This is a genomic window from Vibrio nitrifigilis, assembly GCF_015686695.1.
Classification (GTDB): Bacteria; Pseudomonadota; Gammaproteobacteria; order Enterobacterales; family Vibrionaceae; genus Vibrio; species Vibrio nitrifigilis.
In genome coordinates this window covers 1441786-1499456 of record NZ_JADPMR010000004.1, presented here as the reverse complement: position 1 = coordinate 1499456, position 57671 = coordinate 1441786, and the positions used below count along the sequence as shown (strand labels likewise).

Sequence of the window (57671 nt, the reverse complement as noted above, 5' to 3'; positions counted from 1 at the left end):
CTACCATTTTGCTCGTGAGTTTAATTTAAAGCCAATTGGTACAATTGCCCATGAATGGTTTATGGGACATCAAGCTCTGGTGAATGTGAAAGATTCACAGAAAATCGCCCTAGAACAATGGTTACGAGCATTTGATGGCCAGTTAGCGATAGCACCAACAGATACATTAACCATCGATGCTTTCCTCGAAGATTTTAATGTTCATTTAGCAAAAGCTTATGACGGTATTCGTCATGACTCAGGCAACCCATTCGTTTGGGGGGATCGCATGATTGAACACCTTGAAGGGTTGGGCATCGATCCTATGTCGAAAGTATTTATCTTCTCTGACGGGTTAAACTTTGATGAAGCGTTGGAACTGTGTGAATATTTTGCTGGTCGAGTGAGAATTTCATTCGGGATTGGTACGTTCTTAACTAATGACCTTGGTGGTTGGACAAATACCAAGGGTGAGGCTTATAAGCCGCTTTCCATTGTGGTTAAATTGACAGAATGTAACGGTCGTCCAGTGGCTAAAATCAGTGATGAACCTGAAAAAGCGATGTGTGAAGATCCGATATTTCTCGCTAACTTAAAGCGTCGTTTTAACATTGATGTTGATGTCGATGATTTAATTGCTGAGCTAAAACGTCAAAAGCGGACCAAACGTCAGTATATCGCTGCAGCTTAGTTTATAACGGTTGAACACTCTTTCTTTAAGCCCTTGTTAGATGACTAACAAGGGCTTTTCTTTTATTCTCATTGAACTAACACTTTGGGGGTTGAACTTAAAGGGGTTGTCCGTATTGCTTATGGGGACGCTCAATCAGCAAATTTACGAAGCGACTCTCATTAATCAAGCTAGTGTTTCGTTATTGTAAATAACGGTATAAATATTTCATTTATAACTGTAACCTATCACTCATATTCATTGCTGTTTTAATCAATATCTCTATGAACTACATAAGGAAAATGTTATGGATTACGACCCGATCAAAGTTGCCGTTGTTGGCTATGGTTTTTCTGCGCAAACTTTCCATTTGCCTTTTATTAACACATTGGAGCAATTTGAGCTTGCTGCGATCAGTTCTAGCAAAAAGGAGCAAGTGCTTGCCGATTGGCCACAAGCGACCTATTTTTCAAGTGCTGAACAACTTATCCAAGAAAGCAACGCTGAGCTAGTGATTATTACAGCACCTAATGATGTGCATTACTCTTTGGCTAAACTTGCTTTAGAGAATGATAAACATGTCATTATCGAAAAACCGTTTGTGACTCGAGTTACTGATGGTGAATCTTTAATCCACCTTGCTGAAGAAAAACAACGAGTGCTTAGTGTTTTTCAAAATCGACGTTGGGACAGTGACTTTTTAACCCTGAAAAAAGTGGTTGAAGATGGGCAAATCGGTGAGGTTAAATTCCTCGATTCTCATTTTGATCGTTTTCGTCCCGATGTGCGTCAACGTTGGCGTGAACAGGCTCAAGATGGCGGTGGGATATTATTTGATTTAGGGGCACATCTGATCGATCAAGCTGTCGTTTTATTTGGTCAGCCTTCTTCTGTGACTGCGCAGTGTTTAAATATGCGGCCTGGATGTGAAACCGTGGATTTCTTTAATGTGATACTTCATTACAAAGAACGGTTAGTTCAGCTCCATGGTAACTTATACAGTCCTGAGCCGAATGTCCGCTATAAGGCGTTAGGAACTAAAGGTAAGTTCTTGAAGTTTGGACTTGATCCTCAAGAGCCTCAACTGATTTCAGGAATGACACCAACTGATAAAGGGTGGGCCGTTGAAAGTCCTGATAATCACGGCGTGATTTACCATGAAGATAACAAAGCAGAAGAGGTCATTTCACAAGTCGGTGGCTATGAGCACTATTTTATGGCACTGGCAGATGCCATTCGAACTGGTACTGCTAATCCGGTTCCCGCCCAAGAATCACTCAATACTATTCGTATCATTGAAGCGGCAATGGAAAGTAGCCAAACAGGTCGTTCTATCACGTTGTAGTCGGACTGCTAAAAATGAAGCCATACATCCCAGTATGGTTTCGTTCTTTACACTGTAAATACAAGTTAACTAGCAGGTTTTTCACACTAAAGAGTTGGCGAGTAGCGCACAAATCGGTGTATTTTTAGTACACTGACTCTACAGGATATGGAGATAGGAACAAATCCATGAAAGAGCTCAACTGGACTGAGTTTCGTCAAACATTACATCAAACCCCAGAGTTAGCGCTGCAAGAAAAAGAAACTGGGAATTTTATTAAATCTTACTTTAAGTCATTTGGTTTCGATGAACTTGTTGAAGGCATTGCTGAAACAGGTTTCGCTTATGTTTTTTATGGTCAAGATACGGGCCCAACAACATTGATTCGTTGTGAGCTTGATGCATTACCTATTGTTGAACAAAGTGATGTGGACTACCGGTCTCAATATGATGGCATAGCGCATTTATGTGGCCATGATGGGCATATGAGCATCGTAAGCGCTCTAGGTGAGTTTATGTCACAGCATAAACCAATCAAGGGTAAGGTTATATTGCTTTTTCAACCAGCAGAGGAAACGGGGCTAGGGGCTGTTGCTGTCTCTCAGGATCCTAAGTTTTTAGCGCTTGCACCTGATTATGTTTTCGCCTTACATAACTACCCTGGTCTGAGGCTTGGTGAAGTGGCGGTTAAGTCTGGGCCATTCAATTGCGCATCAAAAGGAATCATAATCCACTTGCGAGGTAAACCTACGCATGCAGCACATCCTGAAGATGGTATTAGCCCGGCGTTGGCTATGGCTGAACTGTTGCAAGGTCTAGGAAAGTTACCGACTAAAACAGACGAAAAAACGTGGGTAACTATTATTCATGCTCGATTAGGTGAGATTGCTTTTGGTACCGCTCCTGGTGATGCGGTTGTTATGGCGACCTTGCGTAGTGAAACCAATGAAGGGATGTATTTCCTACAAGATACAGCCACGTACTTTGCTCGTGAAGTCGCAGAACGGTATGGACTCCAGTGGGCAATTGATTATCAGGATGCTTTTCAAGCCAGTATTAACTCTCCTGAAGGATTCCAACAAGTAAAAGATGCCTGCCAATCACTGGATATCCCTTGCCATGAATTGGAGCAGCCCATGCGTTGGTCGGAAGATTTTGGCCAATTTACCAACGTCGCGGAAAATGGTGCCATGTTTGTATTGGGAAGCGGTGAAGAGTGCCCACAATTACATAATGAGCACTACGACTTTCCTGACAGTCTTATCCCTGTGGGACGCGATATTTTTGCACAATTAGTTCGTCAGATTAATGGACTTGACGAATAAACGTCGGCGTGACGTCTATTGTGCTCTTGTCCAATGCAGTGTTGTCCAGTTTGGTGTCTCAGCCCATTTTTCTAAGTGGCGATCTGGGTTGATTAAGTAAGCGTAATCACTATGTTGGCACAGTGGTAAGTCATTGATGGAATCGGTAAAAAAGTGTGTTTCATCGAAGGTAACATCGCTACCATCTAGCCATTGAGCCAGACGTTGTACCTTTCCTTCACGGTAGGTGGGAATGCCTTCTATTTGCGACGTGTATTTATCTTCTTTGATTTGCATATCAATACCGAGTGCTTCGGAAATCCCCAAACGTTGGGCAACTGCTTGAACAATAAAACTCACAGTGGCTGAAATGATAACTACCGGGGTTTGACTGCATTTTAGATTATCTAACAGGGTCTTGGCTTGAGGAAATACCCTGTCCATCACTTTAGTATCAATATATTCTTGCACGAGTTTGTTCACGACGCTTGTGGAAAGGGTCAGAATGGGTGCTAACGTATATTCGAGATACTCTTCCATATCGAGTTTGCCATCAGCATAGAGAGCCATGAGCTCTCTATCTTTTTTCAAGAAGTTTGGGTCTGTTGCAATCCCTTTTTCCACTAAAAATTGGTTCCATAACATGGATGTATCACCGTCAATTAATGTGTCATCCATGTCAAAAATATACAAAGCTTGAGACATACTACGCTCGCACAGGTTGGATTTCGTTAAGGTCAAAAAGTAATTCTAATGATGTTCCTTCGGGAAACAATCGTTTTGAAGATCGGTTTAATAAATCGACCGTTAATTCGCACTGTTCCAACGCGACTCGGTAACGAATAACATTCCCCAAGAGTTGATGATCGAGTACTTTTGCTGTCTGAGGTGCAGAAATATGCGTTCCGTAATTTCTCCCTTGCTCCTTGATATAGATAGATTCAGGGCGTACAGCAACTTTGGAGTCGGTATCAATAGAAAAAAGGCGGTTGGCTAAAGGGGCATCAATCACATTGTAATTACCCATAAAACCGGCGACGAACTCATTAGCAGGTTGGTTATAGATCTCTTCAGGTCTGCCTTGTTGGATAATTTTGCCACTGTCCATTAAAAAAATACGGTCAGAAAGTGTCATGGCTTCTTCTTGATCGTGAGTCACAAACACAGTCGTGAGATTCAACTCTTGTTGGATTCGGCGAATCTGATTACGTAAATGACGTCTGATTTTCGCATCAAGAGCCGATAAGGGTTCATCTAGAAGTAAAATATTAGGTTTTACGATGAGTGCACGAGCTAATGCGACGCGCTGACGTTGTCCACCAGATAATTGGGCCGGATACTGTTTTTCTTTGCCTTGCAGTTCAACTAACTCAATAACTTTACTGATTTGCTTAGTTCTTTCAGCTAATGGCATTTTTTGCATTTTTAGCCCAAAGGCGATGTTTTGTTCAACTGTCATATTGGGGAATAAGGCGTAAGATTGAAACACCATACCGATCCCACGCTTTTGCGGCGCTTGATGAGTGATGTCGACGCCGTTGACGATGACTTGCCCACCGTCTACAGAATGCAGCCCAGCTAGGCTGCGTAATAACGTTGATTTACCACAACCACTTGGACCTAATAACGTGATGAATTCACCTTGTTCAATATCGAACTGAATATGATCGAAGACTGTGTTATCGCCAAAGCGTTTGGTCAGTTGTTGAACCGTTACATAACTCATGATTTAGACCCCAAGCGGCTTGCTAGCCATGTCGATAAAAAGATAAAAATGAAGTAAGTCATCACTAACGCAGAGGTGTAGTGACCGCTTTCTGCGCGTACGCTGTAGAGATAGATCTGTAATGTTTCAAAGCGAGTGCCCACTAACATGTTGGCAAAGACAAATTCACCTAATAAGAATGAGAAAGCTAAAAATAGCGATGCCATCAACCCTTTTTTAAGGTTGGGTAACACGATTAAGAAAAAAGCTCGGGGAGTGCTTGCTCCGAGTAGATGAGCCGCATCCATCAAGTCGCGTAAGTTGATAGCAGTGAATGCGTTGGCGATTGCACGATACATAAATGGTAAAGCAATCGTGAAATAGGTGCCAATCAATATCCAAGGTGTACCAATTAGGGACATAGAGCTGTCCGCGTAAATTTGTAACATGCCAACAGAGGAGACAACAGGTGGTACCGCAAATGGCAATAATATCAGTAGATTCATTAGCCTATCGAGTTTTGGAAAGTAGTAAAAAATCACAAAAATCGCAGGTAAAATTAATACGCAACTGAGTATTAGAGCGCTGATACAGATAAATAGAGAGCGTCCAAATGCGGCCAGAAAGCGTGGTGTAGTGAGTAATTCACGATACCAGCTAAGAGTAAATCCTTCAGGTAATATGGTTGCTCCCCAATGGGTGGATAAGGAATAAGCCAGTGTGGCGATAATCGGAATTAATAATAGCCCGACAATGGTGTACACCACGATACGGTGAAAAATAGGGTTACTGTTTTGCATGGTAACTCCTTGCGATTAACCATTGGTTGATTCCGGTAATGATGGCGAGTACGACGATCAATACGACTGAAATCGCTGCGGCCAAATTAGGTTCTAAGAACAGGTCACCAGCAACCAAACTCGCTATACGTATGGTAATCATGTTGTAGTTACCTCCAGTGAGAGCGTAAACACTGGCGTAAGCACCCATTGCATTCGCAATTAAGATAATAAATGTACCGAGTAATGCGGGAGTTAACACTGGAAGTGCAATTCGAGTCCAGTATTGCCAATGATTAGCACCAAGTAGGGCAGAGGCGGATTGCCAGTCATCTTCTAACGCATCAAAGGCAGGATAAAGTAGCAGAGCTGCTAAAGGTATTTGAAAATAGATATAGAGAATGAGCAATCCCCATTGACTATATAAATTGAATGTTTCGATGCCTAGCCAATTTCTCATCAGTAGTGTCACGGCACCGTTTGAACCAAGAATAATAATAAAAGCAAAGGCCAGTGGAACGCCTGCAAAGTTACTGCTCATGTTTGTAAAAGACACGATAGCATTTCTTAACCGTCCACCCACTCTACGTAACGAACTTACCAGCAAAGCTGCGATAGCCAGGCCAGCGATGCTTGACCACCACGAGATCCATAAGCTATGAGTAAATCCTTGTTGTATGAAGGGCGAGTCGATGATCTCTTGATAGTTATCTAAAGACCACTCGTCATCAACTTTAAAACTATTGACCAAAACCCAAATAAGTGGCGCTATTTGAAATAAATAAAAGAACACGGCAAAAGGAGATAGGCACGCCAGTGGTCTCAATTTTTTTACGCGGGAAAGCGCACTGAACGTGCGCTTTGTTTTAATATTTTGTTGAGTGAGGGCGATTGATTTCATGAGGTTAATACTCCCTGAGGATAGGGTTTCTCATGTTCCAATCCTAATAGCTGGCAGACGAGACCGCAGATCTCGGTTTGTTTAATGGGAGCATCATGCTGACTAAATTGCTCACCGATAACAAACAGCGGGACAGCTCGTTCACACTCTAAAATCCCCCCATGACTTTTGTCATTATTCATACCATGGTCGCTCGTAATTAATATCTGATAACCATCTTCAAGCCAGTTATCGATAAAGTGCGAAAGAATGACATCAATGTGTCGAGCGGTATTGCGGTACTCACTACTATCTAAGCCAAACTTGTGTCCCATATCATCGATATTCATTGGATGGAACAGTAAAAAATCAGGTTGGTATTGGCGACGTAAGTAATCGCCATCAAGAATTAACGCTTCATCAGGATAATGATCCCAGTGATAAAAGCAGCCATGCTGGATATTTAGAGATTCATCATGAGTAACACGATCGCGCACTGCATCGTAAGGCGCACGATTATATAATTCACTAACCCAGTGATATGCCGCAGCGGCGGTGACGCGATTCTGTTGTTTTGCAAGACTAAAAATCGAGTCGTAATGGGAAAGACGTATGACATTATTACTCACAATTCCGCTTTGAGTTGGAGTGACTCCCGTGAGTAAACACTAGTAAAGCGGTCTAGATAGAGAAGGTAGCTCAGATTGCAGCTGATAAAGCGCTGCACGTTTTTGTTCAATCAAGCCTTGTAAGTAGCCCATACCATCATGGGCTACGTGGTAATTAAGGCCGTCAAGAATAACAAGGATAACCTTATTTTGCATGACGATGCTCCTTGCTACTGTTGGTACATCATGACTTGAGATTGCCATTGGCGAGACAACTTGCGAGCGGATTTTTCCCAAGCAGCAAAGTCTTTAATTGGATGTACATTTTTATATTCAGCGTCAGGTAGCAATTTTGCTTGCACTGATTCAGGAAGAGTTACGCTAGAGCGGATAGGGCGTGCATAGCCTTTAGCGAGGTTAATTTGGCCTGCATCACTAAAGATATATTCGCGAGCAAGTTTTGCTGCGTTAGGATGTTTAGCGTATTTATTGATAAGAGTCGCATAGCCCGAAATGATCGAGCCCTCTTTGGGAATATGAACACTAAAGCGATTGTGATCAATTTGATCTCGATAGTTAAGCGCATTGAAATCCCACATTATTGCGACTTCAATTTCCCCTTTTTCTAAATTTGAAACAGAAGGTTCAGCAAGCGATAAGCGGCCTTCTTTCGCTAATTTGGCAAAGAATTCTAAGCCGGGTTTCAGATTTTTTTCACTTCCTCCAAAAGCCATGGCTGCTGCCAAAATCGCATTATTGGATTGTGCTGCAGTACCCACATCCCCAACGGCCACTTTATAATGACCTTTTAAAATATCGTTCCAAGATGTTGGCGCCTGTTTGACTAAGTTATTATTGGAAATAAACGCAATCGTTCCGGTATAACCTAATGCCCAATAGCCCTTTTTATCTTTTGCCCAAGTCGGAATATCATCCCAAGTTGTTGGTTTATAAGGTTGAACTACCCCTTTTTTTACAGCAACACTCGCAAAGGCAAAACCTACATCGCCAATATCCGCGGTGGCATTTTTCTTTTCTGCTGCAAACTTCGCAATCTCTTGCGCTGAGCTCATATCAGTATCTTGGTGTTGCAATCCATACTTGGTATTTAAGTCTTGCCAAGTATCTTTCCAGTTAGCCCAAGTATCTGGCATACCAACACTATTTACAGTGCCTTCTGCTTGAGCTTTCTTAACCAAAGGTTGAAGAGTGTCTTGTGCGTAAGCACTTGATGTTAAGCCAATAGCTAACAAACCTGCGGTAAAAAAAGAGTATTTCATAATAGTCGCCTTCCTCTGGACTAGTTCAGATTGTTCCTTTTTTACACTATAGATGGAATGTGACAGGATTAGTGCGTTTTTATTAAGCAAAAATTAACATATTTAGGCTACTTTTTAATCAATGTCCGAGTTTCATATAAATGTTCCAATAAATTCATAATTTAATTATTAATTTCTTATATGATTGATTTATCTTAATGGACTAGGCCAAAAAATATGACGGAATCTGCGGGAACGCCAATTAAAATTAAAGACATTATCCGTGAGCAAATTACCTCCGAGGTAATGATACCGGGACAAAAACTTCCTTCAGAAAGAGAAATGACCGAGCTGTTTTCAACGACTCGTATTACCTTAAAAGATGCACTCATAGGATTGGAAACGGAAGGATTAATCTATCGAGAAGAGAGGAGAGGATGGTACGTTTCGCCCGAACGCCTACGCTACAACCCTTTATCCCGCAGTCACTTTCATAAAATGGTTCGTGAGCAATCTCGAGTCGCAAAAACAAAAGTGATTACAGTGCGCTCAGAGATGGCTAGTGGCGACATTGCTAAAGCGTTAGAAGTCAGTTCATTTACACCGGTACATGTTATTGAAAGAGTTCGTTTAATTGATGGAAGGGCAGTGTTGTTTGTTGAAAACTGCCTGATTGAAGCATTCTTTCCTAACATTCTAACCCAAGATTTGTCTGCATCACTGACAGAGCTTTATCAAATTCATTATGGGTTTGAAACGTTACGGTCTCGGTTTGAGGTAATACCGACGGCAGCTCCTACTCATGCAGCTCGGGCATTGAACTTAGCGGCGGGACAACCGGTATTGAAAATCTGCCGAGTCAATTATAATCAGAACGGACAATTGATCGATTGCGAGTTTGAGTATTGGAGACCTGATTCAGTGATGATCTGTATAGATAGCCAAGGAGAGAAGATAATCCTCCCTCCTCGCTAAAATATTATGCAGAAATCAGTGCTTGCTGTTTCAATTCTGCTAATACGGTCTTAAGAGAAGGTCGAATGTGATGGCCTAGTTCAATAATGTCAGCGGATGGCTCAACGAGATCTGGTATTTGGTAGGTGATCATCTGCGCTGCAACGGCTGCTCTAACACCATTATTGGAATCTTCAAATGCGAGACATTGTTCTGCTGGAATATCTAAACGGCTTGCAGCAAGCAGATAAATTTCCGGATCTGGCTTACCATTTGTGACTTCACAACCTGTTGATGTGGAATCAAAATATTTATCTAAACCGGCTAGGCGTAATTTAATTTCCGCGATTTCCCTGCGCGTAGAGGTCGCGACTGCGGTAGGAATATTATTCTCTTTCAACCAACTGAGTAGTTCGATAACCCCTTCTTTTACCGGTATTGCTTGTTGGGTTACCACGGCATCGTAACGAGAACGCCATGCTTCGTGTAAAACCGGATAATCGAGGTCTGGTCCATAACCTGTCCGTAGTGTTTGTTCAATACCAGCCGCATTACGGCCAATAATATTTAGGTATATGTCTTTTAAAAAAGGCACATCAATGGCTTGGCAGGCTTGTTGGAAAACATTCATACATACTCGCTCTGTATCGAGTAATAGTCCATCCATATCGAAAATCGCAGCTTGAAAAGTCATAGTGTCCTTCAATTTAAAAAATGTGATCTCTATTGTCACACATCTTGGCTTTGATTGGGAATAAAATGAAACACCAAACCCGAAGGTTTGGTGTTGAGGCATAAAGGCAGGTGTGGATTGAATTTAGTGGCCTTATGCTGATTGGGTATCGTACTGGGCTTCGAGCTTATTAGCTTTTTGGAAATGGGGATTTTCACTCAAGGTTGCATAGTAGCGCTGTAAGTTCGGATAATTTTGTAGGGCGCCAAGTTGTTGCAGAACTTCGGGAATAAAAGACATGATGATATCTGCACCGCTAAGTTTATTTCCGACCAAGTACGCTTTGTTGGCTAATTCTTGATTTAAATAGCCCATTACTTTTTCTAACTCTACTTGAGCGTAATGATCAAGAAACTGAGTGTCGTTAGGTTCTAATGCTAAGAAGATTTTTAGTAATGTTGGAACCATGGCTGAGCTTTCAGCAAAATGTAACCATTGTAGATATAGAGCATAATCTTGCGTGCCTTTTTCTGGTACCAAGGTATTTTCGGCAAATCGACCTGCTAGGTATTCTATAATGGCACCTGATTCTGCTAAGACAAAACCATCTTCATCGATAACCGGCGATTTACCCAGAGGATGGATCTCTTTTAATTCTTGAGGTGCTAGTTGGGTTTTACTATCACGCTGATAAGCTTTGATCTGATAATCAACACCAAGTTCTTCGAGTAACCAAATGATGCGCTTAGAGCGTGATTTATTTAAGTGGTGTAATGTAATCATGGTTTAATCCTTAATTTTTGTTGGTTAGCTTATTTTCACTACCAGCTTGCCAAAATTTTTGCCTTCTAATAGGCCGATAAAGGCTTCGGGAGCATTGGCTAATCCGTCCACGATTTGCTCCTTATATTTAACTTTGCCATCGTTAACCCACTGTGTCATTTGTTCAGCAAATTCTGGGTAACGGTGTCCATAATCATCAAAGATGATAAAGCCCTGAACTTTTGCGCGTTTGATGAGTAGTTTTACCATCAATTGGCCCATACGGTCTGGCCCTTCAGGAAGTGATGTAGCGTTGTATTGAGATACTAAGCCACAGAGAGGTATGCGAGCTCCTGTGTTGATTAGTGGTAATACGGCATCAAACACCTTGCCACCAACATTTTCAAAATAAACGTCAATGCCTTTATCGCAAGCTTTCGCGAGCTTTTCTGCAAAATCATCTGCTTTATGATCAATACAATCGTCGAATCCTAGTTGGTCTTTTGCGTATTGGCATTTTTCTGCGCCACCAGCAATCCCAACGACACGACAGCCTTTGATTTTACCTATCTGACCAACAGTCGCGCCTACTGGCCCTGTTGCCGCCGCAACAACAATGGTTTCTCCCGGTTGAGGGGTTCCAATATCTAAGAGTCCCATATACGCAGTGAAGCCGGGCATACCAAGCACTCCGAGTGCCCATGAAGGATGAGTCGGATTGGAACCGAGTTTGAGTAAGCCTTCTCCGTTCGAAATAGCGTAACTTTGCCAACCGGTATAACCTAAAACCCATTCTCCAGTTTGATAGTCTGGGTGGCGTGATTCAATAACCTGGCTAACCGCACCGCCTACCATGACATCATTAATGGCTAAGTTAGCTGCGTAGGATTCTGATTCACTCATACGCCCACGCATATATGGGTCGAGTGATAAATAGATGGTTTCTAGTAATACCTCACCGTTTTGCACGGACGGCACGGATATGCTCTCTAAACGAAAATTTTCTTTAGTTGGAGCACCTGTTGGGCGAGATGCTAGAACGATACGTTGGTTGTTTAGAACTGTCATAAAGAACCTTATTAGACCGGTCGTCTAGTTGTTGGTGGCAAAAAATCCGCTTTCAATTAAGCGGATTCAATTAATAATTTTGACCTTTTAATATCTGTTCGGTCACTTCTAATGCTTGATTTAAGCTTGCATCATCCTGACGGATTTTTGCGATTAAGCTGGCTCCAATCCAGAACTCATATAAATATTCAGCGGTTACAGAACAATTGCTGACATGCAGCTCTTTTGCTTCAACCCCTTGCTTTATATAGTCTGACAATTGCGTGATTACTCGATTGGTTCCCTTAAGTAATACTAAGCGCATGCTTTCTGATAGATCACTGACTTCTCCAGCCAGTTTAACCACTAAACATTTGTTGCTTTGAGCACTGACACTATTGTGTTCAACCCAGTAGTGCCAATAGCGCATTAAGTTTTGGTAGTAATTCCCTGGTGCTGAGTTAAACAAACTTGCTACTGATTGTAAGTATTGTTCAAAATAGTCTTGCAGCAAAGCTTCACCAAATTGTTCTTTTGAATCAAAGTAGTGATAAAACGAGCCCTTTGGTACTTCAGCAGTTTTTAGTAATTCAGATAACCCCACGCCAGTAAAGCCTTTTTTGCTGACTAGTTGGTATCCGGTTGAAATAATATGTTGTTTTGTATCTAGGGTTTTACTGTTCATGGGCGCTACTATAACAGCGATTAGACCAGTCGTCTAGTCGCTGTTAGGTTAACATTTTAGTGAATATCCGAATGGTCGTTGCTGTTTGTGTGAGTAAAAAGATACTCACCTAAGATTTTTTTCTGCTGGCCCCATTTATCAGTAACACCAACGCCGATCCCGATCACTGCGCCTTGAGCTTTGGGCTGTTGGGTTGTCATCATACGGCTAAAGTTGATCAGCTCAGGGCTATTTTCTTCTGCCAGCAAGGTCAAATGGGGGGCGAAATTTTGGAAGACATTAGGACTACCATAGCGTTCGAACGCGGCTTTTTTATTGGGATAATTAGCGACCCAATTAGGGATCGGGCTATTTTTGTTTCTCAGTGGTTCTATTGCTAAGGTGACTTCGTCCGCTAATCGTTGTAGTTCAGTAGAATTATCAACGTTGATAAATGCCCACTTGCCTTTGGTTACTGTAAAGCCTTTTGCTGAAATAGGCAGAGCATGATATTTCTCCGCAAGTTGACTGACGATTTTTTGAATGTTTTTTTCTTTAGCTTGATCGAATGTCGATAGGTATAAAGTGATATGTACCGGTTTTCCTTGGCGATAAAAACTGGTCATGCCGTAATCATTGAGTTGATCGCTCGTTTTCTTAACTAAATCAACAATGGGTTGTGAAGGAATAGCAAAGACATCGATACTTTCAGTGCTGACACTCGGTGTCTGTGTGTCAGCGTAGGAAGATACAGAACTGAAAGTAAATGCGAGTGTGCCAATGATACTTACAATACGTGTCGTTCGTTTGAAATATGTCATGGAGTATCTCAATAGTTGTTCCAAAGTTACTGATATCAAAGCAATCGTAACTTTGGAAAGGAATATTTTTTTAGTAAAACAGTTCGATTAATGTACGCTTTTGTGTACTCCTTGGCGATAGCTATCTTTCTTCTCCTAAGCACTTAAAAATTAGGTTTAGCGTTGAATACCATGAGCTGCTGAGTATAGGGATGCGTGAATATTAACTCTTCGGCATGTAAATGCAGCCGTTGATCTTTGGTGCCGTATAAATCATCCCCTTTAATCGGCATATTAAGACCTTGCTGGTGGGCACAGTGCACGCGGAGTTGATGTGTTCTTCCTGTATGTGGAAAAAGACTCACGCGACTACAACCGTCTTCGTCATCGCCTACCCATTGCCATGTCGTATGAGAGGCTTTTCCATGTTCAAAACACACCATTTGACGTGGTCTATCTTCCAAATCAGCTCGAAGAGGGAGTGTTATCTCTCCCGATTTTTCTGATAATTTGCCTTCTAAGACGGCCACATACTTTTTCTGCACTTGGCGAGTAATGAACTGTTTTTGCAAATGCTTATTAGCTCTTCGCGTTAAGGCAAATACCAATAGTCCGGATGTAGACATATCCAAACGATGTAATACAAAAACACCTTCACAATCGCCAAATTGTTTTTGTAGCCTTGTTAAAGCGGAGTCTTTCACATGCACGCCAGGTACAGAAAGTAACTCTGCTGGCTTATTAATAACCACAATAGCATCGTCTTGGTAAACGATATCGATCTGTGTGTGTTCTCCTGGGTTCTGTAATAATGGGTTGTCGTCGACTTCCATGCCTTGCAGCATATGGCCAAGAATAGGAAAACATTTACTCTGACAAGCCGGGTAATATTTTTGATGCTGGCGAATCTCTGATTTTGGAGAACAACCCCACCAAAATTCTGCCATACATATAGGTTCTAATTGATGCTGAAACGCATATTGCAACATTTTTGGTGCGGCACACTCCCCCGAACCTGCTGGTGGCACTGGATTTTGGAGCGGTGCAAAAATATCTAATAGGGGTTTCATCTCTCCGTTTTTATTCAACATTTGATATTGAGCAAAAAGATGTTGCTGTAAAGCGGCAGAACGTTGACGACGCTCTTCTTTGAGCTGTTCGATTTTTGTTTTCACTACATCGAGCTGACTCTGATAATAATCAGATTTTGCCTGCCATTTTTCTTTTAAAGCAAGCTGCTGTCTTTTTTCGGATACACTCTGTTTACCCAACAAATCAAGCTGTTGTTGCAATTCGTCATCACTTAACGTGTTCTCAAATATCTTTCTTTTTTCCTTACGGATTTTACGTTGTGCGATAATGTGTAAACGTAATGCTTCCAACTCGTCCTGTGCATGGTGATGCGTTTCAGCGAGTTTTGCTTGTAATTGGTTTAATTTTTCCGAATTACTCAGGGTTCGGACTTGCGCGTTAATGTCGGCAATCGCATCCGCCTCTGGCTTGAACACATCGCTATTCTTGATACGGTCGAATAGTGGTGGCACAAATCCGGGTTGATTTAGCTCCCCTGCCAGTAAGCCAGAAAAACCAGCTAAATAGCCTAGTTCACCATCGGCATTTTTTACCACTAAAACCCCAAACATTTTTCCATGTCCTTTTGGCTCTGATTCGTTGAGACCAAAGGGATGGTTCCATATTTGTTGCTTCTCTATATAACGTTGCAACTCTTTTGCTGCGATGACGCATAAAGGATGAGGGTCATAACAAAAGGGATAGGTAAATTTTAATGGCAGCTCTATGTGAGAGATGTTCGATGTAAATGGTGTCAAGCAGTTTGGGCTCATAAAAATAGCCGTATCAATTGAGTTCAGAGGATTGTACCTAGTGACAGAAAATATTCCATTGCCATTTTACTTTGATTATCAAACAAACTATCATGACTATAGTTTGATAATCAAAGTGTATGAGTTATGAGTAATCAAAATTGTATAAAAGCAGCCACGTTTTCTTATCTGAATGAGTCAGGGGAGAAAAGTACTATGTGGGTACTGCTGTTAACATTGACCATGATGATAATAGAGATCTCGGCCGGAACCATTTTTGGTTCTATGGCGTTATTGGCGGATGGTTGGCATATGGGAACCCATGCAGCAGCGTTTTGCATTACGTTGTTTGCTCTTCGTTATTCCCGGACTCATCGAGACTCCCGAACTTATTCTTTTGGCACAGGAAAGGTGAGCGTTCTTGGTGGTTTTACGAGCGCTGTAGGGCTGGAAATTGTCGCCATTATTATGGTTATCGAATCGATAGCGAGGATAGTTTCACCGGAATCTATCGAATTCAATGAAGCCATTGGGGTTGCGATTATTGGCTTGACAGTCAATGTGGTCAGTATGTTTTTATTGCATGACCATCATGACCATCATGACCATCATGACCATCATGACCACAACCTGAAAGCAGCGTATATGCATGTATTAGCCGATGCTTTAACGTCGGTGTTAGCGATTATTGCTCTCATTGTTGGGAAATACTGGGGATGGATTTGGTTAGATCCAGTCATGGGGATTGTAGGTGCATTAGTCATCACTAAATGGGCGTGGGGATTAATGAGGCAGACAGCGCCGATTTTGCTGGATGCCCAAGTAAATTTATCTTATGAGAAGAAAATTCTCGAAAAATTAGAAAGTTTGGGTGTAGCGGTAAAAGATTTACATATGTGGCGTGTCAGTGCGGATCATTATGCCGCTATGTTGACATTAGAAACTAAAGGTAATGAAAATTCTGCGTTTTTTAGACACCAACTCAGAGAGTTTGATAGAATATCGCACCTCACTATAGAGGTCTCTCATCCATCAGGTAATTAGATATGCAGCATTTAGCCAAACTGAACAACTTGATCACTGAGTTTTACGACAAAATGTCTTCTTGGGAGCTTTCTGTGGTTAAAGAAACTAACTTTTCTTTAGCTCAAGTTCACACACTGGAAGTTCTGGGTAGCCATGGTGCAATGCGCATGAAAGAGTTAGCTAACCATTTGGGTATTACGACAGGGACCTTGACCGTACAAGTAGATAAGCTAGTAAAAGCAGGGCTAATCGAAAGGCAGTCGTTAGAAGGAGATAGGCGTTCTATTTTGGTGAATTTAACCGAAGAGGGCACTCAAGTGTTCAAGATTCACAATGATCTTCATTTGCAGTTGACAGAAGATCTTACTCGTCACCTTTCAGAACAAGAACAACAAATCCTTGCAGATATGTTGAAAAAAATGAATCAAGAATTCTAAAATATGGTTTATAAGCCAGCTCCCTCACCATGCCGTTTCAGAGAGCATACATTCGCTATCAGTCAAGGCAATGATTTGAAGATAGAGTTATTCTGCTTTCAGAACTAGTCACACAGCCTTGGAGTCAATAAAACTTGCTCTTGGGGCACGCATCAGCAAGTCTATTTCTTCATTCAATCACGTTGAAAGGGAACAAACATACCTTTAAAGATGTTGATCTTGGCCTGTGCTCTTTGATGAGGCTCTGAATTCTGCATCTTGAGGCCATTTGAGGTATAGCGTAGTTACTAAAACAAGTATCCGTTTAAAGTATAAAATCCCAGCAACCTCCGTCTCTATGTATTTAGAAAGCTAATTATTCATTTTCAAGCATTTGTATTTTTTATTTCTTCTGTTGTTAAGAGCCGATATGTTAAAAAATTGACTTTAATAGATCAGAGATTTTTAAAAGTTTGTTTTTGTGATGTTTATCCAAAAAATATATTTTAAAGGTGATTGTTAAATGTTTTATGCAAAGTTTATGTAAATTATTGGTCATTAATGGGTTATGACTTTTTAGGTATATAGAATGATGTTTTATTAAATTCCTGATTTTATTGTGTCTTAATGATTAATTATTTTTTTGTTTTAATTTTGTCAGAAAATGGTAAGTATTTTAAATTTGGAATATCTATCGCAAAGTTGAATTGTTGCTTTAATGAGGTGATTATTTTTACTTAAATTTACGTCATTATAGGGCCACTAAGCAGAGGTACTAATAAGCAATTGGCTTATTCGTATTGAAATCGATAGCTTGTCGGTCTGCTTAACTGAATTCTAAATAACAACGTCACCAGAATGTTTGGGATGAGCGATAATCTACCATGGCTAGGGTTATTATCACGAAGGCAATAAGTATCAGATATTCAAAAAAAGAGCTTAGAAGCCCAATCCAAACATAAAAAAGGCTTATGGAGAGTTGATATGGACAGCAACGTTTTAGTTTGTTGCAAACAAACTAACATAGTGCGTCACTTGATGATATCTATCATGTATTGGTCACGAACCCTTGACGATAAACTTACGGTGGCTTTTGAGGCTGCAACATTAACAAAAATAAATGTCTTTAGAGGTCGTGTCTGTGGCAACTTTCACTAATAGTATTATCGCGTCTTTGATTCTTTTAGGGTGTACGAGTCATGCTTATGCCGAAGATACATCCAGTGATAAGTCTTATGATATTAGTAGCTTGAATGCTAATGAAGCTTATCAAGAAGGCAAACTTCTTCGGGCTCAGCTAAAAAATACCAAAGCTCGACCTTATCTAAAGTATTCTGCAGATAAGGGAGATGCAAAAGCTGCATACGTCTATGCAATGGAATTGTCGAACTACAATACAACAATTCGTACCCCCCCTAAGGCGCAAGAATATTTACTAAAAGCGGCTCAAGGTGGTAATCGGCAAGCTATGCGCCATTTGTATCTCGATGGTAACTGGCTGAGATTACGTGAACGTAACTACTGGAAGAAACACTATTACAATAGCTTGATTACTTTAGGTCAGACAGAACCAGGTCAAGCTATGTTCGAGTTGGCTAATTTTTATCGTAAATCGGATCAGGAATTATCGAACTACTATCTCAATAAATCGCTTGATTTTGATATTCCAAAGGCATTAATGGAAAAAGCAAAATCGATAGAGTCTGGGGAAGGCACTTATATTTTCCCTGGTAGTCGAGAAAAAACAATAGATAAGATGTATAAGGCTGCAGCAGATACAGGGTATATGCCAGCTGTACGTAATTACATTCAACGCCTTGAAGATTTGGGTAATTATCAAGAGGCTTTTAAATGGCGCCAGAAAGCGGTGAAGGAAGGTGATTTAACTTCACTTGCAGCTGTTGCAATCATCTTGAGTGGATTTAGTACTGATTATCAGTTTGTAGACCAAGACTTAGCCACGGCCAAAGCCTACTACGATATATACTTAGAAACGGCAGGGACAGATCGACTGGGTGTTTTGTATGACAATATAGAACAACATTATTCAGATATTATGAAAACAATTTCACCAGAAGATTTATCGAAATCGAAAAAGATTGAAGCGAATTTACGTAAAGAGAAACCTTTTTATAACCATGATGTTTATTGGGATATTTGATCTAACCCGTTGGTGGTAAAGCTAATCCATAAGTCTGACAAGACATTATTAATAGGATGGTTTTTTTTGGAAACTAGATCATATTTTAATACATTAATGTGATGGTATTTTGTTCTTAGTGAATAGAATAGGGTTGTTCTGAATTAAATGAACGTTGAATAACAAAATAGTAGCTTGTATATTATTGAACGTTCGAATAGAAGATAAATAATATAAGTGCCATTGTCTTACTCAAATAAAAGATACTAACTATTTGGTTGCACTCAATTAAACGGCTTAAAGCAACTAAATATTAAGACAGTGATACGCAAAGAATTTGATATATAAATAACGTCAGAATGTATAGGGTTATTTTTGTGACTTTATACATTCGTATTCATTAACAGCGATTGGTATAGGTAGTGGAGACATAGTATGTCTAAAGAAGGAAGTGTAGCTCCTAAAGAGCGGATTAATATCAAATATGTTCCGGCAACGGGAGATGCACAGGCTGAAATTGAATTGCCATTAAAAACTCTAGTAGTTGGTGATTTTAAAGGCCATTCAGAGGAAACTCCAGTTGAAGAGCGTGCGACAGTTTCAGTTGATAAAAACAACTTTGAATCTGTTATGCGTGAAAGCAACCTTAAACTTAGCACATCAGTGAAAAGCAAATTGTCTGATGACGAAAATGCTGAACTGCCCGTCGAGTTAAGTTTTAATACCCTGCAAGATTTTGCTCCAGATTCTGTAGCAGCTCAGGTTCCTGAATTGAAAAAGTTAATCGAATTACGTGAAGCACTTGTTGCGTTGAAAGGTCCTCTAGGAAATATCCCAGCGTTCCGCGATCGTCTACAAGAGCTCCTTAATTCGGAAGAATCACGTGAAAAACTACTTTCTGAACTGAACATCGTTAGTTCGGAAGAGTAATTCGCTTAAAACTTGACTCATAACTTTTGTCACATAATTCACGGTTAGGAACAAAAAGATGTCTACTACAGAATCAGCATTAGAAAGTGCTCAGCTCGCCGAAGGTGGCTTGCTAGACGAAATCATGTCTCAAACTCGTATTGCACCGAGTGAAGAGGGATATGATGTTGCGAAAAAGGGTGTTGCAGCCTTCATTGAAAACTTAATTGGTTCAAATCAAACGGATGAACCTGTAAACAAGTCACTTGTAGATCAAATGCTTGTTGAACTTGATAAAAAAATCAGTTCTCAAATGGACGAGATTTTACATAATGAATCTTTCCAACAGCTTGAATCATCATGGCGTGGCTTGAAGCTATTTGTTGACCGCACAGATTTTCGCGAAAACAACAAAGTCGATATTTTACATGTAACGAAAGCAGAACTGCTTGAAGACTTTGAATTTGCTCCAGAAACATCTCAGTCTGGTCTATACAAACATGTTTATTCTTCAGGTTACGGTCAATTCGGTGGTGAACCAACAGGCGCGATTATCGGTAACTACGCCTTTACGCCATCTACACCAGACATGAAGCTTCTCCAATATATGGGGGCTTTGGGCGCGATGGCGCATGCTCCATTTATTTCAAGTGTTGGTCCTGAGTTCTTTGGCATCGACTCTTTTGAAGAATTACCAAATATCAAAGATGTAAAATCTATCTTTGAAAGTCCAAAATACACTAAATGGCGTTCACTACGTGAGTCAGAAGATGCTCGTTATCTTGGCCTTACTGCGCCACGTTTCTTGTTGCGTGTTCCTTATGACCCAACAGAAAATCCAATCAAAACCTTTAATTACCAAGAAAATGTGACTGAATCTCACGAGCATTATCTATGGGGTAATACAGCGTTCGCTTTTGCAACTCGTCTAACCGATAGCTTTGCAAAATACCGCTGGTGTCCAAACATTATCGGTCCACAAAGTGGTGGTGCTGTTGAAGATCTTCCTGTGCACGTTTTTGAGTCAATGGGTGCACTTCAAACGAAAATCCCAACGGAAGTACTTATTACAGACCGTAAAGAATTTGAATTAGCAGAAGAAGGCTTTATTGCTCTTACTATGCGTAAGGGGAGTGATAACGCAGCATTCTTCTCTGCAAACTCAATTCAGAAACCAAAAATCTTCCCTAATACCAAAGAAGGTAAAGAAGCGGAAACTAACTACAAGTTAGGTACTCAGCTTCCTTACATGATGATTATCAACCGTCTTGCTCACTACATTAAAGTTCTACAACGTGAACAAATCGGTTCTTGGAAAGAACGCCAAGATCTAGAACGTGAATTGAACGGCTGGATCAAACAGTATGTTGCTGACCAAGAAAACCCACCAGCAGACGTTCGTAGCCGTCGTCCTCTTCGCGCTGCGAAGATTGAGGTTGCAGATGTTGAAGGTAACCCAGGTTGGTATCAAGTGTCGTTAGCAGTTCGTCCTCACTTCAAATACATGGGCGCGAACTTTGAATTATCACTGGTAGGTCGCTTGGATCAATAATCATGACATACATTGCACCTGAAGAGAGTGCATTTGGAGTTGGCTTCTTTGAACGTTTAGAAGCCGGCTCTAAGCCTATGTCACTGACCCAAGGGCCAGAACCTGGTGATGTACTCGAATCTGTAAAACGTAATGTTGCGAATATTTTGAATACTCGAGTTGGAGGCGCTGAAAGTGCCCCCAATTTGGGATTGCTTGATTTTAATGACGCAACACTAGAGACAATGGACTTGTCGTTAAGGATTCGTCTTGCTATCCAAAACTGTTTGCAAACTTATGAACCGCGTTTAATTAACGTGCAAGTAAGAGCTGACAACGGTGGCCAAGATCCATTAACGCTAAGATTCCATATTGTCGCAACGCTCAACAGTGAAGCACTGCACGACAAAATACAGTTCAATTTGCTGTTGGATCAAAATAGAAAATATCGAGTGTATTAAGCTATATGACTCAAGATAAGTACTTCAGAGAAGAACTCGCCTTTTTAAAAGAGCAAGGGAAAGAATTTACTGAAATTCACCCCCAGCTAGCGCGGTTTCTCCATGGGCGTAATACGGATCCTGATGTGGAACGTTTGTTGGAAGGCTTTGCTTTTCTGACTGCACGCTTGCGAGAAAAAGTGGAAGATGAGTTTCCTGAACTTACTCACTCGATCATCAATATGTTATGGCCTAACTATCTACGCCCAGTGCCAAGCATGACAATTATGTCCTTTTCTCCAGACAAAAGTGTCAGTGAAAAGCAGACAGTCGCGCGAGGAACTCAGCTAGATAGTAAGCCGGTTTTCGGTACTAAATGTCATTTTAGAACTTGCCGAGATGTCGACTTATATCCTTTAAATTGCTTTGGTGTACATGCTGAACACACGAGAGAAGCGACCACAATTAGTTTAGATATGTGTCTAAACGGCGATATTAGTGCTGGGGATGCTAAGTTAGGCAAATTACGTTTTTATCTAGGTGGTGATCAGTACAGCTCTCAGATGTTATATCTTTGGTTAAATCATTATTTGGCCAAGATCAGTGTTGAGGTAAATGGTGTAGAGTTTTCACTACCTAAAAATGCATTTTCAACTGTTGGCTTTGAAAGCGAGCAGTCTTTATTGCCATACCCTAGTAATGTTTATGAAGGATATCGTATTCTTCAAGAATACCTCTCTTTCCCAGAAGCGTTTCACTTTATTGATATTGCCGGCTTAAGCCACGCATTGCCAAAGAATGTGCATGGTGAGTTTAAGTTGAAGATTAGTTTTTCTAAAACATTGCCGAGTGATGTTCGTGTTCGTAATGAAAATTTCCAATTGTATTGCACACCAGCAATTAATCTATTCGAGCACGATGCTGATCCTATTGATCTCAACGGTAAGAGAACCGAATACCGTGTAATACCTTCAAGTCGCTATCCATCTCACTATGAAATTTTTAGTATCGATAGTGTGACTGGGTGGCAGGACTCAACCCAATCAGGGCGTCGAGTTCGTGGTGAAAAACGTGTTTATTCTGCTTTTGAAAGTTTTCAACATGAAGTTGAACGTGCTCGTAATCGCAAGGCGTTGTATTACCGTAGCCGAACTCGTGACAGCATTCGTGGTGACGGATTTGATACTTTCCTATCCTTTGTTCGTAGCGATGAAACTGCTTCAATTGGTGTCGATGAAGCTGTTTCCGTAAAGATTACCTGTACTAATCGCCTATTACCTTTAGAACTAGGTATTGGCGATATTTGTGAACCGACAGATACTTCTCCGCCTTTTGCTGCTTTTAGAAATATCACCATCCCAACGCAATGTTTACGTCCAGTTTTAGATGGAAGTTTGCTTTGGACATTGATCTCAAACTTATCTCTTAACTATCTGTCACTACTATCAAAAGATGCTTTGAGCAGCGTTTTAAGAGCTTATGATTTCCGTGCATTAGTCGATAGACAAGCTGAGCGCATTGGTCGTCAACGTTTAGAAGGCATCGACAAAATTGAATCAAAACCCGTGGATAAAATTCTACGAGGTTTACCTGTTAGAGGTTTGCAGTCAATTATTTATGTTGATCAAACTAAATTTGGTTCGGAAGGTGATTTGTACTTATTTGGCACAGTACTGAGTCACTTTTTTGCACTTTACGCCAGCATTAACTCATTCCATGAGTTGGTGGTGGTTAATATCACCAATCGAGAGAAGTACACATGGGGAACTCAGAGCGGAATGCAGCCGTTGATCTAATGATTGACGATGAGCATACGCAAGTGCCCCATGGGCATTTGCCCGAAAAAGTACATTCATACAACTTCTATCAGTTGGTCGAATTGCTGCAGAGGTTGAATGATCTCAATCCTGAATCTGAAGAATGGGAGCGTGAATGTCGCTTGGTGTTTAGTGCCAACACAAGTTTGGGTTTTTCACCATCAGACGTAGCTTCATTAACCGAGCGCGATGATGACCGTTTGGTAATGCTGACTAACTTTTTTGGTTTGTCAGGTGCTCAATCACCATTACCTGGTTTCATTACTGAGCAATTAGCATGCGAAGAGCCTGGTGGTTATCGGCAACCATTTTTTGATTTTTTTAATAATCGCCTCATCAATCTGGTTTACCGAGTATGGCGAAAGTATCGCTATTACGTGCGGTTTCAACCAGATGCAGAAGACGATTTTTCAGCACAACTGTTCGCGTTAGTAGGTTTAGGCGATTCCCGTTTACGCGGTGAAGCGCCGATCAACTGGTGCAAAATGTTGGCATATGCTGGCACGTTAGCGGGTCGCAGCCGTTCACCGCAAGTAGTGGCAGGGATTATTGCTCACTGTTTCGATTTACCTAAAGTCGAAATTCAGCAGTGGGTACGCAGAAAAGTCAACATTGAACGCGAACAACAAATGGCGCTAGGGATGCAAAACGCACAACTCGGCGTTGATTCGATTATTGGTGAAACCGTTATGGACTGTAACGGTAAGTTCACCATCCAGATTAGTGAACTGACTCGAGAACGGTTTGCTGATTTTCTTCCTTCAGGCAAAGAGTACCAACCTCTATGCAAGTTGGTGGAAGTGATTCTGCGTGAGCAGATGGCTTATGACCTTGAGTTAAGTATGGCGGAAGATGAAGCGCCTGCAATGCAATTGAACTCTAAAAGAGGTGTTGCATTGGGATGGACTACTTTCCTCGGCGAAGAAGCTCAAGATCAACACGTATTAATACAAGTGAGGCAATAAAAAATGAATAAAACAACATCGCCTTCACTCACTTTATTGGTTACCAACGTTCAGTTATTGGAATCAGGCTTAACTGCTCAATCAACGTGGACCGAATCTGGTGGCACGATTGGCTCTGACACATTTGCGACATGGCGATTAAAAGATTCGCAAAATAAAGTAAGAGCTGTGCACTGTGAATTGGTGATGATTGATGGTGCGTTTTGTATTAAAGACCGTTGTGGTGAGACGTATGTGAATGGATCTCATATGCCGCTTGGTTTGAATCAACTCGCTAAGTTGGAACATAAAGATGAAGTGGGTGTCGGCCCATATCAATTACGCGTGCTAATGGGCACAACGGTCGATGAACCAACAGTAGGTTCACTCGATACCATGTTTACGGACGGTGAGGTTGACTTGCTTGCTGATGCGACTGAAGACGAAGAAGAACGCACAGAAGAAACCCGCGTTGACGCTGACCCATTGCTGGCGTTGGATGCCGTCAAAACGAGAACAGAAGAAACGGAATCGTTAATTGATGATCCTGTGCCAGAAGTTAATGAAGAATCAGATTCTATCGTGCCTGAGGATAATCTGGTTCTGAACGAATTGAACTATACACCTCAGGCCGATAGTGAGTATGAAATGACTTCTTCTATCAGTTTAAAACGAATTTTAGGTTTTGGTTCTCGTAAAAAGGAAGCAAAAAAAATTGCTGAAAATCAGTCTCATGCAGAACCAATACCACAATCACATTATAACGACACAACGCTAAACAACGTATCAGAGGGCTCCCCAATGGATGACAAAGTACTAGATTTGCTTGAAGAGGAAGTTGCAAAAAGTTTCCAATCAGAACAAGCAGAGACTCAACATCAATCTAATGAAACATCGGTATCACCAACAGGCAGTAGTAAGCACCTGCTAACCGGTCCGATGTTGCAAGGTTTAGGTGTTGATATCAGTGATGATAATGATATGAAACGCATGCATATGTTGTCAGAAGAAATGGGTGAGTCCTTACAGGCGTGTGTTAAAGGTTTACTTGATCTCCACCAACAAGTCAGTGAAGGTCGATTTGGTACGATGAACCGTAACCTTCAACCGATTGAAGATAACCCGCTTCGTCTTGGTTTGTCTTATGAAGAAACCGTGCGCACTATGTACGATTCTAACAAAAGCTTAGTTCACCTATCTGCGCCAGCCGCTATTTCTGAAAGTTTGAAAAACGTTCGTGATCACAATGATGCGATGCAGCATGCAACATCAGAAGCTCTCACTCAAATCTTGGCCGCGTTTTCTCCAGAAGTGCTTTTACGCCGTTTCCAACACTATCGCCGTAATACCGACGCACATGCATCGAACGATCAAGCGTGGGCGTGGGACATGTATTGCAATTACTACAAAGAACTGACGTCAAATCGCCAACGTGGTTTTGAAAAATTGTTCTGGGAAATCTTTGAGCAGGCGTACGACAAAAAAATCCGTGAGAAGCAACTGGAGCTGTAATGGTGAAAAAACTGCTGTTGTTGCTGTTGCCGCTCATGTTGTTGACCGCTTGTAGTAGCGGTGGCTCTTCTGAAGAACAACCAGAAGATGCGTACAACCCAGCGAAACAGCCGACGAAGGTGACACTCAGCCTTGTCGCAGATGAAGGGGTGAATCCGAATATTTGGGGTGAAGCATCACCCGTTGAAATTCAAGTGTTTGAATTACAAGATGATTCTATGTTGATGTCTGCTGATTATGACCAACTGAAAACAGACTATGAAAAAGCACTACGCAGTAACTTTATTAAAAGCTATGACTACGTGTTGATGCCAGGACAATTTAAGTTTGTTAATTCTTTTGAAATTAGTAAAGACACTCATTACATCGGTGTGATTGCACACTTTGCGGACCCTGAACTGAGTGAGTGGAAAAAAGCGGTCAAAGTGATCAATAAGGGGCGCGAGTACCACTTATTAATGCTTTTTAAAGATTACAACGTCAAATTAGATCGGGTGGAGTGATAGGCCATGTTTGCACGTAACCGAGTTATCTGGAATGAAGGGTTGTTTATTAAACCTCAGCATTTCCAGCAGCAACAGCGCTACACGGAATATTACATTGATGAACGCATTAGCGCGGCTAGTCGTTATCTTTATGGTGTTTCTGAGCTGTCACTAAACCCAGAATACCTTTCTTTTGGACGTATCGCTATTGAACGAGCCGTTGGAATTATGCCCGATGGCACCGCATTTCGTATTCCTCAAGAAGATGCGATGCCTGATGCACTAGAAATTGAAGATGCTTCATTGGCAAACCAGCTTATTTACCTTGCGGTTCCATTGCGCAGTGAGTCGTTGATGGAAGTGAACTGGCCAGAAGAAAAAGGGACGGGTCGTTATGTGAGCCGTCGCATGGAAGTTCGCGATGTTCACAGTGCACAAGGTGATACGACAACTATCGATGTGTCTCCTGTAAGAATGCAGTTGATGCTGGAAAAAGAAGATCGTAGTGCCTACGCATCCATCGCTATTGCTCGTATTTCTGAAAAGCGTCCAGACGGTAGTGTCGTTCTCGACCAAGAATTTATTCCCTGTCACTACAATGTGGTTGGACTATCGGGTTTGCACCGTTTCATTAATGAAATGTCTGGCTTGATGCGTGAGAGAGCTAAAAATATCGCTCAACGTATCGCGGCCCCATCACAAGGTGGTGTTGCTGATGTATCCGATTTTATGTTGCTACAAGCATTAAACCGCTTACAGCCGCAAATGCAACATTTGGCAGAATTACGTAGTCTTCATCCTGAACGTTTATTTGAATGCCTTTCGACTGTGTGTGGAGAGCTCTCAACGTTTACAAGCGAAAGCCGTATGCCACCGAGTTTACCAAGTTATAACCACGATATGCCGGGACTGTCATTCGGCCCTCTGATTCGTAACTTACGTCAGAGTCTAAGTGTGGTACTTGAACCTCGTGCAGTTTCAATTCAGCTAGATAAACGTAAATACGGATTGATGGTTGCGCCAGTACACGATCCACAATTGATGGACAGTGCTGAATTTATTATTGCTGTTAAAGCACGTATGCCGCTTGATGAACTTCGCCGACTCTTTACTCAACAAACTAAAGTGTCATCTGTTGAGAAAATTCGCGAACTCATCTCATTGCAATTGCCAGGTGTTCCACTTGTTTCTCTACCTGTAGCACCTCGCCAGTTACCATATCACGCTGGTTATACATACTACCAATTGGATAAGACTAGCCCTGCTTGGGATATGCTGAAAAATTCTAGTGGTTTTGCATTCCACGTTGCAGCAGCGTTTGATGATCTAGACCTGCAGTTCTGGGCTATTAGGAGTTAATCATGGCGTTAAATAAAAAAGAACAACAATACAGTGAGTTATTGTTTGATGACGTCGAACAAATCAACTATGACCAGGACTACTGGTTCCAACTACGCGGGGATAACCCGAACGTACTGATTGATGCGGCGACCCCGTTATTCGGGTTATCTCTACGTGTTCGCTCTCTGTCTGATTGCGACAATATTGAAGAGATTTATCACCAAACGATCGAAGAAATTAAAGCTATTGAAATTGAGTTATCTGAGCAAGGTTTTGAACATGCTGTTCTCATGGCTTATCGCTATATTCTATGTGCATTTTTAGATGAGGCGGTGATGGGAACTGAATGGGGAGCATCCAGTGTTTGGGCTGAACACTCTATGCTTTCCCGTTTCCATAATGAAACGTGGGGCGGTGAAAAAGTGTTTACTATTTTAGGTCGTTTGGAAGACGAACCTAAGCGTTATCAACCACTATTAGAATTCATTTATCACTGCTTAGTCTTAGGCTTTGAGGGTAAGTACCGTGTGATGGATGGTGGTCACGTTGAACGTGAACGAGTGATCACGCGATTGCACGATTTGCTATCAAGTATAGATGAAAAAACGGTGCCATCGTTGGCAAGTGCCACAGACCATGTTGTTCAATCAAAATATAAATTAAGTGCTCAAATGCCAGTTTGGTCGGTATTTGTTGGTTTTTTCATTCTGTGGGTTGGGGTATTTCTTGGCTATACCTATGTCCTACATGAAAAAACAAGTGACGTCATTAATCAATTAAATCAAATACTTTAACTATAAAATAAAAGGCTAGGTGTTCGTCGTGATCCGTATTGAATTACCCACACTGATTTCAAAGTTGAATGCTCAAAGTAAACTGGCTTTAGAGCAAGCAGCGTCCCTCTGTATCGAGCGTCAGCATCCAGAGGTAACACTAGAGCATTATTTAGATGTTCTTATCGATAACCCACTATCGGATGTTCGCTTAATCCTAAAACAAGCAAACATTGAAGTAGATGCCGTAAAACAGGCCTTAGCATCAAGTTATGCTCGTGAACAAGCATTGGATACTTACCCTGCTTTTTCACCATTATTGGTCGAAGTGTTACAAGAGGCATGGTTACTGTCTACCACTGAACTTGAACAAACGGAACTACGTTCCGGTGCGGTATTTTTGGCTGCAATTACACGTGCTGATCGCTACTTACCTTTGAAATTGATCAAGCAGTTTGACAGTATCAATCGTGAAAATTTAAAAAAACATTTTGTAACGATTCTTGCTGATTCATCTGAAACAAATGTCGAAAAATCAGGTAAATCATCAGCACAATCATCAGTGTTAAATAGTGATTCTTCACCATTAAATAAATACTGTACTAACGTAACAGAGCAAGCTCGGAACGGTGAATTAGACCCAGTACTTTGCCGTGAAAATGAACTGAACCTGATGATCGATATCCTGTGTCGTCGTCGCAAAAACAACCCAATCGTTGTTGGTGATGCAGGTGTAGGTAAAAGTGCGATGATCGAAGGGTTAGCTCTTCGTGTTGTCGCGGGTAACGTACCGACACAACTTAAAAAAATCGACCTTTATTCATTGGATTTAGGCCTGCTGCAAGCCGGTGCTTCAGTGAAAGGTGAATTCGAAAAACGTCTTAAAGGTGTGATAGATGCAATTAAGCACGCACCGAACCCCATCATTCTGTTTATTGATGAAGCTCATACTCTGATTGGTTCTGGTAATCAAGAAGGGGGAAGTGACGCGGCCAACCTTCTCAAACCGGCGTTGGCACGTGGTGAACTAAGTACCATCGCAGCTACGACTTGGAAAGAATACAAAAAGTACTTTGAAAAAGATCCAGCGTTAACTCGTCGCTTCCAACTTGTTAAGTTGGAAGAGCCAAGTATCACTCAAGCCGTTGATATCTTACGTGGCCTGAACGGTGTGTATGAAAAAGCTCATAACGTTTTAATCACAGATGATGCGCTTAAAGCCGCAGCTGAATTATCAGCACGCTATATTTCTGGCCGTCAACTGCCCGATAAAGCGATTGATGTTCTTGATACAGCATGTGCTCGAATTGCGATTAATATGACCACACCGCCGACGCGTATTTCACTCCTTGAAACGGAATGTCATCAACGTCAGCTAGAAATCGATATGCTTGAACGAGCGGCTTACCTTGGTCAGGATGTTGATCAAGCTCGATTGGATGTTCTTCATGCACAAGAAGCTCAAGATGAGGAAGAGAAAGAAGCCTTAACTAATGCTTGGAATGAGCAACGCTCTTTGGTTGAAGGTATCGTCGAATTGCGTGCTGAGTTGATGGAAGCAAAGCAAGCAGAAGAGCCTGAACAAGAAGCGATTGAGGAGTTAACCGCCGAGCTTAAAAATAAATATCAACAGCTTAACAGCATTCCTCATGGGGAACGTTTGATGTACCCGCAGGTGGATACCGATCAAGTGGCAGAAGTTATTGCTGATTGGACCGGCGTACCCGTTGATCAAATGAACACCGACGAACTGCATAAAATCACTCACTTAACTGAAATTTTGGGTAAAGCGATTAAAGGGCAAGACCCTGCGATTGAACGCGTTCACCGTCATTTACTTACCGCACGCGCTGACTTACGCCGCCCTGGTCGTCCAAAAGGTGCATTCTTACTGGTTGGTCCTAGTGGTGTTGGTAAAACAGAGACCGTGGTGCAACTTGCTGAGCAATTGTATGGTGGTCAACAGTTCCTGACGACTATCAACATGTCTGAGTACCAAGAAAAGCACACAGTTTCACGCCTAATTGGTTCACCTCCAGGTTATGTCGGTTACGGTGAAGGTGGTGTGTTGACGGAAGCAATCCGCAAAATGCCATATTCAGTGGTTCTGCTCGATGAAGTTGAAAAAGCACACCCAGAAGTACTCAATATCTTCTATCAAGCGTTTGATAAAGGTGAATTGAATGATGGTGAAGGCCGTAAAATCGACTGTCAAAACGTGGTCTTTTTCCTAACTTCAAATTTAGGTTTCCAAACCATCGTCGATTACTCAGATAATCTAGCAGAGCTTGATGACGCATTGTATCCAGAATTGGCTGCGTTCTTTAAACCTGCATTACTTGCTCGTATGGAAGTGATTCCTTATATGCCACTGAACAAAGAAGTGTTAGGTGACATTGTGAAAGGTAAGTTAGCGCGTTTAGAAAATCTATTAGCAGAACGATACTCTGCAGAGGTGGTGGTTGAAGAATCATTGATTGATGAGATTCTTAGCCGTGCAACTCGCTCTGAAAATGGTGCGCGTATGCTTGAAGCTATTATTGATGGTCAGTTATTACCGCCAGTGTCACTTGCATTATTAAACAAACTTGCAAGTAAAGAGCCTGTCATTCGAATTTCATTGTCTGCACAAGATGGTGAGTTCATCGGTGAGGTCGAGTAATCATGAGTAACTGGTTAGCTTTCGCGACCGACCTTGTAGGATTGAGAAAGCCTCATCAGCTTGCGACACGTTTTGTCGATATTGTGTCGCAAGAACTCGGACTCTCAACTTGCATGTTATTGATGCCCACTTCGGATGGGCGTCTGTTGGTCCCACACGACTCAACATTAGAGTGTTCATGGGCAGTAACGGATTTTGATAACCCGTTTGCTCATGTACTTCAATCCGCGAATGCCATGCATTTAACCGCAGACGAATTAGTTTTTTGGCAAGCCAATCGTCCGTTTTCTCAATTGGTTTCCAATGTTGGTATGTTCGACTCAGTACTGATACAGCCATTACCATTAGGTGATCAGCATGTGCAGTCGATATTACTAATGGTGGGTGAAAGCCATGTGGTGACTGGCGCGTTTGATGATGAAACGTTCGTCAAATTTGTAGAGCTTTATCTACAACAACGTGCGTTATTGATGACCATGGAGCGTGACGAGCATGATCGTCGGGCTTTATCGGAATCACTTAACGATATTAAACGTTGTTCTGTTAAACAGTCATTGGCGCAAAATTTGTCGCAAAAATTAATTGGCAATAGCGATGTGATGCAAAAACTTCGTCAACAAATTGCGAGTGCTGCTCAATCGCAACTGTCAGTTATGGTTCAGGGAGAAACCGGCACTGGTAAAGAGTTGGTTGCTGAAGCAGTACACCAGTTATCATCACGTAAAGATCAACCATTTGTCGCTATTAACTGTGCTGCCATTCCAGAGAATTTGTTAGAAAGTGAGTTGTTTGGTTACTGTAAAGGCGCTTTTTCTGGTGCAGATAGTGACAAACAAGGTCTGATCGCTCAGGCGAATGGTGGAACACTATTCTTAGATGAAATTGGTGACATGCCGCTTGCATTGCAAGCGAAACTGTTACGCGTTCTTGAATCTCGAACTTTCCGTCCAGTAGGGGGGAAACAAGAACAAGCGTCTGATTTTCGTCTGGTATCTGCTACTCATGTCAACTTAATTGAACAAGTACGTAACCGTGAATTTCGTCAAGATCTCTATTATCGGTTATTCCAATATCCAATTACGTTGCCGCGGTTAGCTGCACGACTGGACGATATCGAAGTACTTGGCCAACATTTTGTCGATCTGTTTAATGAGCAGAATGGAAAAAATATCAGAGGCTTGCACTTCAAGGCGGTGGATTGTCTTAAGCAGCATAATTTCCCTGGTAATGTTCGTGAACTCAAACACTTGATCGAGTTTGGTTGTGCGCAAACAGAAGACGGAACACAAGTTGAGGAACACTGTTTTGCTCATCGTATTATGGCGATGGCAGATATTGCCCCTCAACCGCAATCGGCGGAAGTGGCCGTTACATCTGCTGCGTTTGCAGCAGCACCTACCACATCGACTCCTGACATTAATGATGTGAACTGCGAAGTCATTAGTGACCTTAAAGCGGCATTAAATGACTTTGAAGCCAAGATCATCACTGAGCGTCTAAAGCGTTACTCCGGTGATCGTGCCAAAGCAGCGCTGAGTCTGGGTATTCCCAAACGAACCCTAGCTTACAAGTGTCAAAAATTGGAGATCAAATCTCAATGAATACTCAACGACGAATTGTCTCACTGTTTAGCTGGGTTGCCTTTTCATTTTGTGTGTTTTCTAGCCCATCGATGGCGGCTGGTAATGATACGAAATTGGTCAAAAAGGCGCAGCAATGTCGACTTATCACTGGCAGGTTAGAGAGGCTAGACTGCTTTGATCGCGTATTTAAAACACCGATTCAAGTCGCGCAAAAAGATGGTGAAGCGTTCCCAGAAGCTTGGCAAAGAGCAATGGATGCGGCTCATCAAGATGGTGATAAGGATCGTGCTTTAGTCACTCAGGGGGAAGGGCGTGGCAGCAGCGCTTGGATCGCTTTAACAGCGACTAACGATAACACTCAATTCAAAGGAAATGCTAAGCCAGTGTTACTGATGGGCTGCATGAATAACCTAAGCCGAGTTGAGCTTGCACTTCCACAACCGGTTGAAGATGGCCGCATTCGCGTTGCAGTAGCTGGTGGTGATCAGCAGTATTGGCGTAGTGATGATCTCGGTGTATTGATGTCATCAGCACGGGGGCTACCGGCAATTCGCATGATGAAATCCATGGTTAAAGAGCCTCGTCTCGTTTTGCGTTCTAATGCAAAATTTGCCGACGGGCTTAACTTTAATACACGAGATATCGCCCAAGATTTATCAGCGCTTCGTCAGCGTTGTGGTTGGTAGGTGACGATATGGAATTAGCAGAATATCGTCGTCAGATTACCCAACCAATCCCAGGTGATAGTCCTGTGGGTGAACGTTTGTTTGATGATCCGTTGTTTGATTTCGTTGAAGACCAAATGATGAAAGTGGGTTCACTTTCCCACGCTAGCGTGCAATGGGAAGAGGTGGAGCACAGTACGGTCAAATTGTTAGGCGAAAAAAGTAAAGACATTAAATTATTGGTGTATTTACTACAGTGTCTGCACAACGATCCGACACCATCACGTTTCAAAGCATCTTTTGATGTGATGAGTGATTTCATGGAAAACTTCTGGGAAGACAGTTTCCCAGCACCGGGTAAACGCGGCAATTTACCGCGTCGTAAATTTTTTAGCCAAATGGCACAGCGATTTGCTCTCGTTCTCGAAAAATTAGAATTTAATCGCTATGACTCAACCGCACGTGAAGCGCTACTGCAATCGGTCGCGACATGGGAAAAAAATATTGAGTCCCATGGCTTAACTTCCGATGTCGTAGAATCTGTGGTTTTGAAGATTCAAAACGAATTACGCAGAGTTGAAGAACGACAAAAAGTTGAGCAAGACAAGCCGGCACAAGCTCAGGAAAGTGAGGCTCGTCCAACGACAACAACGACTTCATTGTCAGTCGATAATTCCAGTGATAAAGCTGCCAAGCAAACTTTGCTTAAAGTCTCTGAATTTCTTGCAGAACAAGAATATGGAATTGCGTTATCAGTGCGTCTTCGTCGTTATGCAGTATGGGGGAGTATCACCTCTTTGCCTGACCACAAAGCGGATGGCGAAACCATGTTGCGCGGTATGCAACAAGATAGAGTTAAAGATTATCAAGACCAAATGCGTCACCCTGATTTGGCCTTATGGCGCAAAGTAGAACAAAGTTTGACCATGGCACCCTATTGGTTTGACGGACATTTTATGAGCTATCAGATTGCCGAAAGCCTAGGAAAAAAAGAGTGGTGCCAAGCCATCATAGAAGAAACAGAGCAGTTTCTTACCCGCTTACCTTCTTTGTACGATTTAAAGTTCAAAGGTGGGGAGCCGTTTGTCTCTGAAGAGGTAAAGGAGTGGCTAGCTTCTAAACCGGGACAAGCGGCAACACAATCTGGTGGCGGCGGTGATTGGCAAGAAAAACGCAAAGAAGCTTTTAATGTGGCTAAAGAAGGTGGAATTGCGGTGGCTTTATCGATGCTAAACGATGGCTTAGTGAGTGCAGTGGAACCGCGCGATAAGTTTTATTGGCGACTCTTGTCTGCAGACTTGATGCAGGCAAATCATCTTGATGCTATGGCTAAAGAACAGTATCAAACATTACACAACCAAGTGACAACCATGAGTGTAACCGAGTGGGAACCGTCACTGATTGAACAATTAGAAAGAAATACAACGTCAGAGTAAACGAAGGACACAATCCATGTGGAAAGTTATTGTCGGGATAGTGAAAAAGCTTAAACCAGGAATGGTTTCTGCGCTTCCTATTTTACTATTCACTGCATTCATTCTATTGAATGTAGCGATTTGGTGGGCAGGCCCATGGCTTAATATTTATGATGTTAAGCCATTAGAATCTATAACAGCTCGTGCGGTAGCCAGTGCGCTATTTACATTAGGCTGTTTTGGTCTTTGGGGGCTTTGGCAGGCACGTAAACTGAGATCATTCCAAGTTCAGCAGCAACGTGAAGAACAGTTGCGTGAAGATCCGATTAAAGTTTATGAGGAGCGCCAGGAAGCAGAACTCAACCAAGTTATGGTTGATATGAAACAGAACATGAACAAACGCAATTATCTCTATGCGTTGCCATGGTATCTGGTTATGGGGTTGGAAAATGCAGGTAAAACAAGCCTGATTAACCGCTCAGGCCAGAACTTTGTGTTCTCTTCAGTTCGTCGAGCTTCTGGTAAGAAAAGTGCAAACCCTTATTCTTTCGACTGGTGGATTGGTGACGAGTCCGTATTGATCGATCCTGACGGTGAGTTACTGACTCAAGGCAGCCGTGAAATGGACAACGACGGTGAAATGGAACGTCGTTTATGGCAACACTTTGTTCAATGGCTCGATCGTAACCGCAGTCGTCGTCCGCTCAATGGTATTGTGTTGACCCTTGATGTATCTCATCTAGCGGCTGCAACTGCGTCGGAGCGTAAGGCATATGCAAGTTTACTCCGTGCGCGTTTGCGTGAACTGATGGAAACCTTGTCAACCCGTTTACCTGTCTATATTGCTCTGACAAAACTTGATTTGTTGTATGGTTTTGAACCTTTCTTCAAGCATTACTCCAAAGCAGAACGTGAAGATGTTTTAGGTTTTACATTCTCGCTCGATTCAATTGAAAACCTTGATCATTGGTTAGAAGAGTTTTCTCGTGATTATTCTGAGTTTGTCTCTCGCATTAACACATTGTTGCCAGAAGCTGTCTCGGAAACGATGCCTTTAGATGAACGTAACGCGATTTATAGCTTTACTCGTCAAATGGCGGGGCTGAAAGATATTCTGGCGCAGTTCTTTGAAGATGCATTAGCCAGTGACCAATTCTCTACATCAGCATTAGTTCGTGGGGCTTACTTTACTTCTGTGTATCAGCAAGGCGTACCGACAAACGCGTTCGATGATGCCGCATCACGTCGTTATGGCCTGTCTCATGCGGTTAACCGTGCACAGCATGCGAAAAACTCAACGGTTTACTTTACGCAAAAGCTGTTTAACAAGATTATTTATCCAGAAGCCGGTTTGGCGTCGGATAACTTTCGTGTGACGCGTCAAAAACGTCGTATCATGGGGTTATCACTCCTTTCCTGTTCGATTGCCTCTGTTCTATTAATTGGCACATGGCAGCGTTACTACGAAGCTAATATCGAACATGCCGATGCAGTATTGGCGAAGGTAAACCAGTATAAAAAAGAGTTTCCTTCTAATTTACAAATGGCATCTCAACGTGAAGTGTTAGAACCTCTGAACAAGATTCGCCAAGCGACACTGGAATTTGGTTTCTTCCGTGATAAGCCGCGCTTTATTTCTGATTTTGGTCTTTACCAAGGTCACACTATTGGTCCACGTGTTGAAGCAACCTATCTGAACTTGTTAGAAACTCGCTTCTTACCATTGCTGATGTCTGATGTTATCGTTGATCTGAAAAATGCGAAAACAGATGAGGAAAAACTCGCTGTTCTACGTGTTTACCGCATGATGACAGACAAAAGTGGTCGCTATAAAGACTATGTGATGGATTACTTTGCTCGTCATTGGCAGCAAGATTTTTCTGGTGAAAGTAAAGTTCAAAACGAACTACTGCAACACTTAGATTACGCAATGCTGCACACGGATTTGACTTCAGATCGTAAACACGGCGATGTAATGGCGGATAAAGTGATGAAGCCATACGATCAAACCATCGCTAAAGTGCAAGACCAACTTGGCTCAATGCCTAATGAGCAGCGTGTTTATCGTAACTTAAAACTGAATGCTCAATCTGTATTAGGTCCTGCAATCAATTTACGTAGCCTGATTGGCCCAGTGTTTGATGTGGTCTTTGAAGAGCGCGTTATGAACAGTGGTAACCTATATATTCCACAAATGCTGACTAAACATGGCTTTGAAGATTACTTTATGCCTCAGTCAGAGTCGGTTTCTGAATTGGCACTGATTGATAGCTGGGTACTGGGACAAACCAAGTCGGCTAACTTCAGCGAAGCCGATAAAAAGGCTCTACGTAGCCGGATTCGCCAGCTATATGTATCTGATTACAATAATACTTGGCGTAATGCATTGAATGAAATTGATGTAAAATACTTCAAAGACATTAACGATGCGGTCACTGTGTTAGAAAACATCACTGGCAACGTTGAACCGCTACAACGTCTATTGCGTACTTTAGATACCAATACCGAGATGTACGCTGCTGTGGATGACGATGATGCGAAGAAAGAATTGATCAAGTCATCGAAATACAAAGTCGCATCGATGATTGAAGCTCCGTTCTCTGAACTCAACGACATGCTAAAACCAATGGGGGATAAGCCAGCTTATTTCCAAGAAGTTCTCGCATCGATTGAAGAACTGCAAAATTATCTGAAATCGATTCAAGATGCACCGGATGTTGGTACAGCAGCGCTGGATGCAACTAAAGCTCGTCTCAAACTGGTGAATGCCGATCCTATCTATACGTTGAAACGTATTGCATCGGGGCTACCAAAACCACTAGATGCGATGATGACTAAGCTGGCAAATGAAAGCTGGTATGTTGTGAAACAAGCTGCGATTAAACACTTAGAAATTCGCTGGCATGAAGATGTATATAAAACGTTTGAAGAGAAACTAGCCAATCGTTATCCGTTTAATCCAGATTCATCAAAAGATGTCTCTTTGGAAGATTTTGAATCTTTCTTCGCGCCAAATGGTACGTTAGATAGCTTCTATAACAATCAGCTGAAGATGTTTATTGATGAGAATATAAGTGTTGGTGACAACGGTGCTGATCACTCTATCGTTCGTAAAGAAGTGCTGGATGAAATCAAACAAGCACAGCGTATTTGCCGCGCGTTCTTTAACCGTAAAGGTGTATTGGATGTCAGCTTCTCTGTTGAGCCGTTGCGCTTAACTGGCAATAAACGTCGCAGTGTATTGAATGTCGATGGTCAGTATCTGTCATACAGTCATGGACCACGTGAAAATGTGGAGTTGATTTGGCCTAATACGCTACGTGATTCAGCGGTATCTAAAGTGACGTTGGTACCAACCAAAACGAACGTCTCTCCACGTAGTATCAGTATTCAGGGTCCATGGGCATTCTTCCGCCTTCTTGACCACGGTGATGTCGTTTCTGCTAGCCCTACATCAGTGGATTACAAATTCCATGTTGATGGTGGCGATATGATTTACCGACTGAACTCTGAAGCGGATGCAAATCCATTTACTGAACGCTTATTCAAATCGTTCAAGCTGTCCGAAACACTGTACTAAAACAATAACATTCCATTATAAGGAGCGAGGTAACTCGCTCCTCTTTTCAGATTAGAGCGGAATACGTATGTCGAATGCAATTTTCCTGGATGGTCAATATTATCAATTAACCAATGACTCCAATGCGATTCGGGAATTAGAAAACTATCAAATTATTCGTGATGAGGTAAATCGCCGATTCAACCCTTTAGCTGGCGGTACTGATTGGGAAAAGGTCTTTGCATGTTGTGAACGTTTAGCAAAAGCGCCAGGCATGGATTTTCTGATCACTGGTTATTACGCGGTGGCCAGTTTAAAAGTCCATGGCCTGGCGGGGTTTGCGAATGGGTTAGAGCTTCTTAGCTATAGTCTGAGTAACCTTTCTGAGCCTGATACTAAAACCGCAAAAATGCGCAAAGAAGTGCTTGATTGGGTCAATGGCAAGGTTGTTCAAGAACTGAAATCTCTGAAGCCCACTTATGAAGCATTACGTGAACTTTATCGTGCAGAAAGTCATTGCGAACGCTTACATCAATTACTTGAAGCGCAGCAGCCAGACCATTTAGTCGATTTTGAAGGGGTGGGTTTTGCCCTTTTTGAGCATATTGATCGTATCGAAACGCAATACCACACGTTGATGAAACGTCAGCACAAAGAAGAAGCTCAGCAGGTTCCTTCTGTGCCTAAAGCTCGTCACTGGTTATGGTGTGGCGTCATGTTTTTGATCGGCTTGGCAGTATGTGCGTTTGGTCAATGGGCTTATGGACATTATGCGTGGTTTCATAAAGATGACTATGCTCAATATCGCGCGACCCCTCTTATTCAGACTGAAGCTGCTCTCTCACAGTATCAAAATCAGGTATCGAAAAGTCAGCTCGCTCGCTGGGAGGATGATTTTATTGCTCTCTACAGCGGTGCCGCAACAAACAACATGCAGCAATCTGTTGAGAAAACTAAACTCGATGCTCTTAGCCAAATAACAACATTGCGAACGTTATATCCAGAATCAGCAAAGGTTCAACAGGTAGATAAAGCGTTTTCAGCGGCGCAGACAAAAGCATTAGAACAGACCGAATATTTCATTGAACGTTTTCGCGATATTCGCACCAAGATGGCGAATATCTCCCTGTTAGCTCAGAAACAGCGCTGGTCTGCATTGCAGCGTAATGCCAAATCGTTGGAAGATTTTGCTGTTAGCTTATCCCCGGTTTATGGACGCGTAGACTATGTGCAAACCTTGATTAAGCAAGGCGATTTAGTTGAAGCGAAAAAAGAATTTAACGTACTGAAAAAGCGTTTAAATAATTTGAGCTGGCAAATAGCTCAGCTCGATAACCAATTACAAAAACAAATCACCGCTCTTGAAAAGACGGGCAATAAATAGCGATGTGAAGCAGAAACTTGCTCATTTTAGGCAGATTGTTGCCTTAATTGTGAGTTTGTAAATGTAATGCATTGATACTTAGATATATTTAGTTGGCATTGAGTTTGCTGCAATTTGTGTTAGTTCGGATGTTGGGCTGTGGCATCGGTGTCCATTAGGCATTCATCATAAAAACACAAAACGCTGCAAATTCAATCGCAGGGTCAATCCCACGTAGAATGGGTAGAAAGGAATTGGCAGGATGGCTACGTTAGGCTTTAAATTAGAAGTAGAAGGGTTAGAGGAAAACGCGCTTGTTGTGCGCAGTTTTGATGGCCAAGAGAGCCTCTCTGACGATGTATTTCATGGTGAGGCTTGCTATGGGTTTCGTTATTACTTAAACCTAGCGAGTCGCCAATCAGATTTTACGCCAGAGCAGTTAGTTGATAAAACGGCAGAGCTGACGTTTTATCGCAATGGTGAATTAGTTCAGCGCGTTAATGGCGTCGTGCGTAGCTTCACTCAAGGCGATATTGGCCATAACTATACTTTCTATTCTCTCACGCTCGTTCCTGCTTTAGAGCGCTTATCTTTGCGCCAAAATAGCCGTATTTTCCAATTGAAAACTGTGCCTGAAATTATCTCGGTTTTACTCCAAGAGATGGGCATTGATGATTATGCCTTTTCAGTAAAGCGCACCTGCGCACAGCGGGAATTTTGTGTTCAATACCGTGAGACAGATTTAGCGTTTCTTCAACGCCTCGCGGCAGAAGAAGGCTTGGTATATAGCTTTATTCATGAAGAAGGTAAGCACACTGTTCTCTTTACGGATTCAACAGCAAGCTTGCCCAAACTTGGTGGAGAAATCGCTTATAACTCGATTTCTGGTGGTGTGGTTGATACGCCTTATGTATCTAGCTTGATCGCTAAAACAGAAATGGAAGTCAGTAGTACTGCTCTGCAAGACTACAGTTTCAAAAAACCAACCAATACCTTTGCACAAAGTGCTCAGGGTACGGATATGGACTATCAACAAGCGATTTATGAGCACTTTGACTCTCCAGGACGTTTCAAAGACGATACTAACGGCCAAGCTTTTAACCAAATTCGCTTAGAATATTTGCGCCGCAATGCGCGTACGTTGGATGGCAAAAGCAACCAACCCAAACTTCGTGCCGGTTACCAATTTACCTTGGCAGAACATCTCAATGATACGATGAATACTGACTATCTTGTGGTTCGTATTCGCCATCAAGGAGAGCAATCACAGGCGCTTGAAGAAGAAGCCGGTAGTGGTTCAACGCGTTATGCGAACCAGTTTAAATTGGTGCCATCAACAGTAAATTGGCAAGCGAAACCGCAGCCTAAACCTCAAGTCGATGGTCCGATGATGGCCATGGTAGTTGGTCCTGAAGATGAAGAAATTTTCTGTGATAAATATGGACGCGTAAAAATACATTTCCCATGGGATCGATACTCGAACGCGGATGACCAAAGCTCTTGCTGGGTACGTGTTTCTCACGGTTGGGCTGGTAGTCAATACGGTATGGTGGCGATTCCTCGTATTGGACACGAAGTGATCGTATCGTTTTTAAATGGCGATCCTGATCAGCCGATCATTACAGGTCGCACCTATCACGAAACCAATATTCCGCCGTATACCTTGCCTGATAATAAAACCAAAACGGTGATTCGCACGCAAACTCACCAAGGTGATACCAACGGATATAACGAACTGAGTTTTGAAGATCAGGCCGACAGTGAAAAAATTTATATGCATGCGCAGAAAGACTTTGAAGCGCAGGTAAATAACGATCACACCGATGTGATTCATAACGATAAACATCTCACCGTTGATAACGATAGTTTCACCAAAATTGGTAAAAATAAACATCTTACAGTTAAGGGAGAGAGCCGCACTAAAGTCACTAAAAACATGAGTGAAGAAGTCGGCACATCTAATATTGCTTCATCCGATCAATACAAAATTGGCACCTTAATGGCAGTGCAAGCGGGTAAGACTATTTCAATCTCTTCAGGTGCTAAGTTAGTGGTTGAAGCTGGGTCAGAAATCACCCTGACTAATGGCAGTAACTTCGTCAAAGTCGATGCGAGTGGCGTAACGATCCAAGGTTCTGTTGTGAACTTAAACGCCGGCGGTAGTGCTAGCGCAGCAACGGCTTATGGTGGTTCAACGGCTGTGTTACCTGGCAAAGTGGATGCGCCACCTACCGATCCAAAAGCGATATTGACCCCTGCTCAGGTTGCGACCATGAAATCGGCTGCGCCTTTCTGTGAAGAATGTGAAAAATGTAAGGAAGGGGCATGCTCAGCGTAATTAAAGAACATGCAGACCTAAATTGGTTTGTTGTGCTCAACACTACTAGTGATGAGCCCATTCTCAAAACATTCTATGAACATGGCGGCGAAGATGTACAAGGGTTATGGCTAGGAACCCCTTACTCTGATTGGCGTGAAGTGATGCCCCGTATAGCACCTATTACTCCAGAGCACCCATTTTTAGCGTGGGCTAATAGTGAGGATGCCGCCAAAGACTGGGGCATGGTTGTTGGTTCTGAACTGGAATTCAGCGCGGTAAGAAATCACTTACAAAGCTTAACGCAAGTGTGGATGCCAAACGTTGAACATGTGTTCTTTCGTTTTTACGATCCACGCTTTGGCATTAAAACCGCTGATTTATGTGACGACGTAGAACGCGCCAAATTAATGGGACCAATGACTATCTGGGCATCCACAACAAGCTCAGTGGTTAACCCAACCCCAAAAGACATCAATAAAAAAGAATTTCCGTGGTGGAATGTGCCGGAGAGTGTGATTGCTGGTTTAGCAGAAGATCCTTCAGTGCTTATCACTAATTTACTAAACGGCTTAAATGACTACAGTCAGGCTCTATTTGAAGAGTATCTAGAACCGGTATTACATAAAAAAGCAGAACGGTTTTTGAAACGTAATCCTCAATTTGAAGGGCAATATTTAAAACACTTCATTGAATTAATCGAAACAGAACAACGTCGGCTAGGAAATCTGTAATGAGTGAACAACAAGAATTTTATGATTACATTGATAAACAGATAAAAGGCATTCCAGATCTTCTGCCCAAATACCGTGAAATGACCAAAAAATGGTATTTGAAAATGGCTGATGAAGCGACAGAAACCATGGATTTACCATCCCTGTTTTCTATGGATAAAAAGCTTAGCATTGGTGGTAAAACTAAGGTTGTCGGTAAAGATGATGATAATGTTTCGACTTCCGTAACTTGTCCTTTAAGCGGTGAATTACAAGTGACTACCGCTTATGAATCTATATATGCTGTTCCAATTGGTTCTGTTCCGGTCACTCTAAAAGCTGACGACGGCAGTTTTACGAAAACCATAACACTGGATGCGAAAGGTCAGGCCACTTTTACAAATCTGACACCAGGTAAGAAATACAACGTTGTTATCAACCATGAGCCATCTAAAAGTGAGCTCGATGCATTGTTTTCGCACTATGATGCGTTAGGTAATGACTTGGTATCATGGCTTGATAAAAAATGGGTAGGTTTTAAACCACAATGGGAGAAAGAGTTTAGTCGATCTACAACCGATGATGTAATTTCACTTATCGGCAAATTTGCTGAAGGTATCTGGGATGGCTTAGTCGAATTCTGGAAAGGTATTGGCGATATCTACGATCTAATAAAAGATCCCGTTGCTGCTTTGAAAGGAATGGAAGAAGGTGCTGCTGATATTATCGCATCGATAAAAAATGCGGCAGATAGTGCACCAGCAACACTAGAAAAATTGATGTTGTTTGCTTCAGACGAAGCTGCGATGTTTTTATTTATTAACGCTATCATCACCTACATCTCAATGGCTCCAATGATGCCATTTTTCGAGGAATTAGCAGAGTTGGGTGGTAAAGCAATTGTTAACTTCTTATTAGGTTTATTGGGTGGTGTTATTGTCTCTTTTATTGCCACTCCTGCGTTAGGCGTCGCTTATGCTGCCTTCAAGATTGTCAAAAATATATCTGCAACAGCATGGAATGCACTTAAACCGTTTATTAATATTTTTGATGAATTATTAACTTATGCCAAAAAGCTTGTTGAGAATGCTGGCCCCAAGTATAAAAAAATAGCTGTAAATAAAGGCGGTACTCAAGAGTACCATAACGGTAATATTCATATTAAGGCTAGTAATAAAATCAATTCCGAAATGGACGATACAAAGGCAACTAATGTTGTGCATGATGAGAGTAGCGCTCCCAAGACGGAAAACGATAAGCCAACCCAAAAAAAAGAAGAAACTAAACTAGATAAAGATCCTATATCAATGGCGACAGGGGAAGAGCTACTTTCCGTTGTAGATGGCGAGTTGATCGGGCTTTTGCCATTTTCATGGGAGCGCTTGTACCGCACCAGTGCCGTAGAGCATAACTTAGGTATAGGCTTTGGTTGGACTCACCCCTTAGCGCATTCACTGCGTGTGGATGGCGATGAATTAGTATGGAAAGACAGTGAAAGTAAGTTAACCCGTTTTCCTAAGCCGACGAAACAGCTACCTGCTGTGACCAATATTGTCGCAGGCTCAGCCATCTTCCTCGACAGCGATGACAACATCGTTGTTATTGCTGATAGTAAACAGTATGTGTTTGAACTCGATGGTGATAGCGGGCGACTAATTACTATCCGCGATAAATATAACCATCAACTGCGTATTCGTTACGATAAACACCAGCGTCCAGTGGAAGTTGGTGGTGATACTAATGTTAAGTATGTTCTCACCTATACCGATGCCTCCCTTATTCAACAAGTAGATCTTTATGCTTGTCAGGCCAATACCACTGAGTGGCGATTAGCGCAAACACAAGTTCGTTACTCATATAACGAGCATCAGCAATTGATTGCAGCGATGAACGCCAATGGTGAAGTAGAAAAATACACTTATGATGAACTGCATGTTATTCAATCTCGAGAATTAGCGGGTGGCGCCACTTTCTATTGGGATTGGGAAGGCGTGGGTAAAGATGTACGAGCCATTCGCCAATACAGTAACTTGGCAAATGTCGATACCAAGTACGAATGGGATGATGCGTCTAATACCGTTACCTTAACCAATAGTAATGGCACTCAACAAGTTTATCAGCACGATAACAATGCGCGCTTAGTCAGAGAATTGGATGCTTCTGGCGGTGAATATCTTAAAGAGTATGATGAAAAAGGTCGATTAACGGCCGAAATTGACGCCTTAGGTAATAAAACGGAATTTGCGTACAACAAGAAAGGCGAAATGATCGCCAAAGTCGATCCGAATGGATTGGTAACTGAATTTAGCTACCATAAAAGTTTGTTGACTGAAGTCGTGCAGGACAAAGCGAAGTGGCGTTATCGCCATGATGATTTCGGTAATGTTACCGAAAAAGTTAACCCGCTCGGGCATACCACGTGTTATCGTTACAACGAACACGGCTTAATCGACAAAATCACTTACGCTGATGGCAGCGTTCATAAATTGGTGTGGAACCTGAATGGACACCTCATTGAGGAACTGACGCCTCAAGGTGAAACCATTCGCTATCGCTACGATGTGATGGGCCGTTTGCGCTATCGTCAGGATTCGATGGGCGTGAGTGAAATGCACTATGACCCTGTTGGACGACTGCTTAAACACGTGTTGCCGGGTGGCCATGTTCGGACCTATCAATATAACGCGTATAGTAAGGTCACTCAGCAGACCGATGAGCAAGGGCGCAAGACTGAGTTTGAATACGCTTGGCCAAACCACCAAGTAACCCGTCGAGTGAATCCGGATGGTTCATCAATTCGCTATGCGTACAATAACCGCTTCAATTTCCTGAGCGAGATTGTCAATGAACGAGGCGAACATTACCACATAGAGTACGCGCCAACAGGACACGTAAGCCGAGAAGTCACTTTTGACGGTCGTGAGTTTCGTTACGAATACGATGCGCACACCCAGCTTATCGCTAAAATTGAAGTGGGTAGTGAAGGCACTGAACTCATCACCCAGTATCAATATGATGCATTGGGTAATGTGGTGCTTAAAACGTTGCCCGATGAAAGTGAAGTGCATTACAGCTACGACGACCATGGTCGCTTAACACAAGTAGATGATGGCCAATGGCCCCTCGCTTACCGTTATAACTTACTCGGGCAGTTGGAAGCGGAGCATCAAGGGTGGGCAAGCCAAGGCTATCGCTACAATCCGATGGGGCAATTAAGTGCGATGTTACTGCCTGATGGTCAGGTGGTGGAGTACCAATTTGCAAAAGGGCAAGTGCAGCAGGTTAACCTCAATGGCGAAAAGCTCACTACGCACCATTACAAAGCCAACGGATTAGAGACCAGTCGCCAACAAGGGAGCTTAAATAGCCAATTTTTGTATGACGATATGGGGCGTTTGCTTGAGCACACATCGCATCAACAAGCGCAGTTGAAACTGCGTCGTCGATATGAATATAGCCAAGCAGGTAACCTTACAAAGATAGAAGATGCCCAACGGGGTCAAACGGAGTATGAATATGATCCGCTTGATCGCTTAACGTCGGTTCGTGGGGTGATCAACGAAACGTTTATGCACGATCCGGCTGGTAACTTGCTGTTGGATCGTAAAGCCAACGTTGAAGGCAACAAATTACTGTTCCAAGGTGACAAACATTATCAATATGATGAGTTTGGGAATCTTGTTCGTGAAAGCCGTGGCTATGGCGGTAAGTTAGTAACGGATTATGAGTACGATGCTCAGCATCGACTAATTAAAGTCACAAAACCTGATGGCACAGTTGCGACCTATCAATACGATGCATTTGGTCGCCGTATCGAAAAATCGGTCACGGATAAAATCGGTCAGAACAAGACTACTGAGTTTTTATGGCAAGGTAATAAACTGCTTGCTGAATCGTCACAAGAAAGCTATCAAACTTATCTCTACGAATATGGTTCTTTCCGCCCTCTTGCACTGATAACCGGTGAAGGAGCACAACAGGCTCAAGCTTACTTCTATCACTTAGACCAAGTGGGAACGCCACTTGAGATCACTGACGTAGAAGGGGAGATTGCTTGGGCGGTGGATTACCAAGCCTATGGTAACGTGGCCCGTGAACGCGTGAGAGTAGTAAACAGCCCACTTCGTTTCCAAGGGCAGTATTTTGATGAAGAAACAGGGTTGCATTACAACCGCCACCGCTATTATAGTCCTGAAACAGGGCGTTTCATCACGGTAGACCCAATTGGTCTGGCGGGTGGTTTAAATAACTATCAGTACGTGAAAAACCCGACGGGATGGGTGGATCCGCTGGGGCTACAGCAGATTCCTGGGAATTCTCCGGAAGATGATCTCCCTGCTTCGGAACTTAAAAATCCATCAAGATTTGATTTTGAGGTAAATAGTCAGGGTATTCCCGTTGCATATCTTGATGAGGTATCTAATGCTATGGGGATTAGTAGAGAAGCTCTTGAGGCTAAATACACGGCTTTGGGGAACACGGGTGCAGATTATAACAAACTGATAAGAGAATATGTTGATTCAAATCCTTATGGAGTTAACTTAAAAGAAGCTCATGTTATCATGGGGTATACAACGAACTTTTTCCAAAAGGCGTTAAATCAACGAATATTTAGTGGAGACATCTTATCTAAGGGAGAGACATCTTTAATTAATTCTATCAATTCTGCATTGGATAAACTTCCGTCAACTAAAGGAACTTTTTACCGAGGATTAGGAGATGTGCCAGATTGGTTTGATGAGAAGTATTCAACATTAGGAAAGGTTCATGAAACACACTTCTCATCGGTTAGTAAAGAGTTAAGTTCTAACTATCCTTCAAACAAGGTGATGGTTTTCGAATCGGATGAAGTTAAAGATATTTCAGCGTTAGCCATGGATACGAATTTTGCTGAGTATATTGGTCAGACGCCTACAGAATCAGAGTTTATAATCCCTGCTAACTCAAGATTTTTAGTTACAAAAAATACAGGTAAATATATCTATTTGAGGTCAGTAAAATAATGGTTGAGCTAAAAAGAGGAATTTCGTTGTCGGTAGATAATATCTCTAACGATATTTTTGAGTCGGAACCGGGATCATATGTGTTGGAAACAATCATCGTAGATGATGGGAAACTTTTATTAGTAAAAGAAATTATTCCCAAAGGATTGAGTTATACTTTTTTTGATTTATCGAGTGGACTTAAAATAGATATAAGTGACCGGGTTAAATCCGAGAATGGAATGGAGTTAAAAAAAATATTTCCAAATGGTTTAACAGCAGTAATGAAAATAACTGTGGACCAAGTATCGGGTGCCGAGATTGTAACTGATAGTATTTTTGATGGCGATGCTGTCGTATATCAATGTGAAAGGGAAAGATATCCAGAGATAACATTTGATGAGTTCTATCATCAATATTTAGTTGAGACCAGCGCTCAAATTAAAGAGAAAGAATCTTATGAGCAATTCATAAATAAGTTTTCTAAAGCCTCTGTAGATGAGCAGGTGAAGCTTTTAAAAACTGAGTTTAGAAATAAATGGCGAAGTAATTGTGAATTAGGTTTTGAACATCCAGAGTATTTTTTAACTAAAGATATGTATAATTCGTTGAAAAAAACACCATCTTTTTTCGATGCTTTAAAACGAGTATTAATTGCGGAAGAAGTCTTTATTGGTGAAAATGCGGATAAACTATATAAAAATATTTTAAACCATTATGAAAGCTAAAGGTATTATTAATGTTAATTGAAATTGCAGTAGCTGATGCGTATGGAGCTGGATTTGAGTTTTCTTCCAATGAAAAAATTTCCAAATTTAATGATTTAACACGCTATTGTGAACATGATTTATACCGAATGAAAGGTAAATATACAGATGATACTCAAATGTCTATTGCTATTGTAGAACTAATCCTCTTTCAATCAGTTTGGTCAAAGGAAAAGATAGCATCGAAATTTGTTGATTGTTTTAAAAGAGACCCTCGTCATGGCTATTCAAAAGGATTTTATCAATTATTGAATAAAGCTAATAGTGGTGAAGAGCTAATATTTATGCTTAGAAACGATAGTAACAGAAATGGGGCAGCGATGCGGTCGGTACCACTCGGTTTTATTAAAAATAAAGAAGAGCTAATATCAAAAGCTACAATGCAGGCAATGGTTACTCATAATACAGAAGAAGCAATAAGAGCAAGTTGCGCAGTAGCGCTAGCTGCCCACTTTGGATTACATCAGCGAGGGAAGCTATCTGAATTAGAATCTTTTTTAACTGTTGAATCTTTTTCCGGGTGGGACTATAACTGGAGTGGAGAAGTTACTGTTAAGGCATTTGATACGGTAAGTGCAGCTTTCCATTGTTTGTTAAATTGTAATAATTTGAATGAATTGCTAAAAAAATGTATAGCATTAGGTGGGGATACAGATAGCGTCGCTTCTATTGCCGTAGGTCTGGCAACATGCTTTGATGAATATGACAAAAACTTACCTTTAAATTTGTTTGAAGATCTTGATGAAACTTCATATGGAATAGAATATTTAAAGGTTCTAGATAAGAAGTTATATGAATATTCAAATCTACGGATGGATATTTAAATTTGGTGACTTTGTTTGTGGTGATATAGTAAATTAGGTCATCTGGTATGATGCATTACTATACATACCACTAACATACATATAGCATAAACAGCGGAAAAAATTAACAACGACACACATCATTAAATATTTTCATGTCAAAGGTGCTAACCTCAATGAGTCTGTAGGTAAAGTTACATGCATATTCAGGGATGTGTTTTGTCGTTGATATTGGTAAGGAAGGTTGTTGTTTTTTTCGGAATAATGGTGATTATAGGAGTTGCGAAAAACAGACGATGCTGTCGCAGACTATAGGTAGTTTGTTATATTTATTATGAAATTATCAGATCCAGTATTATTTTTCTATCGAGCTTGGTTTTGGTATTTTGAAGTTATGTGGTTGAACCAAGTTCTAATCTTATTCTCTAGTTCGGTACATGGCGTTAAATAATCTTGTTGGAATATAGACAGCCGTTCGAGTATAACTGGCATGCGGTTATTAATATTCTCGCGATTATATTCCCTTATTTTTTATCCTACACAGCTTTCCCTTATGAATATTAAATTCAAATTATTTTTAAGAAGTAATTTATATGAAAGTGAAAATTTATGAAAAAAATAATATAAAGATTTTTACAGTTGGTAATAGCTATTATATACAATATGATGCAGGTGCACACCAAATTGCTATTAGAGAGGATGAGATCTCAGAAGGTGAAGCAAATATTATTATTAATGATGAAAGCAAATTAATGGAAGTTCTATTTGCAATACAAAAAAGGTTGATAGCCCGTGGGGAAAAACCATATAAATCTAATGTTTAAGGATCTAAGGAGACGAGGGCGTTCAGAATTCTGTGTCAGCTATTTTGACTAAAGTTCTAAGACGTCATATAAACGACCTTCAAAGTGGATCGCCAACTGAACCCATGTCATATTCCAGTTCTGGGTTGGCATTGTCCATTTCTAGATGCATTCAATGAAAATTAACTGGGACACACACCCTTAAATTTTCCTCTGTCAAAGTATCTAACCTTAAAAAATTTGAATCCTACTCAGGTATGGATATGGCAATTAGAAGTATCGATGAGGTTGTTTGGGAAGTATAAAGGTGTTTGTTGCTGGATAATTTTGGAAAAGATGGATTCAACTTTACAGGTTTATCGATTGTATTGGTTATGAAATCAGTAATCCCACCATTCGTTTTTTTCCCCAATTGGGTTTTGACTTTTTCGAGTTCTATGGTTGAGCCAACCCAAGCTCTGGGCTTTTTCTCCAGTTCGGAGCAAAGCGTTAAACATTCTTGCTGGGATAGCGACAACCGTTTGAGTATCACTGGCAGGCGGTTATCAATATGCCCTCGCTTATCTTCTCTGATTTGTCTGCCTACCCAATCGATTAACTCAATATAATCCACCAAACGAAATGGGATCCCATGATGCTTGTCTTGGTGTTCATGCCCGAGAAAGTTAGCAAGTGATGGTGTGGTCGTTTCGCCACGTTCTAAACTACCTAAACGCGCTTGTATCGACGTGTGATCAGATTGCTCAGGGGAGTCAGCCATTTTTGCTCTTATGGGATTGAGATCGACATAAGCCATAGCGGAAAGCAGAGCTTTTTCGTCTAATAAGGCTTGAGATTTAAATCGTCCTTCCCAAAATCGGCCAGTGCATTGGTCTTCTTTATTGGCCTGCACGGCAATGTCATAGTTGAGCTCCCTCATAAACCAGCTTAGGGAAAACAAACGGTGGCGCCAAGTCTTAATCAGTTGGCTGCATGTGTGTGATTCGGCTTTGGACGAGATTTGGTTCGCCAGCCAACGTTGAATAATAACGGGGGGTTGATGTTCACTGCACCATCGTTCAACGACTTCAAGGTCTGAAAGGGAGAGAGCGGCTTCTTTGTCAATAAATGCCACGAGGTGGTAATGATTACTCATAATGGCGTAAGAACAAATTCGAATACAATAGACGGAAGCAAGAGCCAGCATACGTTGTTCAACCCAAGCTCTACGGTGTTCGTAAGACTTGCCGGTGACAACATCTTTGCCGCAGAGGAAAGATCGGCGCACACAACGCGAGACACAGTGATAATAAGGTGTTACTTCAGGACAAATGAGTTGAGATCTGGCAGTTGTCATTAGCTTTCCCCGCAATATAAGCGTTATCAAGCATGACAATTGGTCGACAGATACGAAATAAAGATTGGGAAAACTTACGGTTGATATCAAAGAAATCGCGACTGGTGAGTAGAGTTATTCAAAAGATTAAAGGTGAGTGTCCTGGTTAATTCAATCTTATAAAAGTTGTGAAACCCGATGGTTCTAGTCAGCGTTTTACTTATAACGGTTATGGCAAAGTTACTTCTGTTGAAGATGAAAAAGGCCTTATCACAACATATGAGTATTTTGAAAATAGTCATTTAGTTTCAAAAGTGATTAATCCAGATGGCTCCAGTCTCAGTTATCGGTATGAAAACGCAAAGAACTTCGTTAGCCATATTACCAACGAACGGGGTGAAACCTATCAAATCGATTACCTCCCCAATGGTTTAGTCAGTAAAGAAACGACATTTGATGGGCGTAGCCTAGCGTACACCTATGACCTAAACGGTAAGCTCCTCAGCAAAGTTGAGACAGGAACGAATGGTACTGAACTTGAAACCGTCTTTGAGCGAGATTCCCTCGGCCGTTTGCTTGTTAAAACTCTGCCAGACGGTTCAAAAATAGAGTATCAATACGACAAAAATGGCAATCTAATTTCTGTCGATGATGGTGAAACGCCTTTAGCTTGGCGTTATGACATCATGGACCGTGTGATTGAGTCTCACGCGGGGTGGTCATCTCAATACTATGAATATGACGAGCTAGGGCTGCTGAGTAAATGGCAACTACCGGATGCCAATGTGTTGGAGTACCAACGCGGCAAAGGTGGCGTTCTACGAGCAATAAACCTGAATGATGAGGTACTAACGCAACATATCTTCCAAAATGGTTTGGAGATGATGCGTAATCAAGGCGAGCTCAAAAGTCATTTTAACTATGACGACCAAGGCCGCCTAGTTAACCAATCACAAATGCTTGAGGGCCGTGAAAAGCAACGTCGTCAATACCAATACGACGGGCTAGGTAACCTTGTTCAAATCTCCGACAAACAGCGTGGCGACACGTTTTATGATTACGACCCACTATCTCGTTTAACCGCGGTACGTGGCAACCTTGATGAGCAGTTTACTCACGATGCGACCGGTAACTTAATACCTAATCATATAAGCTTGCAAAGCAGCGAACTATTTGACCACGCACCGGGCAACCAGCTAAAACTCCATGGTGACAGCCATTACGAATACGATGAGTTTGGTCGTTTAGTTAAAGAGAGTCGTGGTAAAAATCAAAGCCTAGTGACAGGTTATGAATACGATTGCCAGCATCGCTTAATCAAAGTCACGATGCCGGATGGTAGCCAAGCGCATTACCGGTATGACGCATTTGGTCGTCGTATCGAAAAGCGAGTGATAGATAAAACAGGTTTAGAAACCACCACTGAGTTTCTCTGGCAAGGCGATAATTTAATCGCTGAAATGACCAACAGCGAGCAGTATCAAAGCTATGTTTATGAACCCGGATCATTCCGCCCGCTGGCTTTACTCAAAGGCGAAGGTAAAGAAGCAGAGGTTTATCATTACCATCTAGACCAAATCGGTACGCCGTTAGATATTACAACCACACAAGGTGAAACCGTTTGGTCAGTGCAATATCGCGCCTATGGTAACGTCTTTAAGAAAACCGTTGCGGAAATAGAAAGCCCATTGCGCTTCCAAGGTCAGTATTTTGATGCTGAAACGGGGTTACATTACAATCGTCATCGATACTATAATCCTAATGCAGGGCGCTTTATCACCATCGACCCCATTGGACTTGCTGGTGGATTGAATAACTACCAGTATGTGCCGAATCCGACGGGATGGGTGGATCCGTTGGGGTTGAAGAATAAAAAAGGAGGGTGTCCATGTGAACATATGCCTCCGGAAAAATACAAAGAATATCTGTCTAGGCAAAGGGATAAAGAACGCAAGGCATTTAATTTAAGTAATACCATTTTGGAACACGATTCCCATGGAAATGAGATTCTGTATAGAAGTATGCCAAAAGAACATCTAGAATATTTAGGTGATACTGGTGAGCTGTTACCTACAACTGAAACGTCAACATCACCTCTACGAGAGTATGCGTCGAGTTATGATGGTTACTTGGTTAAATTCTATCTAGAACCTGGAACCTCTAAAAAATTGCAGGATATTGGTATATCCGCCGATAAAGCTACTGAAAAGCTGTTGCCAAATGTTCCATATAGAGAGGGAAATTGGAATCAAAAGCATGCAAGGTTCAAGAAAGAAAAAGGACAAATTACTACAGCGTTGGGGGTAGGAGAAGGTCTGAAATTATTTAATTCAAAAATGATAAGATACGAGGTTTTGGATAAGTAAATATGCTAATAGATTCTAGTTATTTATCAGATAATACAAAGAAGATATATTCTCTTAAGGAACGTATTGTACGAGAGCCTAAATATGTTGAGAAAGTTCAATTACTAACATTAAACAAAAATAAGCCATATTTAGGTTTAAAGGGGGATTATGGTTTATTTTGCTCTGATTTGTGGTGGGATAATATATTAAAAGGAAATATAAACACAATATGTTATAAAGGGTTTATTTGTCGTGTTTTTGAAGCAGGTCAAGATAAGATTGGTAAATTTAATACTGTTAGTATAAGGTTAATTGATGGGAGTTTGATGGATTTTTCTATATACGTAAATGATGAAAAAGATCGTGTATTATATAAGGAAGGTTTTTGTGTTTATATTATAAAAGCATTTGATGAATTTAAATGCCCACCAAGCAAGAATAGAAAATATTCTGATATAACGCTTGAGGTTGCTATAACATATGATCTTTAATTTTTAATTGTTATATTTATGATGTTAGAATTTGATAATTATATTAAGCAATATAGAACTTGGCCTACTATCGGTCGAACAATTATGGCTCAGTATAACGAAAATGAAATTGTTGTTTATCAAGCATATAATGAGAAAATAGCTCGGTTTGCGGCGAAAAATGGTCACTTTGGTGGAGATTTTAGTTTTGAAAGAATGACATGGATTAAAACTAACTTTCTATGGATGATGTATCGTTCTGGATGGGGAAGTAAATCTAATCAGGAAGTTACTCTAGCTATTTCTATTCGTCGTGATGCATTTGAATATATGTATCACAATGCAGTATCTTCGAGTTTTTCCTCCGCCAATGAGGCCGATTTAAGTATTTGGAAGCAGAAGGTTAGAGAATCAGATATTAGGCTTCAATGGGATCCCGATCATGATCCATTTGGTAGTAATCTGAAACGTAGAGCTGTACAAATTGGTATTCGTGGTTCTACGTTAAGAAAGTTTAATAGTGATTGGATAACTAATATAGAAGATGTTTCTAATTTTGTAGAGCAACAGAAAAGAAATATCGATAATAATAATATATCTTCATTAATACTACCTAAAGAAAGACCGTATGTGTTTAAATTTGATGAAAAAGTCGAATTGCTCCAATTATAGTGAATAATGGGGTCAAGTCTTGCCTTTTGTCTAACTGGTTGTGATGTACTGCATTTATCTTATACACAGTAGTCGATAAGAAAAGATGAGTCTACCATTACGGATTGAGTACACAGGTGCTTTGTATCACGTTACGTCCAGAGGAAATGCCCGAGCCTCCGATTTATTTGGATGAAACGGATTTTGGGCTTTTTCTTGAGGTGTTAGCCTCAACCTGTGAACGGTTTAATTGGGTGATATACAGCTTCTGCCTAAAGACCAACCATTATCATCTTTTAGTCGAAACACCGGACGGCAATATGAGTAAAGGAATGAGCCAACTGAATGGTGTGTATACCAAGAAATTCAATCGTAAGCACAATCGAGTAGGATATGTGGTTATACACAGAAGGAAATTGGTGAATGCTTTGGATTACATTATTCTCGTATCGGTCGAATAGTGGCAAAAAGTAAGTATTGACCCCATTTGGACTTCTCTATCTTTTTAAAAACGGATATTAAGATGAACTGGTTAGATATTGCTGATAAGTCGGATAAAATATGGTTTCATTTATTTGGTAATTATGAAGTAAATGAAAGTGTTTTTATTGAGCATGTAATATTTAAAGGGGATAGTGTTAGTGTGGTTTTTTCAATATTTAAGCCGAATATTAAACTCCCCAAACGTTGGATTAACAAAGGATTTGATTCTATCTCACTTAAGCTAAAGCTAGCTTCATTGAATGAAGAAACTATTATCAGAGGTAATGTTTCTTGTCGGTGTTATATTGAGTTGGACGGAAGTGTTCCTAACTATGAGGTAAAATTTTATCGAGACTTATTTAAAAAGGATTTAATGTTTCATTCTAGTTGTAAAAAATTATTTCTATCTGATGTCGAAGGGTTTTGTTCTATCTAAAATTTTAAATATAATAATGTAATTAAAGACCCTCAGTATTAGTTTATAAGTAAAAATAGTTGGAATCATAAAAATGGCTAGTGTAAAATATATTGAATCGAATATAAATATATCATCAAAGTTTTCAATAGAAGATACGGCTAAAATAGTATCAAAAACATTAAATATATCATTGAGTTTTAATGATAGTGGTAAGTATGAAGAGTTTATAGGTTATGATGAAACAGTTTTAGGTATAAAAATAAGTTTAATTAGTAACCCTAATGATCTTATTTGTGGGTATGACCTAACCTTTTATGGTAAAGCAAATGGTAATGAGGTGTGTGGTGTAGCAGATATCACGGATTATATTTTGTCATTACTTGAAAAGACAGAGCTTGAATGTAGAAAAATGGATTAGAATATCGAGTTAAACAGTCCGAGTTTAATTTGATGTGTAACACTCACTAATATCAAGTGTTCATTGCTATTTTAAATAGGACACACTATTAAAAATCGATTAATACTGGGTACGTACATATAGCTAAATCACGGTTCTTTTAATATACATACAATAAAAAGCGACCCCTCGGTTGAGATCGCCCTTTATCGATATCACTGCATCACTTCGCAGTGATTACAGACATCACTAGTTTGCCGTGCACCTTAATTGGCCCGTCAGTTTTTGCGCCTAATGTGTATTCGAAAACGCCAGTTTTCATGCCACCTTTCTCACTATGTAACATCAACATTAGCATCTCACCGCTTTTGACTGTCTCGGTTAAAATAGCAGAGACATCATAATTGCTGCCCATCTTAACCGGAGCGTAGCCAACGACTGGGCCTGGTTTCATTTTCTTATCTGTCCGGTGCACGACAAGCCAGCCGTTTTCTGCTGCTTGAATCATATCTACAGAAACAGTGCCAGAGGAGACATCTTGATCATGCCCATAAACACCGACGTCCATCATATGACCACCGGCGAAAGCTAAAGATGAGGATCCTGTCATGAGAGCGATAACAGCTAGTCGTTTAGACCATTTCGATACGAGTTTTTTCATCATCATTTCCTGATTAATATTTCCATGGAGTTAGGTAGTTCAAAACCAGTTCATCCCGACACTGGACGATTCTATTTATGGAGTTAGAGAGGAAAAGATCATCGTAAAAAGAAAGCAAAGCACTTCTTTGGTCAGTTTGTTTTGATTCCGTGATAACCAAGAGGTTGATGACGTAATAGATGCTGATTATGTCTTAGACCTGATAATGACTCTCGGAGCATGGCTTAAAGGTGCCTGTGCCCATTATGCTTACTCTCCTCGTAGCATTTTGCCTAAAAAGAGTAGGAAATCCTCTACGATGTCGGTTTGTTTACGGTGTGACATGACTTGCAGTTGGATGCTTCTTTGCAGCAGTGATGGTTCTTTTAGAGGAAGGAGAACTAAACTATCACGCTCAGCTTGACGGCTGGCTGTTAGTTTGCCACAAAGGGCAATGGCCTCTGTATTTTCTTTCGTAAACGTATAAATCGCCCCCATAGAATTGCTGGTGAACGCTGGAATAATGTTCACGTTTTCTAAGTGGCAGGCAATATCGAATAAGTAATTTAATGTGGTACCAGATTCAGATAACGCGACGGGATAGTTTGCCAGATCATGCACGCTAAGTGTTTTACGTCTTGCAAGTGGATGTGTTTTTGCGAGCAAGGCTGAAATAGGGGCGGGGACTTGCAGAGCAACCTTAACCCCTTGTTCAATTTGCAGGCTGAATGTCAGCGCCGCATCCACTACAC

The 57671-nt window shown here is 41.3% G+C and carries 47 protein-coding genes and 3 pseudogenes (2 of these 50 only partly in view); 35 read left to right on the top strand and 15 right to left on the bottom strand.

The genetic code is table 11. From position 1 onward, the window contains the following. From pncB to I1A42_RS23055, 3 genes are all read left to right on the top strand, one after another. On the top strand, positions 1-670 hold the 3' portion of the coding sequence (gene pncB, locus I1A42_RS23065; protein WP_161154429.1) for a nicotinate phosphoribosyltransferase. It extends 638 nt beyond the left edge of the window; the window shows 670 of its 1308 coding nt (coding positions 639-1308); the start codon falls outside the window, past its left edge; its stop codon occupies positions 668-670. Positions 671-956: 286 nt separating this feature from the next. Continuing rightward, entirely contained in the window at positions 957-1994 is a 1038-nt protein-coding gene (locus tag I1A42_RS23060) for an oxidoreductase (protein ID WP_196125277.1), read from the top strand. A gap of 167 nt (positions 1995-2161) precedes the next feature. Then, positions 2162-3298, top strand: coding sequence for an amidohydrolase (locus I1A42_RS23055; RefSeq protein ID WP_196125275.1), 1137 nt, complete (start codon positions 2162-2164; stop codon positions 3296-3298). 15 nt (positions 3299-3313) lie between these two features. On the opposite strand, the gene I1A42_RS23050 is transcribed toward I1A42_RS23055, so the two are convergent. The 6 genes and pseudogenes from I1A42_RS23050 to I1A42_RS23025 form a co-directional block, all read right to left on the bottom strand. Further along, positions 3314-3982, bottom strand: coding sequence for an HAD family hydrolase (locus tag I1A42_RS23050; protein ID WP_161154426.1), 669 nt, complete (start codon positions 3980-3982; stop codon positions 3314-3316). A 1-nt stretch (position 3983) separates the two neighbouring features. Beyond that, positions 3984-5003: an ABC transporter ATP-binding protein gene (locus tag I1A42_RS23045; RefSeq protein WP_161154425.1), complete on the bottom strand. Its 1020-nt coding sequence runs from the start codon at positions 5001-5003 to the stop codon at positions 3984-3986. Further along, positions 5000-5782 (bottom strand): ABC transporter permease, encoded by a 783-nt coding sequence (locus tag I1A42_RS23040; RefSeq protein WP_196125273.1) that lies wholly within the window; start codon positions 5780-5782, stop codon positions 5000-5002. Before I1A42_RS23040 ends, I1A42_RS23045 begins: the two co-directional genes overlap by 4 nt. Continuing rightward, entirely contained in the window at positions 5769-6662 is an 894-nt protein-coding gene (locus I1A42_RS23035) for an ABC transporter permease (protein ID WP_196125271.1), read from the bottom strand. The genes I1A42_RS23040 and I1A42_RS23035 overlap by 14 nt, the downstream gene beginning before the upstream one ends. Continuing rightward, positions 6659-7465, bottom strand: a pseudogene (locus I1A42_RS23030) (alkaline phosphatase family protein). Before I1A42_RS23030 ends, I1A42_RS23035 begins: the two are co-directional and overlap by 4 nt. Before the next feature lie 14 nt (positions 7466-7479). Beyond that, complete coding sequence (locus I1A42_RS23025; RefSeq protein ID WP_161154421.1) at positions 7480-8529, bottom strand: ABC transporter substrate-binding protein; 1050 nt, start codon at positions 8527-8529, stop codon at positions 7480-7482. 216 nt (positions 8530-8745) lie between these two features. Here I1A42_RS23025 and I1A42_RS23020 point away from each other — a divergent pair, with 216 nt between their 5' ends. Beyond that, entirely contained in the window at positions 8746-9483 is a 738-nt protein-coding gene (locus tag I1A42_RS23020) for a UTRA domain-containing protein (protein ID WP_161154420.1), read from the top strand. 4 nt (positions 9484-9487) lie between these two features. Here I1A42_RS23020 and I1A42_RS23015 read toward each other — a convergent pair whose 3' ends face one another. The 6 genes from I1A42_RS23015 to I1A42_RS22990 form a co-directional block, all read right to left on the bottom strand. After that, on the bottom strand, positions 9488-10156 hold the full coding sequence (locus tag I1A42_RS23015) for an HAD family hydrolase (RefSeq protein WP_161154419.1): 669 nt from the start codon (positions 10154-10156) through the stop codon (positions 9488-9490). A 132-nt stretch (positions 10157-10288) separates the two neighbouring features. After that, positions 10289-10918 (bottom strand): glutathione S-transferase family protein, encoded by a 630-nt coding sequence (locus I1A42_RS23010; RefSeq protein WP_161154418.1) that lies wholly within the window; start codon positions 10916-10918, stop codon positions 10289-10291. 24 nt (positions 10919-10942) lie between these two features. Next, a complete protein-coding gene (locus tag I1A42_RS23005; RefSeq protein WP_196125269.1) occupies positions 10943-11965 on the bottom strand; it encodes an NADP-dependent oxidoreductase in 1023 nt (340 codons plus the stop codon). Positions 11966-12035: 70 nt separating this feature from the next. Continuing rightward, entirely contained in the window at positions 12036-12629 is a 594-nt protein-coding gene (locus tag I1A42_RS23000; RefSeq protein WP_161154416.1) for a TetR/AcrR family transcriptional regulator, read from the bottom strand. Between the two features lie 56 nt (positions 12630-12685). Next, positions 12686-13429 (bottom strand): 2'-5' RNA ligase family protein, encoded by a 744-nt coding sequence (locus I1A42_RS22995; RefSeq protein WP_196125267.1) that lies wholly within the window; start codon positions 13427-13429, stop codon positions 12686-12688. Positions 13430-13572: 143 nt separating this feature from the next. After that, positions 13573-15252: an RluA family pseudouridine synthase gene (locus I1A42_RS22990; RefSeq protein WP_196125265.1), complete on the bottom strand. Its 1680-nt coding sequence runs from the start codon at positions 15250-15252 to the stop codon at positions 13573-13575. Positions 15253-15378: 126 nt separating this feature from the next. Here I1A42_RS22990 and I1A42_RS22985 point away from each other — a divergent pair, with 126 nt between their 5' ends. From I1A42_RS22985 to I1A42_RS22870, 25 genes and pseudogenes are all read left to right on the top strand, one after another. After that, complete coding sequence (locus I1A42_RS22985) at positions 15379-16275, top strand: cation diffusion facilitator family transporter (RefSeq protein WP_196125264.1); 897 nt, start codon at positions 15379-15381, stop codon at positions 16273-16275. Between the two features lie 2 nt (positions 16276-16277). Then, positions 16278-16694, top strand: coding sequence for a MarR family winged helix-turn-helix transcriptional regulator (locus I1A42_RS22980; protein WP_196125262.1), 417 nt, complete (start codon positions 16278-16280; stop codon positions 16692-16694). Between the two features lie 1120 nt (positions 16695-17814). Further along, positions 17815-18834: an SEL1-like repeat protein gene (locus tag I1A42_RS22975; protein WP_196125260.1), complete on the top strand. Its 1020-nt coding sequence runs from the start codon at positions 17815-17817 to the stop codon at positions 18832-18834. A 414-nt stretch (positions 18835-19248) separates the two neighbouring features. Next, on the top strand, positions 19249-19743 hold the full coding sequence (tssB, locus tag I1A42_RS22970) for a type VI secretion system contractile sheath small subunit (protein ID WP_161154410.1): 495 nt from the start codon (positions 19249-19251) through the stop codon (positions 19741-19743). Positions 19744-19801: 58 nt separating this feature from the next. Next, positions 19802-21274, top strand: a complete 1473-nt coding sequence (gene tssC, locus I1A42_RS22965; RefSeq protein WP_161154409.1) for a type VI secretion system contractile sheath large subunit — start codon at positions 19802-19804, stop codon at positions 21272-21274. Positions 21275-21276: 2 nt separating this feature from the next. Then, a complete protein-coding gene (gene tssE, locus I1A42_RS22960) occupies positions 21277-21714 on the top strand; it encodes a type VI secretion system baseplate subunit TssE (protein WP_161154408.1) in 438 nt (145 codons plus the stop codon). 5 nt (positions 21715-21719) lie between these two features. Further along, positions 21720-23489: a type VI secretion system baseplate subunit TssF gene (tssF, locus tag I1A42_RS22955; protein WP_196125258.1), complete on the top strand. Its 1770-nt coding sequence runs from the start codon at positions 21720-21722 to the stop codon at positions 23487-23489. Beyond that, a complete protein-coding gene (tssG, locus tag I1A42_RS22950) occupies positions 23453-24475 on the top strand; it encodes a type VI secretion system baseplate subunit TssG (RefSeq protein WP_196125256.1) in 1023 nt (340 codons plus the stop codon). Before tssF ends, tssG begins: the two co-directional genes overlap by 37 nt. Positions 24476-24478: 3 nt before the next feature. Beyond that, the gene (gene tagH, locus I1A42_RS22945; RefSeq protein ID WP_161154405.1) at positions 24479-25966 is read left to right on the top strand and encodes a type VI secretion system-associated FHA domain protein TagH; all 1488 of its coding nucleotides are present in this window, start codon (positions 24479-24481) and stop codon (positions 25964-25966) included. Then, on the top strand, positions 25966-26469 hold the full coding sequence (tssJ, locus tag I1A42_RS22940; protein WP_202436384.1) for a type VI secretion system lipoprotein TssJ: 504 nt from the start codon (positions 25966-25968) through the stop codon (positions 26467-26469). Before tagH ends, tssJ begins: the two co-directional genes overlap by 1 nt. Before the next feature lie 6 nt (positions 26470-26475). Further along, a complete protein-coding gene (tssK, locus tag I1A42_RS22935) occupies positions 26476-27810 on the top strand; it encodes a type VI secretion system baseplate subunit TssK (RefSeq protein WP_161154404.1) in 1335 nt (444 codons plus the stop codon). A 2-nt stretch (positions 27811-27812) separates the two neighbouring features. Further along, entirely contained in the window at positions 27813-28586 is a 774-nt protein-coding gene (icmH, locus tag I1A42_RS22930) for a type IVB secretion system protein IcmH/DotU (protein ID WP_161154403.1), read from the top strand. 28 nt (positions 28587-28614) lie between these two features. Next, positions 28615-31227 carry a type VI secretion system ATPase TssH gene (gene tssH, locus I1A42_RS22925; protein ID WP_161154402.1) on the top strand — a complete coding sequence of 871 codons (2613 nt, stop codon included), beginning with the start codon at positions 28615-28617 and terminating at the stop codon, positions 31225-31227. Positions 31228-31229: 2 nt separating this feature from the next. Further along, positions 31230-32547 (top strand): annotated as a pseudogene (locus I1A42_RS22920) (sigma-54 interaction domain-containing protein); the annotation flags it as partial. Between the two features lie 107 nt (positions 32548-32654). Then, positions 32655-32828: pseudogene (locus I1A42_RS25375) on the top strand (helix-turn-helix domain-containing protein); the annotation flags it as partial. After that, on the top strand, positions 32825-33496 hold the full coding sequence (gene vasI, locus I1A42_RS22915; RefSeq protein WP_196125254.1) for a type VI secretion system-associated protein VasI: 672 nt from the start codon (positions 32825-32827) through the stop codon (positions 33494-33496). The pseudogene I1A42_RS25375 and the gene vasI, both read left to right, overlap by 4 nt. 8 nt (positions 33497-33504) lie before the next feature. Beyond that, the gene (tssA, locus tag I1A42_RS22910; RefSeq protein ID WP_196125252.1) at positions 33505-34911 is read left to right on the top strand and encodes a type VI secretion system protein TssA; all 1407 of its coding nucleotides are present in this window, start codon (positions 33505-33507) and stop codon (positions 34909-34911) included. Positions 34912-34927: 16 nt separating this feature from the next. Further along, positions 34928-38470, top strand: coding sequence for a type VI secretion system membrane subunit TssM (gene tssM / locus I1A42_RS22905; RefSeq protein WP_456243424.1), 3543 nt, complete (start codon positions 34928-34930; stop codon positions 38468-38470). Between the two features lie 67 nt (positions 38471-38537). Further along, positions 38538-39833 carry a type VI secretion system ImpA family N-terminal domain-containing protein gene (locus I1A42_RS22900; RefSeq protein WP_161154397.1) on the top strand — a complete coding sequence of 432 codons (1296 nt, stop codon included), beginning with the start codon at positions 38538-38540 and terminating at the stop codon, positions 39831-39833. Positions 39834-40074: 241 nt separating this feature from the next. Beyond that, positions 40075-42150, top strand: coding sequence for a type VI secretion system Vgr family protein (locus tag I1A42_RS22895; RefSeq protein WP_196125250.1), 2076 nt, complete (start codon positions 40075-40077; stop codon positions 42148-42150). Next, entirely contained in the window at positions 42138-42863 is a 726-nt protein-coding gene (locus I1A42_RS22890; RefSeq protein WP_196125247.1) for a DUF4123 domain-containing protein, read from the top strand. Before I1A42_RS22895 ends, I1A42_RS22890 begins: the two co-directional genes overlap by 13 nt. Beyond that, a complete protein-coding gene (locus tag I1A42_RS22885; protein ID WP_196125245.1) occupies positions 42863-47845 on the top strand; it encodes an RHS repeat-associated core domain-containing protein in 4983 nt (1660 codons plus the stop codon). The genes I1A42_RS22890 and I1A42_RS22885 overlap by 1 nt, the downstream gene beginning before the upstream one ends. Next, positions 47845-48552: a hypothetical protein gene (locus I1A42_RS22880; protein WP_196125244.1), complete on the top strand. Its 708-nt coding sequence runs from the start codon at positions 47845-47847 to the stop codon at positions 48550-48552. Before I1A42_RS22885 ends, I1A42_RS22880 begins: the two co-directional genes overlap by 1 nt. A gap of 11 nt (positions 48553-48563) precedes the next feature. After that, positions 48564-49415 carry an ADP-ribosylglycohydrolase family protein gene (locus I1A42_RS22875; RefSeq protein ID WP_196125242.1) on the top strand — a complete coding sequence of 284 codons (852 nt, stop codon included), beginning with the start codon at positions 48564-48566 and terminating at the stop codon, positions 49413-49415. A gap of 572 nt (positions 49416-49987) precedes the next feature. Next, positions 49988-50218, top strand: coding sequence for a hypothetical protein (locus I1A42_RS22870; RefSeq protein ID WP_196125240.1), 231 nt, complete (start codon positions 49988-49990; stop codon positions 50216-50218). A 226-nt stretch (positions 50219-50444) separates the two neighbouring features. Here I1A42_RS22870 and I1A42_RS22865 read toward each other — a convergent pair whose 3' ends face one another. Beyond that, entirely contained in the window at positions 50445-51533 is a 1089-nt protein-coding gene (locus I1A42_RS22865; RefSeq protein ID WP_196125238.1) for a transposase, read from the bottom strand. Positions 51534-51700: 167 nt separating this feature from the next. Here I1A42_RS22865 and I1A42_RS22860 point away from each other — a divergent pair, with 167 nt between their 5' ends. The 6 genes from I1A42_RS22860 (at position 51701) to I1A42_RS22835 (ending at position 56300) form a co-directional block, all read left to right on the top strand. Next, the gene (locus tag I1A42_RS22860; protein ID WP_408063542.1) at positions 51701-53878 is read left to right on the top strand and encodes an RHS repeat-associated core domain-containing protein; all 2178 of its coding nucleotides are present in this window, start codon (positions 51701-51703) and stop codon (positions 53876-53878) included. A gap of 2 nt (positions 53879-53880) precedes the next feature. Then, entirely contained in the window at positions 53881-54351 is a 471-nt protein-coding gene (locus I1A42_RS22855) for a hypothetical protein (RefSeq protein ID WP_196125236.1), read from the top strand. An 18-nt stretch (positions 54352-54369) separates the two neighbouring features. Further along, a complete protein-coding gene (locus I1A42_RS22850; RefSeq protein ID WP_196125234.1) occupies positions 54370-55002 on the top strand; it encodes a DUF4291 domain-containing protein in 633 nt (210 codons plus the stop codon). 146 nt (positions 55003-55148) lie between these two features. Next, a complete protein-coding gene (locus I1A42_RS22845) occupies positions 55149-55442 on the top strand; it encodes a transposase (RefSeq protein WP_230389877.1) in 294 nt (97 codons plus the stop codon). Positions 55443-55504: 62 nt separating this feature from the next. Beyond that, a complete protein-coding gene (locus I1A42_RS22840; RefSeq protein ID WP_196125232.1) occupies positions 55505-55900 on the top strand; it encodes a hypothetical protein in 396 nt (131 codons plus the stop codon). A 73-nt stretch (positions 55901-55973) separates the two neighbouring features. Further along, positions 55974-56300 carry a hypothetical protein gene (locus tag I1A42_RS22835; protein WP_196125230.1) on the top strand — a complete coding sequence of 109 codons (327 nt, stop codon included), beginning with the start codon at positions 55974-55976 and terminating at the stop codon, positions 56298-56300. A 202-nt stretch (positions 56301-56502) separates the two neighbouring features. Here I1A42_RS22835 and I1A42_RS22830 read toward each other — a convergent pair whose 3' ends face one another. Together I1A42_RS22830 and I1A42_RS22825 are read right to left on the bottom strand one after the other, a co-directional pair. After that, positions 56503-56940: a DUF7282 domain-containing protein gene (locus I1A42_RS22830; RefSeq protein ID WP_196125228.1), complete on the bottom strand. Its 438-nt coding sequence runs from the start codon at positions 56938-56940 to the stop codon at positions 56503-56505. A gap of 249 nt (positions 56941-57189) precedes the next feature. Next, on the bottom strand, positions 57190-57671 hold the 3' portion of the coding sequence (locus I1A42_RS22825; RefSeq protein ID WP_196125226.1) for a LysR family transcriptional regulator. It continues 415 nt past the right edge of the window; 482 of the gene's 897 nt are visible here — the last part of the coding sequence; its start codon lies beyond the right edge, outside the window; its stop codon occupies positions 57190-57192.

What these genes read in the sequence shown, in the direction of transcription:
- I1A42_RS23020 (WP_161154420.1), top strand. Translation starts at nt 8,746, where the DNA reads ATGACGGAATCTGCGGGAACGCCAATTAAAATTAAAGACATTATCCGT.
- I1A42_RS22895 (WP_196125250.1), top strand. Translation starts at nt 40,075, where the DNA reads ATGGCTACGTTAGGCTTTAAATTAGAAGTAGAAGGGTTAGAGGAAAAC.
- tssC (WP_161154409.1), top strand. Translation starts at nt 19,802, where the DNA reads ATGTCTACTACAGAATCAGCATTAGAAAGTGCTCAGCTCGCCGAAGGT.
- I1A42_RS22890 (WP_196125247.1), top strand. Translation starts at nt 42,138, where the DNA reads ATGCTCAGCGTAATTAAAGAACATGCAGACCTAAATTGGTTTGTTGTG.
- tssK (WP_161154404.1), top strand. Translation starts at nt 26,476, where the DNA reads ATGTTTGCACGTAACCGAGTTATCTGGAATGAAGGGTTGTTTATTAAA.
- I1A42_RS23005 (WP_196125269.1), bottom strand. Translation starts at nt 11,965, where the DNA reads ATGACAGTTCTAAACAACCAACGTATCGTTCTAGCATCTCGCCCAACA.
- I1A42_RS22855 (WP_196125236.1), top strand. Translation starts at nt 53,881, where the DNA reads ATGCTAATAGATTCTAGTTATTTATCAGATAATACAAAGAAGATATAT.
- I1A42_RS22980 (WP_196125262.1), top strand. Translation starts at nt 16,278, where the DNA reads ATGCAGCATTTAGCCAAACTGAACAACTTGATCACTGAGTTTTACGAC.
- I1A42_RS23015 (WP_161154419.1), bottom strand. Translation starts at nt 10,156, where the DNA reads ATGACTTTTCAAGCTGCGATTTTCGATATGGATGGACTATTACTCGAT.
- I1A42_RS23010 (WP_161154418.1), bottom strand. Translation starts at nt 10,918, where the DNA reads ATGATTACATTACACCACTTAAATAAATCACGCTCTAAGCGCATCATT.
- I1A42_RS23060 (WP_196125277.1), top strand. Translation starts at nt 957, where the DNA reads ATGGATTACGACCCGATCAAAGTTGCCGTTGTTGGCTATGGTTTTTCT.
- I1A42_RS23055 (WP_196125275.1), top strand. Translation starts at nt 2,162, where the DNA reads ATGAAAGAGCTCAACTGGACTGAGTTTCGTCAAACATTACATCAAACC.
- I1A42_RS22845 (WP_230389877.1), top strand. Translation starts at nt 55,149, where the DNA reads ATGCCCGAGCCTCCGATTTATTTGGATGAAACGGATTTTGGGCTTTTT.
- I1A42_RS22840 (WP_196125232.1), top strand. Translation starts at nt 55,505, where the DNA reads ATGAACTGGTTAGATATTGCTGATAAGTCGGATAAAATATGGTTTCAT.
- I1A42_RS23000 (WP_161154416.1), bottom strand. Translation starts at nt 12,629, where the DNA reads ATGAACAGTAAAACCCTAGATACAAAACAACATATTATTTCAACCGGA.
- I1A42_RS23025 (WP_161154421.1), bottom strand. Translation starts at nt 8,529, where the DNA reads ATGAAATACTCTTTTTTTACCGCAGGTTTGTTAGCTATTGGCTTAACA.
- tagH (WP_161154405.1), top strand. Translation starts at nt 24,479, where the DNA reads ATGAATAAAACAACATCGCCTTCACTCACTTTATTGGTTACCAACGTT.
- tssJ (WP_202436384.1), top strand. Translation starts at nt 25,966, where the DNA reads ATGGTGAAAAAACTGCTGTTGTTGCTGTTGCCGCTCATGTTGTTGACC.
- tssB (WP_161154410.1), top strand. Translation starts at nt 19,249, where the DNA reads ATGTCTAAAGAAGGAAGTGTAGCTCCTAAAGAGCGGATTAATATCAAA.
- I1A42_RS23035 (WP_196125271.1), bottom strand. Translation starts at nt 6,662, where the DNA reads ATGAAATCAATCGCCCTCACTCAACAAAATATTAAAACAAAGCGCACG.
- I1A42_RS22880 (WP_196125244.1), top strand. Translation starts at nt 47,845, where the DNA reads ATGGTTGAGCTAAAAAGAGGAATTTCGTTGTCGGTAGATAATATCTCT.
- I1A42_RS22875 (WP_196125242.1), top strand. Translation starts at nt 48,564, where the DNA reads ATGTTAATTGAAATTGCAGTAGCTGATGCGTATGGAGCTGGATTTGAG.
- tssA (WP_196125252.1), top strand. Translation starts at nt 33,505, where the DNA reads ATGGAATTAGCAGAATATCGTCGTCAGATTACCCAACCAATCCCAGGT.
- I1A42_RS22995 (WP_196125267.1), bottom strand. Translation starts at nt 13,429, where the DNA reads ATGACATATTTCAAACGAACGACACGTATTGTAAGTATCATTGGCACA.
- tssG (WP_196125256.1), top strand. Translation starts at nt 23,453, where the DNA reads ATGGGGAACTCAGAGCGGAATGCAGCCGTTGATCTAATGATTGACGAT.
- I1A42_RS23040 (WP_196125273.1), bottom strand. Translation starts at nt 5,782, where the DNA reads ATGCAAAACAGTAACCCTATTTTTCACCGTATCGTGGTGTACACCATT.
- I1A42_RS22900 (WP_161154397.1), top strand. Translation starts at nt 38,538, where the DNA reads ATGTCGAATGCAATTTTCCTGGATGGTCAATATTATCAATTAACCAAT.
- I1A42_RS22850 (WP_196125234.1), top strand. Translation starts at nt 54,370, where the DNA reads ATGATGTTAGAATTTGATAATTATATTAAGCAATATAGAACTTGGCCT.
- I1A42_RS22865 (WP_196125238.1), bottom strand. Translation starts at nt 51,533, where the DNA reads ATGACAACTGCCAGATCTCAACTCATTTGTCCTGAAGTAACACCTTAT.
- vasI (WP_196125254.1), top strand. Translation starts at nt 32,825, where the DNA reads ATGAATACTCAACGACGAATTGTCTCACTGTTTAGCTGGGTTGCCTTT.
- I1A42_RS22830 (WP_196125228.1), bottom strand. Translation starts at nt 56,940, where the DNA reads ATGAAAAAACTCGTATCGAAATGGTCTAAACGACTAGCTGTTATCGCT.
- tssM (WP_456243424.1), top strand. Translation starts at nt 34,928, where the DNA reads ATGTGGAAAGTTATTGTCGGGATAGTGAAAAAGCTTAAACCAGGAATG.
- I1A42_RS22835 (WP_196125230.1), top strand. Translation starts at nt 55,974, where the DNA reads ATGGCTAGTGTAAAATATATTGAATCGAATATAAATATATCATCAAAG.
- I1A42_RS22870 (WP_196125240.1), top strand. Translation starts at nt 49,988, where the DNA reads ATGAAAGTGAAAATTTATGAAAAAAATAATATAAAGATTTTTACAGTT.
- I1A42_RS23045 (WP_161154425.1), bottom strand. Translation starts at nt 5,003, where the DNA reads ATGAGTTATGTAACGGTTCAACAACTGACCAAACGCTTTGGCGATAAC.
- tssE (WP_161154408.1), top strand. Translation starts at nt 21,277, where the DNA reads ATGACATACATTGCACCTGAAGAGAGTGCATTTGGAGTTGGCTTCTTT.
- I1A42_RS22985 (WP_196125264.1), top strand. Translation starts at nt 15,379, where the DNA reads ATGAGTAATCAAAATTGTATAAAAGCAGCCACGTTTTCTTATCTGAAT.
- I1A42_RS22885 (WP_196125245.1), top strand. Translation starts at nt 42,863, where the DNA reads ATGAGTGAACAACAAGAATTTTATGATTACATTGATAAACAGATAAAA.
- icmH (WP_161154403.1), top strand. Translation starts at nt 27,813, where the DNA reads ATGGCGTTAAATAAAAAAGAACAACAATACAGTGAGTTATTGTTTGAT.
- I1A42_RS22990 (WP_196125265.1), bottom strand. Translation starts at nt 15,252, where the DNA reads ATGAGCCCAAACTGCTTGACACCATTTACATCGAACATCTCTCACATA.
- tssF (WP_196125258.1), top strand. Translation starts at nt 21,720, where the DNA reads ATGACTCAAGATAAGTACTTCAGAGAAGAACTCGCCTTTTTAAAAGAG.
- I1A42_RS23050 (WP_161154426.1), bottom strand. Translation starts at nt 3,982, where the DNA reads ATGTCTCAAGCTTTGTATATTTTTGACATGGATGACACATTAATTGAC.